Source organism: Methanocalculus pumilus (assembly GCF_055382585.1).
Map to the genome: position 1 here is coordinate 1,591,343 of NZ_AP042393.1, position 56,510 is coordinate 1,647,852.

At 50.6% G+C, this 56,510-nt stretch carries 60 protein-coding genes (2 of these 60 running past the window's edge); 25 read left to right on the forward strand and 35 right to left on the reverse strand.

Annotation, left to right across the window (positions count from 1 at the left end):
- A protein-coding gene (locus ACZ44I_RS08315; RefSeq protein WP_464550890.1) for a MarR family transcriptional regulator crosses the window boundary here: on the forward strand, positions 1-738 show its 3' portion. Its footprint begins 189 nt before the window's first position; 738 of the gene's 927 nt are visible here — the last part of the coding sequence; the start codon falls outside the window, past its left edge; the stop codon is at positions 736-738.
- A gap of 3 nt (positions 739-741) precedes the next feature.
- Here the strand turns inward: ACZ44I_RS08315 and ACZ44I_RS08320 are convergent, their stop codons facing one another.
- Positions 742-2,886, reverse strand: a complete 2,145-nt coding sequence (locus ACZ44I_RS08320; protein WP_464550888.1) for a PAS domain S-box protein — start codon at positions 2,884-2,886, stop codon at positions 742-744.
- A gap of 350 nt (positions 2,887-3,236) precedes the next feature.
- Here ACZ44I_RS08320 and ACZ44I_RS08325 point away from each other — a divergent pair, with 350 nt between their 5' ends.
- Positions 3,237-3,803: a hypothetical protein gene (locus ACZ44I_RS08325; protein ID WP_464550886.1), complete on the forward strand. Its 567-nt coding sequence runs from the start codon at positions 3,237-3,239 to the stop codon at positions 3,801-3,803.
- A gap of 26 nt (positions 3,804-3,829) precedes the next feature.
- Here ACZ44I_RS08325 and ACZ44I_RS08330 read toward each other — a convergent pair whose 3' ends face one another.
- Both ACZ44I_RS08330 and ACZ44I_RS08335 read right to left on the reverse strand, forming a co-directional pair.
- The gene (locus ACZ44I_RS08330) at positions 3,830-4,717 is read right to left on the reverse strand and encodes an EamA family transporter (protein WP_464550884.1); all 888 of its coding nucleotides are present in this window, start codon (positions 4,715-4,717) and stop codon (positions 3,830-3,832) included.
- Positions 4,718-4,785: 68 nt separating this feature from the next.
- Positions 4,786-6,069, reverse strand: coding sequence for a C45 family autoproteolytic acyltransferase/hydolase (locus tag ACZ44I_RS08335; RefSeq protein ID WP_464550882.1), 1,284 nt, complete (start codon positions 6,067-6,069; stop codon positions 4,786-4,788).
- Between the two features lie 184 nt (positions 6,070-6,253).
- Between ACZ44I_RS08335 and ACZ44I_RS08340 the strand changes: the two genes are divergently transcribed.
- Positions 6,254-7,981 (forward strand): sensor histidine kinase, encoded by a 1,728-nt coding sequence (locus tag ACZ44I_RS08340; RefSeq protein WP_464550880.1) that lies wholly within the window; start codon positions 6,254-6,256, stop codon positions 7,979-7,981.
- Here the strand turns inward: ACZ44I_RS08340 and ACZ44I_RS08345 are convergent.
- Positions 7,935-8,750 carry a potassium channel family protein gene (locus tag ACZ44I_RS08345; protein ID WP_464550878.1) on the reverse strand — a complete coding sequence of 272 codons (816 nt, stop codon included), beginning with the start codon at positions 8,748-8,750 and terminating at the stop codon, positions 7,935-7,937. The genes ACZ44I_RS08340 and ACZ44I_RS08345 overlap by 47 nt on opposite strands.
- A 55-nt stretch (positions 8,751-8,805) precedes the next feature.
- Positions 8,806-8,967, reverse strand: coding sequence for a hypothetical protein (locus ACZ44I_RS08350; protein WP_464550876.1), 162 nt, complete (start codon positions 8,965-8,967; stop codon positions 8,806-8,808).
- Positions 8,968-9,038: 71 nt separating this feature from the next.
- Here ACZ44I_RS08350 and ACZ44I_RS08355 point away from each other — a divergent pair, with 71 nt between their 5' ends.
- Together ACZ44I_RS08355 and ACZ44I_RS08360 are read left to right on the forward strand one after the other, a co-directional pair.
- Positions 9,039-11,132 (forward strand): SpoIIE family protein phosphatase, encoded by a 2,094-nt coding sequence (locus ACZ44I_RS08355; RefSeq protein WP_464550874.1) that lies wholly within the window; start codon positions 9,039-9,041, stop codon positions 11,130-11,132.
- Positions 11,133-11,138: 6 nt separating this feature from the next.
- On the forward strand, positions 11,139-11,303 hold the full coding sequence (locus tag ACZ44I_RS08360) for a hypothetical protein (protein ID WP_464550872.1): 165 nt from the start codon (positions 11,139-11,141) through the stop codon (positions 11,301-11,303).
- Here the strand turns inward: ACZ44I_RS08360 and ACZ44I_RS08365 are convergent, their stop codons facing one another.
- From ACZ44I_RS08365 to ACZ44I_RS08380, 4 genes are all read right to left on the reverse strand, one after another.
- Positions 11,304-11,972 carry an amino acid ABC transporter permease gene (locus ACZ44I_RS08365; protein ID WP_464550870.1) on the reverse strand — a complete coding sequence of 223 codons (669 nt, stop codon included), beginning with the start codon at positions 11,970-11,972 and terminating at the stop codon, positions 11,304-11,306.
- A 9-nt stretch (positions 11,973-11,981) separates the two neighbouring features.
- Positions 11,982-12,728 (reverse strand): amino acid ABC transporter ATP-binding protein, encoded by a 747-nt coding sequence (locus ACZ44I_RS08370; RefSeq protein WP_464551633.1) that lies wholly within the window; start codon positions 12,726-12,728, stop codon positions 11,982-11,984.
- A gap of 1 nt (position 12,729) precedes the next feature.
- Positions 12,730-13,407, reverse strand: a complete 678-nt coding sequence (locus tag ACZ44I_RS08375; protein WP_464550868.1) for an amino acid ABC transporter permease — start codon at positions 13,405-13,407, stop codon at positions 12,730-12,732.
- Positions 13,408-13,534: 127 nt separating this feature from the next.
- On the reverse strand, positions 13,535-14,245 hold the full coding sequence (locus tag ACZ44I_RS08380) for a basic amino acid ABC transporter substrate-binding protein (RefSeq protein ID WP_464550866.1): 711 nt from the start codon (positions 14,243-14,245) through the stop codon (positions 13,535-13,537).
- A gap of 118 nt (positions 14,246-14,363) precedes the next feature.
- Here ACZ44I_RS08380 and ACZ44I_RS08385 point away from each other — a divergent pair, with 118 nt between their 5' ends.
- Positions 14,364-15,575 (forward strand): ISAzo13 family transposase, encoded by a 1,212-nt coding sequence (locus tag ACZ44I_RS08385; protein WP_464550864.1) that lies wholly within the window; start codon positions 14,364-14,366, stop codon positions 15,573-15,575.
- 155 nt (positions 15,576-15,730) lie between these two features.
- On the opposite strand, the gene ACZ44I_RS08390 is transcribed toward ACZ44I_RS08385, so the two are convergent.
- From ACZ44I_RS08390 to ACZ44I_RS08400, 3 genes are all read right to left on the reverse strand, one after another.
- Positions 15,731-16,102 carry a response regulator gene (locus ACZ44I_RS08390; protein ID WP_464550862.1) on the reverse strand — a complete coding sequence of 124 codons (372 nt, stop codon included), beginning with the start codon at positions 16,100-16,102 and terminating at the stop codon, positions 15,731-15,733.
- Complete coding sequence (locus tag ACZ44I_RS08395) at positions 16,099-18,591, reverse strand: PAS domain S-box protein (protein WP_464550861.1); 2,493 nt, start codon at positions 18,589-18,591, stop codon at positions 16,099-16,101. The genes ACZ44I_RS08390 and ACZ44I_RS08395 overlap by 4 nt, the downstream gene beginning before the upstream one ends.
- A gap of 76 nt (positions 18,592-18,667) precedes the next feature.
- Positions 18,668-19,639, reverse strand: a complete 972-nt coding sequence (locus ACZ44I_RS08400; RefSeq protein WP_464550859.1) for an EF-Tu/IF-2/RF-3 family GTPase — start codon at positions 19,637-19,639, stop codon at positions 18,668-18,670.
- A 95-nt stretch (positions 19,640-19,734) separates the two neighbouring features.
- Here ACZ44I_RS08400 and ACZ44I_RS08405 point away from each other — a divergent pair, with 95 nt between their 5' ends.
- Entirely contained in the window at positions 19,735-20,412 is a 678-nt protein-coding gene (locus tag ACZ44I_RS08405) for a 2,5-diamino-6-(ribosylamino)-4(3H)-pyrimidinone 5'-phosphate reductase (protein WP_464550857.1), read from the forward strand.
- A 2-nt stretch (positions 20,413-20,414) separates the two neighbouring features.
- On the opposite strand, the gene ACZ44I_RS08410 is transcribed toward ACZ44I_RS08405, so the two are convergent.
- Entirely contained in the window at positions 20,415-20,891 is a 477-nt protein-coding gene (locus ACZ44I_RS08410) for a hypothetical protein (RefSeq protein WP_464550855.1), read from the reverse strand.
- Between the two features lie 138 nt (positions 20,892-21,029).
- Between ACZ44I_RS08410 and ACZ44I_RS08415 the strand changes: the two genes are divergently transcribed.
- Together ACZ44I_RS08415 and ACZ44I_RS08420 are read left to right on the forward strand one after the other, a co-directional pair.
- Complete coding sequence (locus ACZ44I_RS08415) at positions 21,030-21,350, forward strand: hypothetical protein (protein WP_464550853.1); 321 nt, start codon at positions 21,030-21,032, stop codon at positions 21,348-21,350.
- Complete coding sequence (locus ACZ44I_RS08420) at positions 21,317-22,063, forward strand: hypothetical protein (RefSeq protein ID WP_464550851.1); 747 nt, start codon at positions 21,317-21,319, stop codon at positions 22,061-22,063. The genes ACZ44I_RS08415 and ACZ44I_RS08420 overlap by 34 nt, the downstream gene beginning before the upstream one ends.
- Positions 22,064-22,097: 34 nt before the next feature.
- Here the strand turns inward: ACZ44I_RS08420 and ACZ44I_RS08425 are convergent, their stop codons facing one another.
- Entirely contained in the window at positions 22,098-22,880 is a 783-nt protein-coding gene (locus ACZ44I_RS08425) for a response regulator (protein ID WP_464550849.1), read from the reverse strand.
- A 319-nt stretch (positions 22,881-23,199) separates the two neighbouring features.
- Here ACZ44I_RS08425 and ACZ44I_RS08430 point away from each other — a divergent pair, with 319 nt between their 5' ends.
- The 4 genes from ACZ44I_RS08430 to ACZ44I_RS08445 are packed head-to-tail and all read left to right on the forward strand — an operon-like array spanning position 23,200 to position 26,281.
- Positions 23,200-24,699: a DUF2193 family protein gene (locus ACZ44I_RS08430; protein ID WP_464550847.1), complete on the forward strand. Its 1,500-nt coding sequence runs from the start codon at positions 23,200-23,202 to the stop codon at positions 24,697-24,699.
- Between the two features lie 14 nt (positions 24,700-24,713).
- Positions 24,714-24,920, forward strand: a complete 207-nt coding sequence (locus ACZ44I_RS08435; RefSeq protein WP_464550845.1) for a DUF2180 family protein — start codon at positions 24,714-24,716, stop codon at positions 24,918-24,920.
- A 15-nt stretch (positions 24,921-24,935) separates the two neighbouring features.
- Positions 24,936-25,676, forward strand: a complete 741-nt coding sequence (locus tag ACZ44I_RS08440; protein ID WP_464550843.1) for an MIP/aquaporin family protein — start codon at positions 24,936-24,938, stop codon at positions 25,674-25,676.
- A 35-nt stretch (positions 25,677-25,711) separates the two neighbouring features.
- Positions 25,712-26,281: a flavodoxin family protein gene (locus ACZ44I_RS08445; RefSeq protein ID WP_464550841.1), complete on the forward strand. Its 570-nt coding sequence runs from the start codon at positions 25,712-25,714 to the stop codon at positions 26,279-26,281.
- Between the two features lie 7 nt (positions 26,282-26,288).
- Here the strand turns inward: ACZ44I_RS08445 and ACZ44I_RS08450 are convergent, their stop codons facing one another.
- Both ACZ44I_RS08450 and ACZ44I_RS08455 read right to left on the reverse strand, forming a co-directional pair.
- Positions 26,289-26,681 (reverse strand): DUF473 family protein, encoded by a 393-nt coding sequence (locus ACZ44I_RS08450; protein ID WP_464550839.1) that lies wholly within the window; start codon positions 26,679-26,681, stop codon positions 26,289-26,291.
- A gap of 5 nt (positions 26,682-26,686) precedes the next feature.
- On the reverse strand, positions 26,687-27,415 hold the full coding sequence (locus ACZ44I_RS08455) for a proteasome assembly chaperone family protein (RefSeq protein ID WP_464550837.1): 729 nt from the start codon (positions 27,413-27,415) through the stop codon (positions 26,687-26,689).
- Positions 27,416-27,450: 35 nt separating this feature from the next.
- On the opposite strand from ACZ44I_RS08455, the gene ACZ44I_RS08460 reads away from it, so the two are divergent.
- Positions 27,451-27,765 (forward strand): DUF5611 family protein, encoded by a 315-nt coding sequence (locus ACZ44I_RS08460; RefSeq protein WP_464550835.1) that lies wholly within the window; start codon positions 27,451-27,453, stop codon positions 27,763-27,765.
- Between the two features lie 7 nt (positions 27,766-27,772).
- Here ACZ44I_RS08460 and leuS read toward each other — a convergent pair whose 3' ends face one another.
- The 4 genes from leuS to ACZ44I_RS08480 all read right to left on the reverse strand — a co-directional run bounded on the left by leuS (position 27,773) and on the right by ACZ44I_RS08480 (position 34,074).
- On the reverse strand, positions 27,773-30,559 hold the full coding sequence (gene leuS / locus ACZ44I_RS08465) for a leucine--tRNA ligase (protein WP_464550833.1): 2,787 nt from the start codon (positions 30,557-30,559) through the stop codon (positions 27,773-27,775).
- Positions 30,560-30,589: 30 nt separating this feature from the next.
- Positions 30,590-32,527 (reverse strand): ATPase, T2SS/T4P/T4SS family, encoded by a 1,938-nt coding sequence (locus ACZ44I_RS08470; RefSeq protein WP_464550831.1) that lies wholly within the window; start codon positions 32,525-32,527, stop codon positions 30,590-30,592.
- A gap of 402 nt (positions 32,528-32,929) precedes the next feature.
- Entirely contained in the window at positions 32,930-33,283 is a 354-nt protein-coding gene (gene hisI / locus ACZ44I_RS08475; RefSeq protein WP_464551632.1) for a phosphoribosyl-AMP cyclohydrolase, read from the reverse strand.
- An 8-nt stretch (positions 33,284-33,291) separates the two neighbouring features.
- Positions 33,292-34,074: an A24 family peptidase C-terminal domain-containing protein gene (locus ACZ44I_RS08480; protein WP_464550830.1), complete on the reverse strand. Its 783-nt coding sequence runs from the start codon at positions 34,072-34,074 to the stop codon at positions 33,292-33,294.
- Positions 34,075-34,204: 130 nt separating this feature from the next.
- Between ACZ44I_RS08480 and ACZ44I_RS08485 the strand changes: the two genes are divergently transcribed.
- From ACZ44I_RS08485 to ACZ44I_RS08500, 4 genes are read left to right on the forward strand one after another with little or no spacing between them, the layout of a single operon-like run.
- Positions 34,205-34,816 carry a hypothetical protein gene (locus ACZ44I_RS08485; protein WP_464550828.1) on the forward strand — a complete coding sequence of 204 codons (612 nt, stop codon included), beginning with the start codon at positions 34,205-34,207 and terminating at the stop codon, positions 34,814-34,816.
- On the forward strand, positions 34,813-37,155 hold the full coding sequence (locus ACZ44I_RS08490) for a type II/IV secretion system ATPase subunit (protein ID WP_464550826.1): 2,343 nt from the start codon (positions 34,813-34,815) through the stop codon (positions 37,153-37,155). The genes ACZ44I_RS08485 and ACZ44I_RS08490 overlap by 4 nt, the downstream gene beginning before the upstream one ends.
- A complete protein-coding gene (locus ACZ44I_RS08495; protein ID WP_464550824.1) occupies positions 37,142-38,065 on the forward strand; it encodes a type II secretion system F family protein in 924 nt (307 codons plus the stop codon). Before ACZ44I_RS08490 ends, ACZ44I_RS08495 begins: the two co-directional genes overlap by 14 nt.
- Before the next feature lies 1 nt (position 38,066).
- The gene (locus ACZ44I_RS08500) at positions 38,067-39,050 is read left to right on the forward strand and encodes a type II secretion system F family protein (RefSeq protein ID WP_464550822.1); all 984 of its coding nucleotides are present in this window, start codon (positions 38,067-38,069) and stop codon (positions 39,048-39,050) included.
- Positions 39,051-39,098: 48 nt separating this feature from the next.
- Here the strand turns inward: ACZ44I_RS08500 and yciH are convergent, their stop codons facing one another.
- A complete protein-coding gene (gene yciH / locus ACZ44I_RS08505; protein WP_292734391.1) occupies positions 39,099-39,404 on the reverse strand; it encodes a stress response translation initiation inhibitor YciH in 306 nt (101 codons plus the stop codon).
- Between the two features lie 119 nt (positions 39,405-39,523).
- On the opposite strand from yciH, the gene ACZ44I_RS08510 reads away from it, so the two are divergent.
- Positions 39,524-41,002, forward strand: a complete 1,479-nt coding sequence (locus tag ACZ44I_RS08510; protein ID WP_464550820.1) for a cobyric acid synthase — start codon at positions 39,524-39,526, stop codon at positions 41,000-41,002.
- A gap of 12 nt (positions 41,003-41,014) precedes the next feature.
- Positions 41,015-41,359: a type II secretion system protein E gene (locus tag ACZ44I_RS08515; protein WP_464550818.1), complete on the forward strand. Its 345-nt coding sequence runs from the start codon at positions 41,015-41,017 to the stop codon at positions 41,357-41,359.
- Between the two features lie 7 nt (positions 41,360-41,366).
- On the opposite strand, the gene ACZ44I_RS08520 is transcribed toward ACZ44I_RS08515, so the two are convergent.
- Entirely contained in the window at positions 41,367-41,633 is a 267-nt protein-coding gene (locus ACZ44I_RS08520; protein ID WP_464550816.1) for a hypothetical protein, read from the reverse strand.
- Entirely contained in the window at positions 41,626-42,111 is a 486-nt protein-coding gene (locus tag ACZ44I_RS08525; protein WP_464550814.1) for a YkgJ family cysteine cluster protein, read from the reverse strand. Before ACZ44I_RS08525 ends, ACZ44I_RS08520 begins: the two co-directional genes overlap by 8 nt.
- Positions 42,112-42,198: 87 nt before the next feature.
- Here ACZ44I_RS08525 and ACZ44I_RS08530 point away from each other — a divergent pair, with 87 nt between their 5' ends.
- Positions 42,199-43,377 (forward strand): sugar phosphate nucleotidyltransferase, encoded by a 1,179-nt coding sequence (locus ACZ44I_RS08530; RefSeq protein ID WP_464550812.1) that lies wholly within the window; start codon positions 42,199-42,201, stop codon positions 43,375-43,377.
- 160 nt (positions 43,378-43,537) lie between these two features.
- Here the strand turns inward: ACZ44I_RS08530 and ACZ44I_RS08535 are convergent, their stop codons facing one another.
- Both ACZ44I_RS08535 and ACZ44I_RS08540 read right to left on the reverse strand, forming a co-directional pair.
- A complete protein-coding gene (locus tag ACZ44I_RS08535) occupies positions 43,538-44,323 on the reverse strand; it encodes a CBS pair associated ParBc domain-containing protein (RefSeq protein ID WP_464551631.1) in 786 nt (261 codons plus the stop codon).
- 318 nt (positions 44,324-44,641) lie between these two features.
- Positions 44,642-45,130 (reverse strand): Hsp20/alpha crystallin family protein, encoded by a 489-nt coding sequence (locus ACZ44I_RS08540; RefSeq protein WP_464550811.1) that lies wholly within the window; start codon positions 45,128-45,130, stop codon positions 44,642-44,644.
- Positions 45,131-45,360: 230 nt separating this feature from the next.
- Here ACZ44I_RS08540 and ACZ44I_RS08545 point away from each other — a divergent pair, with 230 nt between their 5' ends.
- The 3 genes from ACZ44I_RS08545 to ACZ44I_RS08555 are packed head-to-tail and all read left to right on the forward strand — an operon-like array spanning position 45,361 to position 48,027.
- The gene (locus ACZ44I_RS08545) at positions 45,361-45,699 is read left to right on the forward strand and encodes an STAS domain-containing protein (RefSeq protein ID WP_464550809.1); all 339 of its coding nucleotides are present in this window, start codon (positions 45,361-45,363) and stop codon (positions 45,697-45,699) included.
- A 3-nt stretch (positions 45,700-45,702) separates the two neighbouring features.
- Positions 45,703-47,319 (forward strand): MBL fold metallo-hydrolase, encoded by a 1,617-nt coding sequence (locus ACZ44I_RS08550; RefSeq protein WP_464550807.1) that lies wholly within the window; start codon positions 45,703-45,705, stop codon positions 47,317-47,319.
- A 24-nt stretch (positions 47,320-47,343) separates the two neighbouring features.
- A complete protein-coding gene (locus ACZ44I_RS08555) occupies positions 47,344-48,027 on the forward strand; it encodes a PEGA domain-containing protein (RefSeq protein ID WP_464550805.1) in 684 nt (227 codons plus the stop codon).
- Here the strand turns inward: ACZ44I_RS08555 and ACZ44I_RS08560 are convergent.
- From ACZ44I_RS08560 to ACZ44I_RS08575, 4 genes are all read right to left on the reverse strand, one after another.
- Positions 48,011-49,129: a 3-isopropylmalate dehydrogenase gene (locus ACZ44I_RS08560; RefSeq protein WP_464550803.1), complete on the reverse strand. Its 1,119-nt coding sequence runs from the start codon at positions 49,127-49,129 to the stop codon at positions 48,011-48,013. The two genes, ACZ44I_RS08555 and ACZ44I_RS08560, sit on opposite strands and share 17 nt — an antisense overlap.
- A complete protein-coding gene (locus ACZ44I_RS08565) occupies positions 49,117-49,605 on the reverse strand; it encodes a 3-isopropylmalate dehydratase small subunit (protein WP_464550801.1) in 489 nt (162 codons plus the stop codon). The genes ACZ44I_RS08560 and ACZ44I_RS08565 overlap by 13 nt, the downstream gene beginning before the upstream one ends.
- Positions 49,606-49,608: 3 nt before the next feature.
- The gene (locus ACZ44I_RS08570; protein WP_464550800.1) at positions 49,609-50,865 is read right to left on the reverse strand and encodes a 3-isopropylmalate dehydratase large subunit; all 1,257 of its coding nucleotides are present in this window, start codon (positions 50,863-50,865) and stop codon (positions 49,609-49,611) included.
- A gap of 205 nt (positions 50,866-51,070) precedes the next feature.
- Entirely contained in the window at positions 51,071-52,279 is a 1,209-nt protein-coding gene (locus tag ACZ44I_RS08575; protein WP_464550798.1) for an ATP-binding protein, read from the reverse strand.
- 133 nt (positions 52,280-52,412) lie between these two features.
- On the opposite strand from ACZ44I_RS08575, the gene ACZ44I_RS08580 reads away from it, so the two are divergent.
- Positions 52,413-53,006: a DUF2115 domain-containing protein gene (locus ACZ44I_RS08580; RefSeq protein WP_464550796.1), complete on the forward strand. Its 594-nt coding sequence runs from the start codon at positions 52,413-52,415 to the stop codon at positions 53,004-53,006.
- Here the strand turns inward: ACZ44I_RS08580 and ACZ44I_RS08585 are convergent.
- The 6 genes in view from ACZ44I_RS08585 to ACZ44I_RS08610 are tightly spaced (at most 23 nt apart) and all read right to left on the reverse strand, a layout consistent with a single transcriptional unit that may run on beyond the window.
- The gene (locus tag ACZ44I_RS08585) at positions 53,003-53,569 is read right to left on the reverse strand and encodes a HemK2/MTQ2 family protein methyltransferase (RefSeq protein WP_464550794.1); all 567 of its coding nucleotides are present in this window, start codon (positions 53,567-53,569) and stop codon (positions 53,003-53,005) included. The genes ACZ44I_RS08580 and ACZ44I_RS08585 overlap by 4 nt on opposite strands.
- A gap of 12 nt (positions 53,570-53,581) precedes the next feature.
- Positions 53,582-54,328 (reverse strand): 16S rRNA (adenine(1518)-N(6)/adenine(1519)-N(6))-dimethyltransferase RsmA, encoded by a 747-nt coding sequence (rsmA, locus tag ACZ44I_RS08590; protein ID WP_464550792.1) that lies wholly within the window; start codon positions 54,326-54,328, stop codon positions 53,582-53,584.
- Between the two features lie 23 nt (positions 54,329-54,351).
- Positions 54,352-54,912: a DUF655 domain-containing protein gene (locus tag ACZ44I_RS08595; RefSeq protein WP_464550790.1), complete on the reverse strand. Its 561-nt coding sequence runs from the start codon at positions 54,910-54,912 to the stop codon at positions 54,352-54,354.
- A gap of 11 nt (positions 54,913-54,923) precedes the next feature.
- A complete protein-coding gene (locus tag ACZ44I_RS08600) occupies positions 54,924-55,274 on the reverse strand; it encodes an RNA polymerase Rpb4 family protein (protein ID WP_464550788.1) in 351 nt (116 codons plus the stop codon).
- A gap of 23 nt (positions 55,275-55,297) precedes the next feature.
- The gene (locus ACZ44I_RS08605) at positions 55,298-55,591 is read right to left on the reverse strand and encodes a 50S ribosomal protein L21e (protein ID WP_464550786.1); all 294 of its coding nucleotides are present in this window, start codon (positions 55,589-55,591) and stop codon (positions 55,298-55,300) included.
- 2 nt (positions 55,592-55,593) lie between these two features.
- Positions 55,594-56,510: the 3' portion of a tRNA pseudouridine(54/55) synthase Pus10 gene (locus tag ACZ44I_RS08610; RefSeq protein WP_464550784.1), read on the reverse strand. The gene runs 328 nt beyond the window's last position; only the last 917 of its 1,245 coding nucleotides appear in the window; the start codon falls outside the window, past its right edge; its stop codon occupies positions 55,594-55,596.

Below are 56,510 nucleotides of genomic sequence, written 5' to 3' on the forward strand. Positions count from 1 at the left end.
AAGCCGATCAGGATGACATTGTCCGGACTGTGGGAGATCTTTGCCTTTATCATGACAACAGAAGAGGGCGGAGAGCGCTCATACCATGCCAGCTATACTAGTAACATGGAACAGGGTACAGCCACACTACGGCAGATAATCTCAAGGAATCTCGATCTTCATGCTGCTCTCCCTGCATATCTCTCTTTTTTTGATGCCTGTTCCGATGAACTCTTCAAACCCGATCCGGATGAGGAGGAGGAATACCAGAATACCCGCTGGGTAATCTCCCTCACCATGATCGTCAGGGCATTGATCTCGGCATTGCCGGGAGAACGGGAAGAATCAAAAAAACATGGTCATCGGGGCATCAGAGGGGGATTTCGGGGTGAAGAGAGTCTGGCTTCTCCTCTGAGGGGCAGAAAGGATGAACTGGAGGGAAGATTCTTCAGGGAGCACGATTACTGGGAGCAGCTGGTCAATAAGGATAAACAGACAGACACCTTTGGTGCGGACCTCTTCTTCGCCCTGGAAAACGTTGTTTCAGAAATCAGGGAGATATCAGACGCATCAGGGAGACGATATGGTATTGCGGATGTTTTTTCTGAGAAGATTGTGCCATTATTCAAACCTTTTGAAAAGGAGATTGCAGCGGAAATTACCGCCCATGAGAAGAAGGGGACACGCCTCTCGCAGATTAAGCACAGAATGGCATGTATTGGACCGGGTTCATTTGAATGCAATCCCAAAAAAAGGTGAGGATCAGGTTAGCTCTTCATCCTCATCCTGACGATACCCATAGCGATCCTTTTCATATCGTTTACGCATGAATTTCCTGATCGATTCGGATTCAAGAACCCCACAGTCAAGCCGGGTGATGATCTCATCGATCTTCTTCACCTCGTTAATGATCTTCTCCATCCTCTCCCCGCCTTCAAGATCGGCAAGCCCCATGATCACCGCCATAGGGTTTCGGATCTGATCGTTTAAGATAGAAGCCTGGTAGATATTCTCTTCAATCTGGGCAAACGCCTCCTCCCATGCCTCTTCAGCCCGCTTCTTCTCGGTAATATCACGTGAGCTGCCGAGGATACCAACCGGGTTGCCATCCGGATCCCTCATGAGCTTTGCAGAGTTTTCAAACCAGAGGACCTTTCCATCCTTTGTATATTCCTCGGTGACAAAGATGACAGTTCTCTCCGGATCGGCCTCGCCTGTTGCTTCATATGCCATCTCCCGCTCAAAAAGTTCCATCACCTGTTGCAGGGACCCCGGAGTCAGGGACTCCTCAACAGATTGGGAAAGGGCTTCTTCGACAGTCAGGCCTTTCAACTTTTGAACTGAGGGGCTCGTATACTTCAGGTTAAATTCCATATCAGCAATCCAGATATTGTCCGCAGTATTCTCCGCAATGAAACGATACCGTTCCTCGCTCTCCCTGAGTGCCGCCTCGGCCTTCTTTGCCTCGGTGATATCCCTGCCTACTGCCTGGTATTCATTAATAACTCCGTTATCATCAAAGAGCGCCCGGACACTCCAGTGTTGCCATCGTGCCGTGCCATCCGGGAGAATCTCCTGGTTATCCACAGTTACCACTGGTTTCTCTTTTGAGAGGGATGTTGCAAAGTCATCAAAAAAACAGATATTACCGGCTTTGACAGTGGAGGAAAATAATGTTTCCCGTATCTCATCACAGTCGAGATTAAAGTAATCACAGAATGCCATATTCGCAAATGTCAAAGTTGAATCCGGTAGAAACCTGCATATAAGCTCGGTCTGATCCTCCACAACCGTCCGGTACCGGTCCTCTGACTCCTGCAAACTGATCATCATCTTTTGAAGTCTCTGAACCATCTCCTGAAGGGAGAGGGAGAAGCTCCTGAGTTCAGGCAGGGTGGATGTACGGATGGGATGATCCAGATTACCCATCCTTATCGCCTCGGTATCTTCCATTAAGTCCTGGATTGGCCGGGTAAAGTACATAGTGGTTGAGAAGGCAAGAGTTCCTCCGATGATCAGTGCGAGTGCACCGATAAAGAGATGGGAATGGAGGATCGTCTGGAGCCTGCTCTCTATAGGGGCGGTGGTATACACCAGTTCCGCAACAAGATTCATCTCCTCCGGATTCGTCTCATGAGTGAAATCTACAAGCACGTATCTGGTTATGGTTCCACTCGACGGATCGATGTGCTCATATGTATTACCAAAACGGTGTACATCAGAAATAATACGCCGTTCCTCTTCACCCGGGGCATATTCTGAATTTCCAATCTCCTGTCCAAGGACATTAAAGAGCCTGACCGAGGTGAGGAACGGGTTTATCTCCCGGATCGTCTCCACAGCCCCGGTATACTTCAGATCCTGCCGCATCGACCGGATCTCGTCATCATAATAACTTATTTCAAGAATATACTGGTTATCAGGGGTAGGATGGTAGACGAACTTACGCGTCTCGGTGCCACCATAACCAGCAGTGATCCGTTCCGAAGCAAATTCATCTCCTTCCCGGATGCCGGTGAGTTTCTCAAAGAACGAGGGATATATCGAGAAATCAAGCCCATGATCAGGAGCGAAGGTGGTATACTCGATCACCCCTGCTTCATTAATGATATACAGCTCATAGCCAGGACCAAGCCTTGTCTTTAAAGCATCCAGATCGATCGCCGATGGATCGCCTCCACTCTCCTCATATTCAGAAAGGAAAATATCCATCGGTTCAAGAAGTCGGTAATCAAGTGAGTGGTCGAAGAGGATCAGGCCCTTGTCAACCAGAGCGAGCGACTGGATGAGAGCGTATTCAGAATTCTCCTGAAGGGTATCAGTATGCTCTTCATACATACTGCGTGATCCGGAGTAGTTCACATAGAGGATCACACCCGTCACAATAATGATGATCAGGAAGATCACCCCAATCTGCAGCCATCGGTATGAGATACCTGATAAATCTGGTTTCTCTGACAGAATGATCCAAAACCTCCTGATTTACATGTAAAGACAGAAGTAATAGATAATATTTGTTGCCCTATTTTAAATAACAGAATTTTCCCAGCCCTCAATTGAAGATACAGGAAAAAACCGGCATATACAGGAAATCAGCTTACTTAAGGCTTGTTGAGGGGAGCGATGGAAACCAGTATATCGTGGTGAGCGGGCTTTACGTCCCCGGTACATGAGCAGGATTTGTAACCCGGCAATTACCAGGAATTGCCCGGACCACCAGGCACTTTTTTTCGATGAAAAAGAGAGGAGGATCAGAGATGACATCATCAGAATTACGACAAAAAGCACGCAGAGTGATGAGGGGTGCGGTTATCCTTATGATCATCTGCCTCTTACTGGCATCCACAGGCTCGGCAGCTGACAGTGGCACTCAGATGGACACATACACACGGGGAGAGATGATCCATATCTCCGGTACAACGAATCTCGATGCCGGGAATGAACTGATCATCACGATTGTTTCACTCTCATTCCAGCCAACTGCCAAAGAGAGGCCATCAGGGTTCTCCGGAACCTCCGGTATGGCGACGGTCATGGAAGTGGAGGGAAGAAATATCTGGTCATTTACCTTCGATTCAACCGGCTTTATTCCTGATGAATACCTGGTTACCATTGAGTCGATCGAAACCGGCCAGCAGACGCAGACACGGTTTCTGCTCCTTGAAGAGGCAGAGATAGTCGAGGCTCCACACACTCCAATCCCATCTTCCATAACCCCGTTACCTGTCCATGAAGATACAACAGAAACGCCGGGTGCGACAGGTTTTGGGATTATTGCTGCCATAACAGGTCTTGCTGTGGCGATTATCTGCACAAAAAGGTAATTTTCGCCACAACACGTTTCCCCAGATCACCCAAAAACCGCGATCATCCCGGCACCGGCGACCATGATGAGCGCTCCAAGGATTCTTCCCCAGCTGAATTCTTCGTGAAAGATCAGGAGCCCGAATATTACCGAGAAGACAATTGCAAGCCTTTTGACGCTGATCACATACGGAACAATTGCCATAATGTAGGCGAGGTTGATCATGACAATCTCCCATACAAGCACAAACCCAACCGCCGGATAGGCGAGGAGGAGACACAAAGGCGTTGCAGGTACAATATCCTTCTTCCCTCTCCTGTCAAGGGCGGCAAGAATAAGAAACGCGAGAGCAAGCAGGAGAAAGACGAGCACCGATCCGAAGAAGGGATCGGAGTTCTCGACAACCTGCTTATCAAAGTTCACCGAGATTGAGAAGAGGAAGGCAACACCGAGCATCGATTGCACCCCCCGACCCGAAAAGAGCCTTCGGAACGGTATTGCAAGCGCAGCAGGCCCTCGTACAACAGGATCAAGATGAAGGATATAGGCGCCGGATGTAACAAGCACCATACCGAGGGCACCGGCAGGGGTTGGTACTTCCCCGAGGATCAAAAACGACGTTACGAGGAGGAAGACCGGGGTGAACGCCAGCATCGGGATACAGAGACAGAGATCGCTTCGGCTAAGTGCCCGGTAGAGCAGGATGGTTGCGATGATGTTGATTATAACCGTTCCAAGGACTGCCGGAAGCAGACCCGGCCCCGTTACCGGAACGCCCACAAAAAGGACTATTGCAGAGAGGAGAAGCGATGCCGAGAGGAATGAAATACCTGCCAGTGGATAGATCTGCTTCTCTGTGAGCAGGTGTTTCACCATGCCGGCATAGACTGCCTGGGAGACTGCACCCCCGAGTGCGAAGAGGAACCAGAGCATTCGAAGACCCGGATATACTCCACTTCTCCCCTGAGAGGATGAATGTACCTGTTATCGCAGGGTGAAAATTATCCAAGGAGGGATGCCAGAGGTATCTCTTCCCACCCGGCATACTCACAGGCATGCAACCAGATGGTCAGGGTATCTGGAACCGCAACAACCTGGTACACCGTTCCAGCATGATATGCACCGCCTTCTTCTCTAGGAACCATCAGGTATTCCTGCATCAGTTCCAAATTGAAATGGCCCATATACGCCGGTGACTGTGCAAGGCGGAGCATATTGCTGTATCTCGGATCATCTTCATCAGTCCGTGGCGGCCGAATCCAGGCACTCCACTCCGGCGGATAGGGAGGAATGAAGTGGTTCACTGCGATCACAAGGCCCTCGTCATCGTGATCACGCACCCTGGCATCGAAAGTTCCCCGCTCAAGCGAGACTGCTTTTGTTGGATCTGCAATCTGGAGTATGTAGGAGAGATCTGCCGGGATAGCCTTCAGCATCAGAACCGCTTCTTCGACATCGCGGCACTCTCTCAGTACATCGACAAGCACAGAGGCTGTGTTCTGGCGATCCGCAGGTTCAGCCGGATCAGAATGAGCTCCATTATTCAGTTCTATGAAGAGCCCAAACTCATTCATCCCGGTCTCGAGATAAACGTTTCCCAGCGGATGGATATTGGCATAAGAATAGCCGTCATCAGGATGCAGCACAACAACAGAGAGGAACTCCATATACTCCTTCATCGAGGCACGATCGATATCCCAGTTCCGGCCAAAGATTACGCTGCCATCCTCTGTATACTGATCCCAGACGCCGATCCCGCTACACCCTGCCGGGGCATCGTCAGGCAGACCCGGCAGCCGATCGGAAAGGATTGCATCGGTTAAGAGGATCACACCGGCATTGAGAACCATCACCTCATCCATGGTGAGGCCGGATGTCTCGCTCATTCCCTTGAGCAGTTCCTGCAATTCCGGTGAGAGACTGTCAAATAACTCCTGTGCAGTCGCCAGTTGATGATCACCCGAAACACCCCGGCTGGTGAGATCCGCCACAATCCTGTCATGGAAGAGGCGGAGATCCTCCCCGGCAAGGCCGCCATACTGACGCCCCATATGAGTCCATGATCCCCTGAGAACCAAAACCAGGAAGGTGCCGGATGGCGTCCGATAAGCATGGCCGCCTTCATATTCATTGATAAAGAGAAGCCCGCTTCTTTCCTGATCAACGGCTGATACCACACCAATCTGGTCAGGCTCACCCTGAGATCCGACACTCTCGCTGCACCCTGCCGAGCAGAGCAGGAAAAGAGCGATGAGTAAAAGGCATCCGATTCCCCGACATTTCAAAGAATAATTATTCATGACGAGAGTGTAAAACCTGTCGTCTTGCAGTCGAAACAGGCTGGCGATGAAAACGCAGTCATTTTCCGGGGAATTCCCTCCATAAGGTTTGGGATTTTAAGCAATCAGAAAGGAAGCAATCAACGAACAACCTTTTTATTCATAAAGAACACTCTGAGAGATTAGCGTTATGATATTTCAGTTCTCAATCCTCACCCCGATTCTCCTGATCGTCGCCCTCGTATTTGCCATTTCTGCGTATCATCTCCGGGAGAGATGGAGCGACCAGCTGAGAGGACCCGTTACGCTCTTTATGGTACTTGCAGCCATCTGGGCTTTTGGGGATGCCTGTCTCTATATGGCAGCGGATCCGGGTTCCCAGCTCGCCATCACCACCCTGTCATCCATCGGGTTCTCGGGGATTCCGGTAACCTTCTTCCTCATCGCCTGTGCCTTTACCGGTATCCGGTGGTTTGCAACCGCACAGAGAGCCGCCATTCTCTTCATCATCCCCATAATAAATATCATTCTCATCGGGACAAACAGTATCCACGGCCTCTTCTACTCCGGCGTTACCGAACAGCTGGTACTTGGAACGATCGTCTGGGAGGTCATATACGGCCCAATCTACCCGCTGCATACCCTGTACTCGTACTTCCTGATCGCTTGCTCGATCTGCATCCTGATCTACCGGTATACCGCAAGCACGCCCCGTGTCCGCGAGCAGTTATTTCTTCTCTTTATCGGAATCATCATACCCATCCTTTTCAATCTCATGTACCTCTTCCGCCTTGACCCGTTCCCCGGCGTTGATCTGACACCGTTTGCACTCCTGATCACGCTCTCTCTCATCGTTATCAGCGGCAATACGAATCTCGGCCTCTTCACGATCGTACCTCTGGCAAGAAAAACGGTCATCGAAACGATGAACGACGGTGTAATCGTCCTTGACCAGAACAACCGGGTGGTTGATATGAACCGTGCTGCAACAATCGTCGCCGGCAATACGTTCGCGGAGATTGAAGGAACAGACGGGATGACCATTCTCAGGCGATGGGGGATCCATGACATGAAAGGATCGCACCTTATCCATCGTGATGATGGAGACGAGATATTCGAGGTACGAACAGAGCCATTTGCCAGCAGAAATGGGACAGCCATCGGCACCACCATCTTCATCCGGGATATAACGGATCTCTACAGAACACGGCAGAGCCTCGAATTGGCAAATAAAAAACTCAATCTCCTCTCCTCGATCACGAGGCACGATATCTTAAATCAGATCACCTCAATCCTCGGCTATGGCTCCATCATTCAGGAAGAGCTTCCCGATGATCCGGAGATCCAGAGATACATGGAGAAACTCACCGAAGCTGTGAGGACGATAGAGAGGCAGATCACCTTCACAGCCGATTATGAGAATCTCGGAGCCCGGGAACCCGTATGGCAGCATGTGGAGACAACTGCCCGGTGGGCCGAACAGGAGATCGATCCCCGGGAGATCACAATTGAGGTAAAGACCGGGGATCTTGAGATCTATGCTGACCCGCTCCTCCAGAAAGTCTTCTCAAACCTCTTCCATAATACCGTCATTCATGGAGAGAGAGCAACCAGAATTGAGATCTCATTCCACGAGGCTGGAGAAACCGGGGTGCTGACTGTTGAAGATGATGGGATCGGTATTCCGGATGATATGAAAGAACGTATCTTCTCGCATATCCGGGGAAGCAAGATGGGGCTTGGACTCTACCTGATCCGCGAGATACTCTCAATTACCGGGATGACGATCAGCGAAACCGGCACCTGGAAAGGGGGGGCACGGTTTGAGATTATTATCCCAAAAAATGCGTACCGGTATAACCCGGATCCGATCAGTCAATCTCAGCAGATGCCTCGGGATCAAAAGGATTTGTCCTGACTGAGAGCGAGAAGAGATACGGGTAATGGCTTTGCAAGTATTCCATGTGCTCAAGCCACCCTGTGACGAGCAGGCGATATACCCGTTCGCAATCGCGTGACAGGTGTGCGGCATCAGATTGGGAGAGATGCACCAGATCACGACGGGATGAGAGTTCCTCCTGAAGATGTGACATCGCCGTAATCATATCCGAGAAGGGCTCATCATCAAAGAGCATCGGATGCTGGAGGAGCTGGATCATAAAGCCACGCTTCTCTGACAGGAACACGGAGAGGGCAACCCGATCGATCTTCATCAGATCGACCCCAAAAGATCTTCCCAAAAGGCGCCGCCGTGCTGCAAGAAACTGTTTTTTATCCCATTCATTCTGCACAAGGAGATCGTCATCCTGCTGAAAAGATGAAACACCCGGTTTGAAGAGATGAATCATCGGAACACCAACCTCAGAGAAGAAAACACCGATGATCATGCGAACTTTCCTCTGTCTTGAACGGAGATCATTCCTTGAGATCATCAGCTCGATTGTATAGGCAACAACCGTCAGGAATGTCCCCACCCCGGCAAGGATTAGCACCATCACCAGGAACCGGCCGCTATCTGTTGTCGGAACGATATCACCATACCCGACAGTTGCCACCGTTACGATGATGAAGTAGACTGCATCAAAGAACGAAAGGCCTTCAAAATGGGTAAGGCCGACCGATCCAAGGATGAAGACTGCCACTAGCACCAGAAGATAGATCTGGAAATTCTTATAACCGGCATTCATGCTATAGAAAAGATTGGCGCAATCAGATAAAAGGCTCCCTGGTGCAGGAGAGCGTTCAGGCTTTTGCAACTGCCGCTGCCACCACCCGGCTCACTCCGCGATCAATGACTGATGGGAGGATGTACTCCTTTGTCGGATGCGGAATATATGCTGCAATGGCATGGGCAGTTGCAATCTTCATCTCGTCGGTGATCCGTTTCGCACGCAGATCCAGCAAACCACGAAAAATATCCTGTTCAGTGCCCTGTTACGAAAGCACTTATATTCCATCCAGATGACTCTTATAAGATGAACCTGCCGATCCCGCCGATGGCTGTCAGGACAAAGATTCTCCTCGCATTCCTCACCATTTCAGTTATATCTCTCCTTATCGCCGGGGGAATTGCATCCTCGGCAATCACCACCCTCGGCGGAACAGCGATCGAACAGAGCGAGAAACTTGGCAGCCAGGCGGTTGACGAGAGTACTGCGGCACTCATCGAGGATGCCGAAGAGTATCTGCTCAGAATGGCAGTCGATCAGGCAGAGTATACATCCCTCTACTTTGAGGATGCGGAAAAGGCGATCCGGGTCATTGCTATCTATGCAGATGAAATTCAGCCGGATACCATCTCTATTGACACTACCAGAACAAAAGAGGTGATCGCACCCGGCGCCCGCCCTGATATTGAGGAACGGAGGGAGCTTGCGGCCCTTGAGATGATCATGATCCCGGTCCAGACCGCACATACGGACATCACCTGGATCTATATCGGAACCGGATCCGGGATCTTCAGATTGTACCCGTACGCAGATGATCTGCCGCCGGAATTTGATCCCAGGAACCGGGAATGGTACCAAAACGCACTCAATCAGGATGGGATTGTCTGGTCACGCCCCTATGTCGATGCAGGGAGAACAGGCCTCACCGTCACCTGCTCATACCGGATACCTGATCAGACAAAAGAATGGGTTATCGGTGCAGATGTCACCATCGAGACGATCAACCAGATGATCCTCGACACATCATTTGGGGGAGATGGATATGGCATGCTGATTGGGTCCGATGGTCATGTCATCACCCGCCCCGGACTCACCGCCGAGGATCAGCTCTGGGACGAGTCTTTTACCACCGAAAACCTTCTTGAAGCGCCAAACCGTGAGATCAAATATGTCGCTCAGAAGATGGTACAGGGGGAGACGGGAATCAGCAGGATCTCTCTTGACAAAAACGATGTCTTCATCGCATATGCCCCAGTGAAAACGACGGGCTGGAGTATTGCCATTGTGATGCCGGTCGAGACGGTTATCGAACCCGCGATGTTAACCGGCGAGAAGCTCAGCCGGCAGACCGCAGAAACTGCCGATCAGATCGACCAGCAGATCACCCGTTCAATGCATCTCTTTATCATCACCATGGTCGTCCTCATCGCCGCCGCCGTTCTTGGATCCGCACTCTTTTCGCAGGCGATCACCCGCCCGCTGAAGCGGCTTGGCGAAGGAGCAGATGCGATCGGAAGAGGGGATCTGGCATACCGTGTCGAGACCGGAACACAGGATGAGTTTGGGGAACTTGCAGGCAACTTCAACAAGATGGCAGAGGATCTCAGCGCAATGATGACCGATCTCGAGAAGACGACTGCCGAGCGGGAGCGGCTCTCACGTGAGCTGGAGATTGCCCGCAGTATCCAGGAGAGCTTCCTCCCTGACAGGGCACCGATCATCAGGGGTTTCGACCTTGCGGCAAAGAGTATCCCCGCCCTCTTTGTCGGGGGTGACTTCTATGACTTCATCCCGATCGGGGAGGGGCGTTTTGGCCTTGTTATTGCAGATGTCTCAGGAAAAGGTGTTTCAGCCGCCCTCTTCATGGCATTATCACGAACCCTTGTCCGGGCAAGCACGGCAGACGAGCCATCACCAGCCGTGGCAATCACCCAGGCAAACAGGCTGATCTGCGAAGATTCAAAGACGAGCATGTTCGTCACCCTCTTCTATGCGATTCTGGATGCCAACAAGAAGACGCTCACGTATGTAAACGCAGGACACAATCCACCAGTCTTCCTGCATGGTGACGATCATTCAATCACGCTCCTGAAAGCAGAAGGGATTGCCCTTGGCGTCATTGAGGATATCGAACTTGAAACCGTAGAGATACCTCTGCATGAAAATGATCTCCTCGTCCTCTATACGGATGGCGTTACCGAAGCCGAGAACAAAGATGACGAACTCTATGGAGAAGAGCGGCTTGAAAAAGTTCTCGAAGGAATCCAGGGCGAGACGGCTGCCGGGATCATCGCCTCAATCATCGAGGACATCAGTGCATTTGCTGGCGACAATCCACAGTCTGATGATATCACCCTGCTCGTCATGAAGACACTCGGGAAGAAGAAGGAGAAGGAGTAGAACACCATGGAAGACTGGCTCTGCCCACACTGTGAAAATATCTTTGTTGTTCTTGATACCTGTGCAACATGCGGCCCCGCCTGCAGGGATACCGCAGTCTGCCCCCGTTGCGGAGCAGTCCTGAGGCGGCCAGCCAGGATGGTCTTTTTTGCAGGAATGGAAGACGAATAATTATACTCCGCCAAACCCGGGGATTGCAATCTTCTTCTCGATCACGGCAATGATCCGCCCTGCAACGGTGACAAGGGCGAGGTAGAAGATGCCAATGATGATAAAGACCTCAAAGAAGGCGAAGTATTTCGCTGCAAAGATCTTCCCGGCACCGGTAATCTCGATGACGGTTATCATGTATGCAAGTGATGAGTACTTTATAAGGTAGATGAACTCGTTCGAGAGACCGGGGAGTGATTTTCTCAGTGCCTGTGGCAGAATGATACTCCTGATCGCCTCCATCCGTGACATCCCAAGCGAGAGGGCGGCCGTCATCTGCCCGGATGATACCGACTGGATTCCTCCACGAATATATTCGGAATTATATGCACCATTACAGAGTATAAAGCCGATCACCGCTGAGGTAAATGCGGTGAAGGTGATGCCAAGAGACGGGAGACCGAAGTAGATGATGAAGAGGAGGAGGAGGAGCGGGCAGCCTTTGAAGAAGAGGACATACCCGTGGCAGAGCCTCGAGACAAGCCGGTTTCCATATGTCCTTCCAAGTGCAATTCCGATTCCATTCAGAAAACCAAATGGTGCAGATACCAGGATAAGGGCAAATGTCACCAGCGCCCCCTGGTAGAGGATGGGCAGCAGGAGATCAAAATCAAACTGGAGTTCTATCATACGTGTCAATCAATCATCATGGAATGTTCCAAGGAACATCCGTGTCCTGGCAAAAACCGGGCTCTTCTGGATCTCAGATGGTGATCCCTTCTCGACGATCGTCCCATGCTCCATAAAGAGGATCTCATTTGCCACCGAGAAGGCAAAGCCCATCTCGTGAGTGACGACAAGCATCGTCATCCCGGTCCGTGCAAGCCTTTTCATCACCTCAAGCACCTCCCGTGTCAGCTCGGGATCGAGGGAAGAGGTCGGTTCGTCAAAGAGGATCACCTCCGGATCCATCGCGAGCGCCCGTGCAATCGAGAGACGCTGCGCCTGACCGCCTGAGAGTTCTGCCGGATATGCGTTTGCCTTATCGAGGAGACCTACCTGCTGGAGCTCCTCGAGCGCCTTCTTCCGGGCATCGGCCTTGCTCATCCCCTTCACCCTGATGAGGGCGATCTCGACATTGGCAACCGCTGTCAAGTGATCGAAGAGGTTGAAGTTCTGGAAGACCATCCCGATCTTCTGGCGGAACTGGTTGATCCGGGGACCAGCATGGGTCACTTCCTCATCATTCAGCCATATAGAACCGCTATCGGGGATCGTCAGCTGATTGATGCACCGGAGCAGGGTGCTCTTTCCTGTACCTGAGGGGCCTATGAAGACCTTCGTCTCGCCCCGGCGGACATCAAAGGAGACACCTTTGAGCACCTCGATATCGCCATAACATTTGTGGATATCCTCCACCCTGAGAATGATCTCTCCATCGGTCATCTTATGCATCACCGTGCCCATATCCTGGAATTTTATATCGGTTCTCAATCCTGCCGAAGATCCACTGCCCACCATAATTTAAGAGGATAAAGAGGATCGCAACGATAACATAGACCGTCATCGGATCCCCAATCCGTGACACAATCTGATTGCCCCGGGTCAGGAGTTCGGCCACTCCAATTGCGTAACAGACTGAGGAGTCGGTAAGGAGGATGGGGTATTCGTTCGTCCATCCGGGGAGTGCCCGCCTCAGTGCCTGCGGGAGTATAACTGTCCTGATCGCACAGAATCGCGACATCCCAAGTGAACGTGCCGCCAGCATCTGCCCTTCGCTGATCGAGAGGATCGCACCGCGGAAGATCTCGGACTGGTATGCGGCAGTCCGAAATCCAAGGACCACTGCGGCAATCCAGAATGCAGCGACATCGGGTGCCAAGATCGGGAATATGCCGAAGTAGAAGAGAAAGAGGAGGACGAGGATCGGGAGGCCGCGGAAGATCCAGATATATGTCCGGACACAATACTCAAGCGGTCGCGGTCCATAGACCTGGATGAGCGCCATTGGGATTCCCATCAGAAGACCAAGCCCAAGGGCAAGGATCACAAGCCCAAGAGTTGTGAAGACACCGGAGAGGAGATAGGGGAGGGAATCAACAATGGCCGGGGAAAGAATACTCAAACAGGATCACCGCTGAAAGATACCCTGAAACAACAGGGCTTATAGAAGTACTCAAAGTGTTGTCTCCGTGATGAGAAAAAGGTAGGGGAATAAGAGTCTTCAGAGAGGATAACAACCCCGATCCGAATCACTCAAGACCATACTTCTGCTTCAGTTCATCCCATTTCGGTGAAGCCTGAAGCCGGGTGATACCTTCGTTGATGGTGGCAAGCAGCTCGGTATCCTCTTTCCGGATAGCAACACCATACTCTTCTTCCGTCTCAACGAGACCGACCTTCCGGAGATCCTTCTCCTGGATAAATTCATTGACGACCGGGACATCGAACATCACTGCATCAATACGTTCATTCTCAAGATCCTGCACTGCGAGCGGGAAGCTGGCATACTGCTTGAAATCTTTTTCAGCAAGGATACCTGTATCGACCAGGTTTTCCTTGATCCATGAAGCTGCGGTCGAACCACGCTGTGCGCCCATAACAACCTTTCCTGCAAGTACATCATCGATGGTCATTGTGGAATCCGAACGTGCGGCAACTGCCTGGTTCACAACCCAGTAGGGCTTGGAGAAGCTGACACGCTCCTGCCGTTCCGGGGTGATCGTCATGCCTGAATAGACCATGTCGATCTTCCTGGTGACAAGGCTGGTAATGATACCATCCCATGCCATAGGCTGGATCTTCACATCAAAGCCCATCTCTTCTCCGATCCACTGAATGGATTCAACATCAAAGCCAGCAGCAGAGCCATCAGCTTCGATGTAGCTGAAAGGAGGATAATCACCATCGATCCCAACAATGTAGAGTGGCCGGTCAGACTGAGCGGGAGTTTCCCCACCCATACAACCAGCTGCAAACAAGGATAATACAACTGCCGCAACGAGAGCGGCACACACCTTAGAATCTGTGTAAAAATAACATGAGCAATAATGTATATATTATGATGGCTAATATATATGCATGCAACCAGAGGATCCCCTGAAAACCAGATATGAACTATTACATAACCACCTTGATGAGAAGGCCAGAAGAATGTGGCTCGGTGCTGAGGCAATAGCTCACGGCAAGGGTGGAATATCATACGTTTCTCGTATTACCGGAGTGACAAGGAATACAATATCCCGTGGTTGTCTTGACCTTCGTCAGAACACTGAAAACGTAACAGATTCGCAATCAAAACGAATCCGAAAAAAAGGGGGCGGAAGAAAACCACTCATTATCTCAAATGAAATGCTCCTAAAGGATATGGAAACACTGATCGAACCAACCACACGGGGAGATCCCGAGAATCCTCTTCGCTGGACAACAAAAAGCCTCCGGAATCTAACTGGTGAACTCAAGTTAATGGGCCATAACGTGAGTTTCAAAACCGTTGGAACACTATTACATGAAATGGGGTACAGCCTTCAGGCAAATAGAAAGGTCCATGAAGGTTCATCCCATGTCGATAGAAATGCTCAATTTGAGCATATCAACAGAGTATGTCAGGAGTATATCTCTGCCGGTCAACCAGTCATCTCTATCGATGCAAAAAAGAAAGAATTGATAGGCAATGCAAAAAATAATGGGAAAGAATGGCACACTATTGGACATCCCGAACAGGTAAATGTCTATGATTTCCCTTCATCATATGAGAAGGCAACACCCTATGGGATCTATGATATAGCAAATAATGTCGGTTGGGTAAATGTCGGTATAAGCTGTGATACTGCGTCATTTGCCGTAGAAAGTATTCGACGGTGGTGGAGATCTCTGGGTATGTCAATGTATCCAAATGCCAATTCCCTTTTAATCACAGCAAATTGTGGGGGAAGTAATGGGTATCGCGTAAGATTATGGAAGAAAGAGTTACAGACTCTGGCAAATGAAGAGAACTTAACAATCCAGGTGTGTCATCTTCCCCCGGGTACAAGCAAATGGAATAAAATAGAGCACCGTTTATTTTCATTTATATCAATAAATTGGCGTGGAAGACCATTGACCAGTTATGAGGTAATCGTGAATACAATTAGTTCAACCAAGACAAAAGAGGGATTGAAGGTGCAAGCTGTTCTTGATGAAAATATTTACATGCGAGGAATCAAAGTTTCTGATGAGGAGATCTCGAATATCAACCTGAAACGGGATGAGTTTCATGGGGATTGGAACTACTCCATTTCACCCAATTTATGATTGAGTTAATTATTCACAGCTCCTTAGCGTTCATGAAATAGAGATTACGTTGAAGATCATATATAGCCGTTATGAATTGACACCGGGGAGGGGCGTTCTCCAGAACGAAAATAATGCTTATTCCAAAATGAGGGTGATGGAGTCTGGTTGTTTGTTTATGACCTGGAGCTGAAGAACTCGCCCAGAGTCGCTTCAAGCTCCTTAAAGGAGACGGGTTTCTGGAGAATGAGGGTGATCTCATTTTTATACGGCTCGATCTCCTCATCCCGGATATATTTTGCAGTAAAGAGCATCACAGGAAGACCGATAATCCCCTCTTTTTTAATCTCATCCAGAAACTGCCATCCGTCAATAGGAGTCATCATCAGATCCAGAAGAACCAGATCAGGCATCTCCTCCTTGATTGCCGCAATCGCGTCCCATCCATTATTATGGGTGACTGCAACATACCCAAGCTTCTTCAGGAGAAGTCCCATCACTGTGAGGTTTGGGATATCATCATCAACTACCATCACTGTCTTCTTCATATTACTAACCTCATGGGTATTCGTATGGTAAAAATACTCCCCTTCCCGGGAACACTTGAGACACTGATCTCACCGCCATGAACCTGAACATACCGTTGTGCAATAGAGAGACCGAGCCCCAGCCGGTTATATTCCCGTGTTAACTTCTGGAGATCCGCGATATGGAAGGGTTCAAAAATATTTGAGAGAGATTCGGGATCAATGCCCACGCCGTTATCGATCACCCGGATGATGTGGGCATCAGAATCAGCCTCATACTGCACCCAAACTTCACGGGGCGGTTCATTATACCGCACCGCATTGCTGATGATGCTGGTGAAGACATGATAGAGGAGATCCGGGTCTCCCAGGATGGTGACAGATGGCGGCACCTCATTCTTCACAAGGGCATCTGCCCGACAATTATACTCAACGATGATATCCTCAATGAGATCCCGGATTGGTATCTCCCGGGAATTCGGTACAATCTTATTTGAGTCAACAAGTGAGAGGGCAATCATCCTATCGATGATCCTCCGCTCCTGATCGATATGCTTCTGGCAGAGCGTCAGCATCTCCACTACATCCGGCGAGAGGTTATGATCATCCGGGTCTGCGAGGATAAGACTGAGATAACCAACAACAGGTTGAAGAGGTGTTCTCAGTTCATGAGAAGCGACCATCACAAAGTCAGATCTTCGTTCGATCTCACCCCTGAGGTTCTCTTCAAGTCGTTTCTGGGTCGAGATATCAATCAGGATCCCAAGTTCAACCGGCTCGCCATCTGATCGAAATGCCCGCATGTCAACGGTACCAGGAGAGAGCTCGCCATTTTTTCGGGTGAAGACGATCTCTGCCGGAGTGTTTTGTTGCGGCAGCCCGCAAGCCTCAGGGAAGATTTTCGAGACCGGCTCACCCAGAAGCTCATCCTCGGAATACCCTGTTATATGACAGAATGAAGGATTGACGAACTGTATCACCCCATTTCCACAGGTGAAGATCCCAACAGGCACATGGCGTATCAGCTGGAGATAGTTCGCCTCCTGTTCGAGCATCATGTCAAGAATCCTCTGTTCCTCGGTTATATCGATGATCGATACAACCCTGTGGTGTGTATCAGGAATGAGTGCAGTCAGAAGCATGCATTTTCGTTCATCACCCTGTGCATCGATGATGGTAACCTCATACTCCTCATGAGACTCGTACCCGGCATCGGGACTGATGCAGGCCTGGATGATCTGATGATCTTTTTCGGGGAAGAGAAGCTGAAGAAGGGGCCTGCCCTGGAGCTCCTCTTTCTCATATCCTGTAAGGGTGCAGAACTCGTCATTGACGGATTGAATGCAGCAGTTTTCATCAATGATAATGATCCCGGCACCGGCATTTTCGAAGATTGTCCGATGTGCAGACTCGGATTTCTTCCATAATGCCTCATTCTTCTTCTTCTCTGTGATATCGTGGATCATCACAATCGCAGATCCACTCCCCTGGCCCTGCTTAATCGGGTTGATATGAATGGTAAACCACTTCTCCATACCGGATTCTTCATACAGGATATCCCGCTTGATCGACTGTTTTTTGGAGAATACCATATCATGAATATACGTCTCCGAGAGAATCTTCAAACAGGGGAAGAAGTCCAGAACGGGATTGCCGACAATATCGGAAACTTCCCGAATCTTCTGAGCATACCGAAGAGCAGTTCGGTTATTCAGGAGAATATGATGATCCGGGCTGATAACAAGAATAGGATCATCTATCGAGTCAAGTGTCTCTTTATATTCGATCCGGGTTTTCTGGTATGCATTCTCTGCTTTCTTTAATGGCGTGATATCAACAAGAGAGATCAATACTGCATCATCATCAAGAACCAATCCCGAAAGCCTGAAGACATTGGGGGTACCATCCCTTCCAATGAGTACTTCTTCATAGTCAGAGAGAGATCCGGCTCTCTCTATTTCATCAAGGATATAATCTGCCCTCTCAGGGTTCTGCCAGAGCTGTTGCAGTCCTTTTCCAAATAATGATGATTCACCGGATACCAGCAGGTTGAGAGAGAGAGGATTGGCATCTATGATCGTCCGTTTTTTTCTATCCACAATCATGGTGCAGGATTCCGAATATTCAAGCATCCGTGAGTATCTCCCGATCTTCACACGGACATGATCCGAAACAACCGCAACAAAGACGCCAAATGCAATAAAGAGGATAAAATTAACCGTTGATGCATAGATGAGCACAGCATCATTCCCTGCAAGTGAGAAGACCAGTGCAAAATACCCAAAGGCAATCGCAACCGCAATAATCGTCTCACGCCGGGGGAAGAGGAAGGGGGTAAAGACTATCGGAAGCAGAAAAAGGGCAGGATAGACATCATGGATACCATGCTGCAAACCATGATAGGTGATAAGATATGCAGTTATCGTCAGGGCGGAGAAGACCCATAACCTGATAAATAACGATGAATGCGCACCCTTTCCAAAGGAAGAAAGGGTTTTCGTATCTCCCATAGAGTTATATATTGATCTTCCGAAGCATTTAAACCTTCTTCTCAATTAGCCCCCATAAAAGCCACGAAACGCGCATTCAGGCAAGTTTGAGGGAACCAACAATCCGAAGCTTCCCACCTTCAAGATAGTGGAGCACAACGGTATCACCGGGGAGGTAAACGAGTGGTTTCTCCAGGCTGATCGTCAGAGTAGGATGGCGGAAATCTCCTGCATCCTGAACTGCAGTCACCTTTCCGGAGATGAACTGCATCCAGTGGCCAGAATAAAGAACCATCCCTTCATGAATCGGGGAGGGCCAGTATTTTACAAGTGAAGCCCCGGCATGTATCTCATCAGTGACCAGAACTGCCGGATTTGTTGTGAGTACAAAGCCGCGATCCAGATCATCAGCCTCGATATTCTTCAGGGCAAGGCCAACCCGATCGTCCTTCACCGCATACGCCGAGTCGTCATCATGCTTCTGGATTGACCGGAGTATCGCCTGTTTCTCACCGGGAAGAACCTTCAGCTGATCGTGTTTTCTGAGGCAGCCATCAACGACACCCCCAAGCACAACCGTTCCGATACCTTTGACATTAAAATGATGATCAATTGCCATTGTGCCATACAGCTTCGATCCTGCCGGAGGTTCACCAGACTCAATGAGTGCGGCATCTTGTAAGAGAAGCTCCTTTAACTCAATCCAGTTCGGTTCACAGAACCTGTACCCTTCAAGAACAGTTCCTCTGAAGAGTGGTTCAACCTGATCCTGCCCGAGGTAGTTTCTGAGTATGATATACCCTTCAGAAACGCCTGCGGAGTCGAGCATCAGGATACATTCCCCAAGTTGCGGGGTGATCTCATCGACAACAAGGATGGCCGCCTGCGCCATCGAGACCGAGAAGAAGAGTGATGAAAGCCGTTCGGGATACCTGGATGGCTCAACGAGCGTGACTGTATCCAGCTCACGTTTCAGGTTATAAAAAGTGATATCCGATGAGGTGCCCTTCTTTCCAAGTTCACGCAGAAGATCAGGTGGTGCGATCGCTGCAACTGTCAGGTTTCCCATGGGATCTTGGTTTGCCGGATAGAGTGAAAAATACACCCCCTCAACGATCGAACCCAGAGCCTATATCAGCCATCATCAATAAACCCATACTTCAGATGCGGCCATATATCATCATCAACGCTGCCATGAGTGCCGATGGAAAACTCTCGACGCGGGAGCGGCGCCAGGTACGGATATCAGGATCCGACGATTTTTCCCGTGTCGACCAGATGCGTGCTGCCTGTGATGCCATCCTTGTCGGTATCGGAACTTTGCATGCGGATGACCCGTCACTGACAGTCAAATCGCCGGTTCTCCGTGAAGAGAGGAGAAAAAGGAATGCTGATGAGAACCCGGTGAGGATCGTCCTTGACTCTGGTGCTCAGACACCGACAACAGCTGATATTCTGAGGAAGGGTGAAGGGAAACGGATCATCGCTGTTGCAAAGAAAGCCGATCCAGAACGGTTGGAGGCACTTGCAGAGTATGCTGAAGTCATCATATGCGGAGAGGACACTGTCAACCTCCACTCTCTTATGCAGGAGTTGAAGAAGAGGGGGGTCGCTACCCTGATGGTTGAAGGTGGAGGTACCGTGATCTGGTCATTTTTAAGCCAGGGTCTCTTTGATGAGCTGAATGTCTATCTCGGATCGTTGATCATCGGAGGAAAGACTGCCCCGACACTTGCAGATGGAGAAGGATTTATTGATGAAAAGGTCTTTCCACGGCTCACACTGGATGCCGCAGAGCCTATGGACGATGGAGTCCTTATCAGGTGGAAAAGAAGAGAGTGAGGTTATTTTGCATATGCATCTTCTCTCTGATAGACCTCGTCGCTGATCACAACCACCTCACCGGTATTGTAGATTGCCGTGATCTTCACGCGATCAGGAGTGCCCCTGGTTCCCTCAAATGTAACAGACTTCCCCAGGGAAAGGGGCCGTTCGATATATTTCTCCTCAACCCTTCCATCTCCAGAGTACAGGATCGCCTGAATTTGTATAATAAAGGTCATTCCCCTTCCTCCATCAAACTGAACAGTTATCACATTACTCAATGGATCCTTTCTCGCTGTGGCCGAGACTTCTTTTCCTGCAGGCATCGTTCCAACCGGACCCGGGGTGAGAGACCAGTCGGTTGGTGTTTCTGCAGGAGTCTGTGTTGCTTCAGGAGTTGCAACCGGCACAACCGCCTCAGGTGTCTCTGTGCACCCTGCAACAGAGAGTGCAGCAGCCAGAAGGAGTGCCATCAGAAGGTAATGAATATACTTCATATGCCAGAATAGGAGAAACTCCTATATGATGCTTTCGGAGATCTGAAAAGAGAGGCAACTATTCATAACCATGCAGGCGCATTTACAACAGGGAGCATAGTAAGCCCGATAGGAAATCCCCAGAACCTGCTCATCCCAATGCTCCTTGAGGCGGGTGCAGCAGATACTGAGTTTCTTGCACTTGCAGCGGGAAGCACGATTGCCGGAAACCTGACGATACTGGGTGCTACAAGCAACATCATCATCATTCAGAATGCAGAACAACGGGGTGTAACCATCACCTTCATCGAATTCCTGAGATTCGGCATTCTGATGGCGATACCCCAGACCCCGATCTTTCTTGTCTGGTTCCTTATTATCACCAGAATTAACAATATCTTTTTTCCCTGCTGCGAACATCCATTATTCTGCAAGGTGAAGGTACAATGCGACTCAAATGGGAGACAAAACTCGGCATAGCACTCATCTGTTCGACAGTGCTCATCTACGGGCTGAAGATTTTGATCATCGGAGATGAGGGGGGGAGCAACACCCTCACCTATATCTTCAATGCGCTCGGCTTTCTGCCGTTGAATGTCCTCTTCGTGACACTCATCATCAACCAGCTGCTGGCAGTCCGTTCAAAACGGGAGAGGCTTCAGAAGATGAATATGGTCATTGGTATCTTCTTCTCCGAGGTCGGAGCAAACCTTTTAAAGCACTTCTCCGATGCAGACCCCAACCTCGATAAAATCCGGGGAGATCTTCTCATAAGAGATTCCTGGACAGATTCAGAGTTCGATCAGATCAGGGAAGAACTCCAGGGAACGGAACAGACGATCATGATTCAGCGGATAGATCTTCAGGATCTCCGGAACTTTCTCATTCAGCATCGTGACTTTCTGCTCCGCCTGCTGGAAAACCCTGTCCTGCTGGAGCATGCCACCTTCACGGAGGCACTCCGTGCCGTCTTCCATCTCTCAGAAGAACTTGAGAGCAGAGATAATATTGCCAGCCTCCCCGAGCAGGATATTGCACACCTCACCATCGATATCAGGCGTGCCTATGATATGCTCACCCCTGAGTGGGTTGAGTATATGCGATACCTGAAGAGCCATTACCCGTATCTCTTCTCTCTGGCGATGCGGAAGAACCCATTCGATGAGAATGCAACCCCTGTGATCGCCAGCTGATCAGGGGGAATACTCCTCCTGAATCCATGAGGCATTAAAATCGATTCAGGGTACGGCTCTTCCCGATATTCTCATCAAGCTTGAGAATATAGCCGATGATCTCATTCCGGTTATTCTTCCTCACCATCACCTTCAGGTGGACTGCCTTTCTCTTTCCTTTCCGTGTCGTGATGATGATATCATGGCCGGTTCCAATCACCACACTCTCCCGGACTGCCTCCCAGAGAGAGGGGTATTTTTTCTGAGATTTTGAAGCCATCTCAAAGTTGTTGATGACCTTGTCGATATTATGATAGAACCCCTGCTTATGAGTAATTGCAGTGATATGTTCTGCATAGGGGTTCATGAAAAGGACACGTCCACCGGTATCAAGGAACATCACCCCGGCATCAATATGGAGCAGTTCCTTGAATTGTCTGGCATCTGTTCCTGAAGGGCGTGTAGAGAGATAATTATTGATGGCAATCTCAATGACGCTGAAGAGATCGCGTTCGTTGAAAGGTTTTGTTATATAGCCAAATGGCTGGGCCTGCTTGGCCTGGTTTATTACCTCACTCCCATAATGGGCAGTGCAGAAGACGACAGGTATTGAGAAGAACTGGTAGATGATCGTTGCAGCAGCAATCCCGTTTGCTCTCCCATCAAGACCGATATCCATCAGGACGAGATCGGGGGTGCCCTGGATCGCCTGCATTATAGCCTCATCTGCTGAAGTGGCAATACCCGATACGCCATACCCAAGTTTCCTGAGCATGACAGCGAGCATCTCGACGATCATCGGATCGTCTTCAACGATTAGAATCTGTTTTGTTGCCATTCCCGATCAGACCACCATATTACTCTTGATTTGCACCTGGTTACAGTATTGAATCCACGAAGAAACCGGCAGAAGATCGATGCAACCATCATAGAAATAGAATAGTATATGAATTGGTCTGTAATATGTGTTTTCAAAAATGACCAGAGAAAGAAAACAGGAATACTCACCTTTCCGTGAGACCATTCAAATTCAACATGAAAGATTTTATAAACATTTTTTTATTTATTACCCTATTTCATTTAACAATACCATTAATATACTGTGAGATCATAATCCCGCATATCGGGCATCTTCCCGATGAAAAGAGGTGTTTGCAATGTCAGAACTGTATAAAAAAATAATTGCAGAAGCGATGGCTGCCCAGCGGGCAGATGTTGATACGATTAAAAAGAAGCGTGGGACGGCGTTCTCACTCACAGATGCAGAACCCTATGTTGCCGCTGTCAAGAAGATGAAGGCTACAACCGGCCAGAGTGCTGCGGTGATCGACCTGCACAAGACATCAGTTACTGCACACTTTAACGCACTAAAAGATCTGACAAAAACCATACGGCCGGAAGACGATCCTTTTGTCGAACATTACCAGACTCCGGTCGTCCTTGAGATCCTCAGTGATGAAGACCCGAAGTTCAAAAAGAGCCTTGATGCTTTCGTCACCCAGATTGGAAAATCCGAGGCGTTGATCGGACGTGAGTCTGCCCGAAGATATGCAGGATTCTATGGGCCAACCTGTGTCGTGGATTTTGCCATGATCCCGGGGAGCACAAGCAACATCGTCAACCAGATACTGAAGAAGACAAAAATTCCAAAAGATCACCAACAGACAATACTTGCCTCAAAATCATGGGGCATGAACACATCCTATGGTATCGGAGAAGTCTTTACAACACGTGTTGAAGCAGGTGACTCTCTTGCGGATGCATCAAAGAAGGAGGTCCAGCAGGTCCAGAAGATCTATAAGACCCCGGTTGCTGCCCAGGCCGAACTGATGGACGAGGCAGGACACACCTCATTTGATGTCAGGAAGTACATGAGCGAGTATCGCCGCCTCATCACACCGGCTGTGAAGAAAGCAGTAGATGATGGCGTGCATTATGGAAATATCGTCACCATCCCGGCTTATTGTGTCGGCGATATCGCCCATCACATCGCCCAGTCCACCTTCAATATGTGCAAGGACGATGTGATCATGGCAACCATCGATGCGGTGACAGAAGTAATGGAAAAAACCCTGGCTGCTGCTGTGCCGAATATGAAAAGCGAATATGATATCCTCTCTGTTGCAACCGGTGCATCTGCATGTGCAACCGAATACATTCTTGAGCTTGACGGTTTTAATGCCCCGATGATTGTGGATCTCCTCACCAAGAGGTTCCATAACCTCGTCCAGCTGAACCCGACGCGAGGTGCAGCGGCTGAGCTACATAACTGTGACTTTATGGATATGATCTACCGTGGCTGGAAGATCCTTGACCGGGCACGGAGGGCAAAAGCAGGATCCGCAGGGAAGCTCAAGCCGAAGGTCGCCGGATGCGAGATCGATCTCTCTCCAGTCGATGAGAACGAGATTTTGATGAACCCGCAGTGGTATGCATACCCTGCCTGTGCGATCACAGTCAGGGCATCTGCCCTTATGCGGCTCTCTGATTATCCGTGCCTCTTAACGAGCGAGCCGGTAACTGCAACGATGATGACAAACATCATCGCACTTCACAAGGAGACGCCTGCTGCCCCGGTCAGGGCATGCAAAGACTGTGCAGCCGCATGCCTTGTTGACTTCAGGCACCAGTACTGTGAGTACAAGAACGCAGTATAAGGCGGGTGTCTGGTATGAAATGTTATATCTGCGCAGAACAGGGGAAAGATAGCGATGCAGTCGCAATCTGCATCGTCTGCGGCATGGGAGTCTGCATGGAGCATGCAATGAGGGAGGAGACAGAGAACTGGGAGGGGGGCTACCCCTTCCCGGCAAAAAAGCTTAAGAAGAATATTCCACGAATCCTCTGCCCTCCCTGCTATGAGGCTTTCCATACATAACTGGGGGTTTTACTTGTGACATCACTTACCAAACGATGTGTGGCGGAGCTTATTGGAACCTTCCTCCTCGTCTTTTTCGGAGCAGGGGCAGCGACTGTCACCCTGATGCTCTCTGCCGGAGAAGAACCGCTCACCGAATTCAATATCGGGATCGGTTACTTCGGTGGTCTTGCAGACTGGCTTGCCATCGGCCTTGCCTTTGGTATTGCCATTGCCGGTGCGATTTATGCACTCGGCAGGATCTCGGGAGCCCATATCAATCCGGCAGTAACAATCGCCCTCTGGGCAACAAAGAGGTTCCCGACATCTGATGTTGCTCCCTACATCATCGCCCAGCTGATCGGAGCGGCACTCGCAAGCATCCTCTTCTTCGGGTGCACCGGTCCGGATGCAGTTCTCATCGGGGGCCTTGGGGCAACCACACCATTCCATGGGATCTCCTACACCGAAGCAATCCTTGCCGAGGCGATCGGGACATTCATCCTGATGCTCGTCATCATGGGGGTGGCAGTCGATAAGCGGGCCCCGGAAGGGTTTGCCGGGCTGATCATCGGCCTCACTGTCGCCGGTGTCATCACAACAACCGGCAATATCGCCGGTTCATCATTGAACCCGGCACGTACCTTCGGCCCATACCTCGGAAACACCCTCCTTGGAGGGCAGAACTTCTGGGAATTCTTCCCAATCTATATTATCGGGCCAATCGCAGGGGCACTCATCGCAGTTTTCCTCTATGACTGGCTCAACTCTGAATAATCTTTTTTATCTGCCGGGTCAACCTGAAGAGCATCATGGCACGAGTTGTACTCATCAACGCAAGCCCCCGGGAAGGGGGAAACACCGAACTCGCACTTGAAGAATGCAAAAAAGCACTGGGTGCAGAAGGGGTTGAGACAGAGGATATCAGCCTCAGGGGAAAACAGATCGCATCCTGTATCGCCTGTTATTCCTGCAAGAAGACCGGAAGATGCGCAATTGATGACGGCGTCAACGAGATGATCGAAACCATCAGATCAGCAGACGGCTTAATCGTGGGAACCCCGGTCTACTTCGGAACCGCCCGCGGTGAGCTGATGTCGGCACTCCAGAGGATCGGGATGGTATCCCGTGGAAACGACCAGTTCCTCTCACGGATGGTCGGAGGGCCGATTGCTGTTGCACGGAGAGGCGGCCATACCGCAACCATCCAGGAACTCCTGATGTTCTACCTGATCAATGATATGATCGTCTGTGGATCCACCTACTGGAACATGGCCTTTGGAAAAGAGAAGGGCGAGGTGCAGGATGATACAGAAGGGATGGACACCATCCGCAGATTCGGGGAGAATGTCGGATTCTGTATTAATCAGCTGAAAAAATAAGAGGAGATCAGACCGCGTGGAAACAGGTGCACTTCACCACATCCACCCGGGCTGCCTTACAATACTCAAGATCCCCTACTTCTTTGACGATTGATGTCCCGCAGTACCTCAGCTGGACACGTGCCGAGGTCCGCTCACGCTCCTCGAAGAAATTGGCATGTGAATATTCGATCAGCCGTTTCATCGAGATAGAGACCATCTGCACCTCAAGGATGATGCCGGAATCCCCGGGTGAAAGATCTTCAGGTGCAACGGATGTCAGGAAGATTGGATCCCCCGGCTGCACTTCTGAAAGGGTGATAATATTATGGGCGCTCTGAAGTTCGATGGTGCGTGGTCTGCCAAGTTTGAGATCTGCTATCACCTGTGGAGATATGCCGGTTAATGCTGCTACCATCATAGTGATCACCCGTACATCGGAAGGTTTTCCTTCTTCTGTTGCGGCACCTCCGATCCCTGTACTTCCTCAGCGAGCCGCTGCATCGTCATCTCGATCTCCTCTGCCTGTTCCAGGAGTGGTGTAGTATCCAGGTTTAAGGAGTAGAGGTCATTCAATACATTGATCGTAGAGACAGCCGCCCGCGGATCAGGATTATTCACTGTCTCTCCGAGAAGGCCGATGCAGGGGATCTTCCGCAGTTTGCATTCGGTCAGAAGGCTAGATGCGATACCTGAGATACTACCCATCGGGAGGATGATCGTATGATCCGAAATCTTCGAGACAGCTTCCTCATCGCTTGCCACACCAAATACCCTCTTTTCGGTCTCATTGGTCACGATACCTGCAATAGTGACGATCTCCTTCACATCATAGTCTTCCAGCCAGTCGAGAATACCATTTGCCACTTCATAACAGATTGCAGGGTGAATGGGAATATCCGCAACAAGTGCAGCAAATCCTTCTTTCTCATAAATCCTGACCGCTGCATGAACAACCCCCTTCTGCATCATCGACATCGGTGGGAAGAACCGGCTGGTTATATCACCGATATGGGTAAATTCCATCTGATCCACCAGGTACTGCAGGGCGATACTTCCGACAAGCCCGGAACCTGGGAACCCCATCAACACAACCGCTCCCTTCTCCTTGAGATCGCTTGAGATGATCTTCAGGTCACTCGTTTCATTGGACATTAAAATTACATAGACGCCCCACCTACATTAATACTATGCAGGAATATCCAGTCAAAAGAGGGCAGACAAAAGATCTTGAAGAACGGATGGCAAAGGGACTCATGGAGATCTTCGGTGTTGAACCAGAAGAAAAAGACGGGCATTATATCATCTCTTATAAGGCGATCAAGCGGCTGGAGGTCTGGCCGGGTGAGAAGAACAAGACGGCGTTTGTCGATACCGAGTCAGATATCACAGCAGGTGATGAGGATATCCTCGATTCGAATAAGAAATTCCGGCATTACCTCGATCTCCTCACCGGATTTTCGACAAAAGAACGGGTGAAGCGGGCAAAACCAAAAGAAGAGTAGTTTTTTTTTACTCTATCACTATTGCGGGCTTAAAGGGGAGTGCCATTCCTGCCTTTGGATGGCCGCTTCCGTCGGCATGGAGGATTTCCACCTTCACCGAGAACTCTTTTTCGATGAAAGACACCGCTTGTGAAAAGATTGCATGCTCATCAGGTGCATGTGTTGAGATCTGATCGACGAGGGCCGGGGGGAGGCTGTGAATCAGCTTAATCACCTGTGGAACAGCATTTGCCGCCTCTTTTCCACGCTTTCTCATTGATTCGTCCTTCATCAGCTCTTTTGTTACCGATCTCCGATCTTCTGCTGCTGCAACCCGCCTGAAGACCTCGTTCTTCCATTCAGGAGTGATCAGAAGAGTAATTTTTTCTGCTGTAACCGGAAGAATTTTCATAATTGACTCGATATCTTCGACCGTTCGTACAATTAACTCTTCTGCAAGCTCTATTTCAGGGTTGATCCGGCTCTGATCGGGAACCGGCCACTCTGCAAAGGAGACAAGCCCCTCATGCCCCATCTCACGCCAGAGCGATTCACACGTGAAGGGGATCACCGGTGCAAGCAGTCGGACCCAGGCATCTGCGACATCACGGAGCACGGTGCCACCGGTTGATCCGGCAGGCAGACGGCGGCGGTACCATTTCAGATCCGACTCGATCCCAAAGTATGCCTCCTGAAGCGCCTGCCGGGTCTGGAAGAGTTCGAGTGCCTCGGTCATTTTTTGGATTCGGCGCTGGAGACGGGAGGAGAGCCATGCATCGACATCATGAGTGCCATTTGCATCCCCTGACTCTGCAACATAGGCGATGAACCGGTCAATCTGTTTTCGTATGGATGATACGAGCTCATTTCTCCAGTCAAAATCCTGCCAGGGCTCGGCTGAACCGACCAGAAACATTCGAACCGTGTCAGCGCCAAACTCCTCTGCGGCATCTTCCAGGAGGAAGACATTTCCTTTGGATGATGACATCTTTGCTCCATCCAGAAGCCCCATCCCAAAGACGACCATTCCCTGTGGCTGGAGATCATCGGGGAAGATGGCACGATGATGGAAGAGCTGGAAGGTGAGATGGTTTGAGATGAGATCTTTTGCCGAGAAACGGTAGTTGTAGGGGTACCAGTAGAGGAACTCGGATCTCAGTTCATCAAGGATCGTTCTGTCAACACCTTTGGGCTCTCCTCTCCCAAGGAAGATGTAATCGAAGACCTCCGGGGTGAGTGATTCGGCAGGAATCCCACTGATCCGGTGGGCGATCGTATAGTATGCCATGTAGACGGTTGAATCCGAGAGTGGTTCAAAGAGCCATTTCGGATCCCAGGGAACCCGTGTGCCAAGCCCGACACGGCGGGTGCATGCCCAGTCCTTCAGCCAGTCAACAGTACGGTCAAACTCGGCCCGCACCTCGGGTGGAACAAGTGTGATCTTTTCGATCTGGTCATGCACCTGCTGTTTCCACACCGGATCGCTATAGGCAAGGAACCACTGATCATCAAGGATCCTGACAAAGGCACGGCTTCCGCACCGGCAGACAACCGGTTGCTGATCGAAATCATAAAACCAGATCGAGCCATAATCCGCCTCCATGATAGCGCCAACATCCTCACGTGCAACACGAACAGGTTTTCCTTCATGCTCCCCGCATCGTGCAAGGAGTTTTCCACGTGAGAACTCGGCAGAATAGACCTCCTGGGTCACCTCGTCCATCTTCGGATCGAACTGATCGACGATCCCGTGCCGGATCACCGCCTCTTTCGCCGGGATCGCACCATATCCATCAACCTGTATCAGTGATACCGGTACGATATCCGTGTACTCTCCCTTCTTCTGGAGATCGGAGAGGGCGATATAGTCAAAGGGTGCATGTGCCGGAACACTCATCACGATGCCGGATCCCATATCCGGATCCACAAATCCCGCCGGAAGGATACGGACACGTCCACAGAGGGGGTGGGAAACAAATGAGCCGATGAGATCAGCGCCATTCACCTCGCCGACGATTGAAACCTGATGTTTCTGGAGTGCAAGCTTATCTGCTGCCTCACGCGAGAGGAGCCAGACCGTGCCATCGACATCTGCCTTTACATAATCGATATCCGGGTTGATCCAGAGATTGGTTACCCCGTAGATCGTCTCAGGCCTGAGTGTTGCACAGGGGATCAGAAAGCCATCCGATTTAAAATTGACGAAGATGAATTTGACAATCTCCGCCTTATCGCCTTCGAGGAGATCGTGATCGCCGACCGGGTTATCGCACTGCGGACAATATTTAACGGGATGTTCCCCCCTGACAACCCTGCCCTGTCTATTGAGGTGATGGTACTGCCATTCGATGAATTTTGAGTACTGGGGAAGGATTGTGGTAAACCTCCGGCGCCAGTCGATCGAGAGGCCGAGTCTCCGCATCACCCGCTCGTACTCATTTGAAAAATGATCGACGATCGCAAGGGGATCGGAGAACCTGTCGAGGACATCCTGAGGCACTTTATAGAGATCCCGATACAATGAAAGAGTCTTTTCATCACCCCGTGCAATCCGATTTGAGATCCCGATAACAGGCGATCCCGTTACATGAAATGCCATTGGATAGAGAACCTGCCGCCCTCTCATCCTCCAGAATCTGGCAATAACATCCGGCACAATATAGGTTCTGCCATGACCGACATGCATCGCTCCGCTCGGATACGGATACGCGACATTGATATAACATTTCTCTTTTGATGATGGATCGGAATGGAATGCATTCTTCCATTCTTCTTCAACATCCGCTTCAGAAAGCTTCAGTTCAGAATCACCCACAATAAATCACCCCTCATACATACAACTCTGTTACTCCACCGGACGAACCGTGATCTTCTCACCCTCGGCATCCCGCCTGAGTATCTCCTGGGCAATTGAGTTGTTTCTGGCAAGAATAATCTCCCCGCTCTCCTCAACAGTACCGGTAAAGAGGTATTCCTTACCGGAGAAGACATCAACGATCTTGCTTGCATGCTCGGGGCAGGCGAGGAACAGGAATTTCTTATCTGTTCTGATCGCCACCCCCCCTGTGGCCGGAGACGGGACGGTTGGCTCTTCGATGGTTTCTGCCGGGTGGGTTGAATCCAGCTCGGTTCGCGAGCGGATGTCAATGCCAACACCGACCTTATTCACAATAGAAGCGATATTCTTACCACCTTTTCCAATAGCAGCCGGAATATCACGATCTTCAATATAGACAGAAGCTTTACTGTCAGAGATCATCCTGACATCCACAGAACCCTCGGTGAACCTGCCGATCTCTCTCTGGATCTCCTTTTCAATCGCCTGCCACGGACTTGAGGAAGGAGTGTCAGGCTCGGATTCCACATGTGCAGGATTATCAGTTTTTCCCGCATTCCGAAATTGTGGTATCTGGAGAGATAAATCCTGGCTGTGCAATGGGTACACTATTGTCTCGCCGCCATACCGGAATATCTCGACCACCACAAGGCCGGTCTCACTATCTGCCACCCTGATAACCGGGGACGGAATGACATCCATTCCCTGTCCGGAGAGTGCTGAAGGGCGATCGATTGAGAGCGTGAGCGAATAGAACCGTTCAATCTCACCCTCAGAGACGAAGATGATCGAGGGGATCACCTGGGGGAGAATACAGACATCAATCCGTGAGAGGAGACGCTGGAGTGCATCCTGTACTTTGTGTGCATGAAGAACCCCGACCATGCCGATCCCGGAGAGATGGAGATCCGCATAGATTTGGAAATCTTCAGGCTTCCGTATCTCATCAAAGATAACAAAATCTGGCCTGACAAGACTGAGAAGCTCTGCAGTTTGGGCCATATTCCCGTCAAGCGTGGTGTACTGGGTGATGTGATCCGGCACCTGAAGATCGCGGGGAGTCTCCATCGTCTTCACAACATAGTTGCAATCTGCAAGGAAGATGGCGATGCTCTGGGCAAGTGTCGATTTACCTGATCCGGGCGGGCCGACGATGAGTGTTCCTGAACGCTCGCTGATGATCGACTGTTTGATCTCATCAGACTTGCTGTAATCCTCAAGTGAGACATCCGCAATCGGACGGATAACGGTAATCTCCATTCCGTCTGAGAACGGTCGGCGGGTGATTGCGATCCGAAGCGATCCGATCTGGACGACCGTCACTCCCTTCTTCTCGATCTCAATAAAACCATCCGGATGGCGCTTGGCGCGTTCAAGGATCTCCTGTGCAAGCTTCCGGAGCTCATACTCGGTCATCGGGGAGTCACGAATCTGCTCGATCCTCATCTCCTTCAGGCGGCCTTTCTTGGCATATGGAGCCACCCGTTCCTTGAGATAGATTGCCACGGTATTCTCATCAAAGAAATGATCGATACCAAGCGGCGTGAAGTTCTCCTGTTGTGCCTTCATGAAGATGACCGGGATTCCCTTTGCCCGTGCAACCTCGGCCTGGACGATATCGGAGGTCATAAAGGATGCATCATATTCGATTGCGGCATTCCGGATCATCGAATCGATCTCACCGCCGCTTGCCAGCTTCACCTGTTCAAGACGGGGCCGCTCACCAACAAATTTGAGCTCGATTAATCCTTCATCCCGCATGCGGCAGAGTTCCTGGATCTCTGTCAGTCCGGAGAACCCAATCTCCCGCCCATGGTTTGCCTGTGCCTCAAGTTCCGCAAAAACAGCTTCAGGAATGATTATTGTTGCGCCTTTGCATTCGCCGTTCTGTATCATTGAGGTAATGCGTCCATCAATGACAACGCTCGTATCAGGTACCAGTTTCATAAAAATTCTACCATTTTAAACTCTTGATTATGGTTATCGGAGTGAGAATATGCTGATCATTCCCATGAACGGCAATAATCAGCCATTTTTGTATTATATCGCCCCAATATGTGCCATTATTCATATACGTTCCGATATGGAAGATCCCGGATCACCGCTCTTATCGTATACGTCTGACCCGGGATCCACGTCAGACTCTGCTATTCTATTTTCTCTACATCATAACGTAAGAGATACTAGGATATAAATATCGTGCGCCTTCTGTCATAACTGAAAAGAAGCGGATACTAACCGCACAAGGGAGAGAAACCCGACATTACTTTTCTTCAATCACATCCATGCAGGTGATCACCCAGGAAAACTGACCGGCCTGAAAAACAAGGGGATTGCCGGATGCAGGTATTATTTGTATATCGTCTCCGGGTCAACCATACGATCGAAGAGAACGTCTCCATCAAGCGTCCTGAAGAAGCATGATCGATACCCGAGGTGGCAGGCAGCACCGGATTGTGAGACCAGGTAGAGAAGAGTGTCTGAATCACAATCTGTCCTGATCCCGAGGACATGCTGGAGATGGCCGCTCTTCTCGCCCTTCTTCCATATCTTCTTCCTGCTTCTGCTATAATAGTGGGCATAGCCGGTCTGTTGTGTGAGGGAGACAGCTTCTTCATCTGCCCAGGCAACCATCAGCACCTCACGTGTATCTGCATCCTGTACAACAACCGGAATGAGCCCGTTCTGATAGTGTAGTTCGATCATACCAATCAGACCCCCATAAGCGCTATCATCAGGGTAAAGAGTATATCACCGATGAGGCATGAAACGATCAGCCCGGCGGTTATCGGAATGAAGAACGGAACACCATAGGATATCCAGACAGAACCTGCTTTTGTATACAATTCAAGCTCTTTCTGGAACTCACCAGGCTGATCCCGTAGGTCACGCGTATACACACGGTCATCCCGTGCCATCCTGCTGATCGCCTCTGCAAATGGGATGAAACGGCGCTTTAAACCATCTGTTGTCTCTTCAAAATCCTCAATTACAAAGCCAAAGACCGAACGGATATTCTCAGATTGAACCGGGAAACCGATGAACATATACAGGAACGGAGCCCTGTTCCCTTTCACCATATTGTAGATGAAGAGAAAAACCGGAATAAAGAGGTTCAGGATAAGGGCATTTGCGAGGACACTGAAGGCAAAGATTGGAACTGGCGGATACCCAAGGAGCGGTTCAAATGGAAAGAGAGGTATCAGGAGGGCGATAAAAATAAGTCCCCAGGCATCTGCACCACCGAAGAGACCAAAATATGCAATCGCATACATTACTCCTGAGAAGACGAGCGTTGTCAGGGCAATGATCAAAAACCAGTGGATATCTCCAAGGAAGAGGAGATAATAGACGTACCCTGTGAACGGGAGTGAAAGAAGGAGCATAGGATACCATGTCCGAAACGGCACCCGGCGATCGCGGATATCCAGAAGGGATCCATAAAGAAATGTCAATGCCACCAGAAGAAAGGGGATGGCCAGGTACAATATCATAAATGAACTATTCTGGTTGATAGATTATATATGGCATGGCATAGATTCTCTGGTACTCTGGGTATGATCATGTGCGATTACATGAGAGATGGTCAAAAAAAGAAGAACGGAAAGTGCAGGAGAAAGACAGATGCCCGATACAGATGAGTTAGGAAAAAGAGCGGGGAAACTTGCAGATTGCATTTTGAATGCTGTAAAGTGGCATTTTTCAGGTACGATCTCCTGCATGGAAGTTGACGGGGTACGGGCACAGATCATCTTCGTCTCAGGAGAACCCGCAGGTGCAGAATATAGTGACGGCGCAGGAACGATCTATGGAGATATTGCGGTACTCAGGCTTCCGATAAAACCAATCTACACAACATCCCCTCTACCGGTAGCAGAAGCAGAAGATCTTGCCAGCCGTGCGCGTATCTATCACCCTGAACGGTTATTTGCACATTCATCAGTGAAGAGCAGAAAAGAAGGCAGATCACCGTCAGAAACCTCGGGAGTCGGCAGGCTTACGATCAGGGTGGAGTTTGGCAAGAAGACACCTGCGCCTCTCAGGATCGAGCTCTGGAGCGAAGGGCGCATATGCAGAACAGATACGCTCGATCAGAATGGAAAGGCATCGTTTCGTCTCCTGGAGGGGGAGTACGAATGCCGGTTGCGAGAGGGCATCAGGTTGATTGGCCAAAAGACCTTCAGATATCCGGGTGGCGATATGGAGATTACAATACCAGTTGATGGAGCTGCATGATGAAGAGGCGGATACGGGACCGGTTCTTCTCATTCATCAAACGGAAAAAGAAAACGGAAGTAGAGGCAGGGGCGGCAGAGAGAGAAAGCGATCAGGCTGTGCCCGGATGGTTATTGCCCGGAACTCTGGAGAGCGGAGAGGAAGAGACATGCACAAGACCGCGATGGGGCGGCATTCCGGACGAGGGCTCAGATCCCCTCAGAGAGATGGGGAAACAATGGGATCAGAGGACGAGAAGAGATCAGTATGGCGCAACTGAGCCATCTCATGCAACGGAACCTGAGGATGATACACGGCACAGGACCATACAGGAAGAGACAGATGGGGAAGAACAGATCAGAGAAGAGGAGATGGGCAGAGAAAGAAACACTATCTTCTCTTTCCTGAAGAAGAAGCCGAAACCGGAAGAGATGGGTGAACAGCAGGATACCGGGGATGATCTTGTGGACCTTGTTGAAGAACTGATCGCGGCAACTCATGAGGACGACATGAGCCCCCCTATAACTGAAGAGGGAACCTCCCCGATCCCCGAAGAGAAGACACCACCTCCATGGTCATTACCTGATGAGCATCCGGGAGAGAAGGGTGGCGCAGACTATAAGGAAGCCAGAGATATTCGTCATAAGCCACCTCATCCGATCCCGCTCCAGGAGGTGGTCATAGAGAAGAACCAGCTCCCCATCCAGGACGAGGGCGTGATGGAGAAGCCATCAGAGAAAGATGAGTCTGTTTTGGATGGGAAAGGATCAAAAAAACCCTCCATTCTCCAGAGACTTTCGCCTAAAAGACGTCTGCGCGAGGAGTATCATCCCGATACCCACGGCCCATTGCTCGATCTTCGATATACACCCCCACCCGGTGTCGAGGAGGTTGAGCTCTACCCGGTACACCCCCCGTATGCATATATCAGAATCCTCTACGATGTCCTCTCCCATGAATACACCTACCAGGTCATAGAACCCCTGCTGACAGAAGGCGAAGAAGCGTTATACAACGAGATTAAGAACCGGCTCTTTGAGACACTGGATATCAGCACCCGTGGCCTCTCCAGGGAGGAGACACGGAAACTGCTCCGGGAGGCCAGCCGCCGGATCATCGAAGACTTTGATCTCAGCCTCACTCCTGTCGAAGAGGAGAAGATCCATTACCGTATGGACTGCGAGTTCATCGGGGACGGACTGATCGATCCGATTATGCATGACCCGTTCATTGAGGATATCTCCTGTGACGGGCTGAAGTCGCCGATCTTCGTCTACCATACCAGATATGAGTCAATTAAGACGTCGCTCTGCTATACCAGTTCTGTTGAACTTGATTCATTTGTGACAAAACTTGCGCAGAGGGCAGGAAAATATATCTCGATTGCGGAACCGATTCTGGATGCAACAATGTCGGATGGATCCCGTATCCAGATGACCCTCGGCACAGAGGTGACTGCGCATGGATCAACCTTTACGATCAGAAAGTTCCGTGATGAGCCGATCACCCCGACAGACCTCATCGAATGGAAGACCTTCTCCCCACTCTCGATAGCATTTCTCTGGCTTGCCGTTGAGAGCGGTAAGTCATGTATCTTTGCTGGAGGAACAGCGTCCGGGAAGACAACCTCGCTGAATGCAATCTCCCTCTTCATGCCTCCGCTTGCAAAGATCATCACACTCGAAGATACCCGTGAGCTGAAGCTCCCTCACGCGAACTGGATCCCAAGTGTTACCCGCGACTCCTTTGATACCGGGGGGCGTGGCGAGATCGATCTCTACGAACTTCTGAGAGCCGCCCTCAGACAGCGTCCCGAATATCTTCTTGTCGGTGAGGTGCGTGGGAGAGAGGCACTGACACTCTTCCAGGCAATGAGTACCGGCCATATCACGTACTCCACAATCCATGCGGATTCCGTATCAAGTGTTGTACACAGGCTTGAGAATCCGCCAATGAATGTGCCAAGAAATATGCTCTCAGCACTTGATCTCGTCTCAATCCAGGTGCAGGCACGTGTTGGGGGGCAGAGGATCCGAAGAAACAAGCAGATTGTCGAGATCCTCGATATCGATCCACGGACAAACGAACTGATCACCAATGAAGTCTTCAGGTGGAAACCCTCAACAGATGAGATCTTCTATTCAGGGAAATCCTATATCCTTGAGGATATCATGGAGGAGCGCGGATGGGATGACGAGAGAATCCAGGAGGAGCTGAAACGGAGGCAAGAGGTTCTTGAATGGATGAGAATACGGAAAATAAGACATTATAAGGATGTTTCTGCCATTTTAATGGAGTACTTCAGAAACCCCGATGATGTGATCGCCCGCGTGAGAGGGGATCTCTATGAACAGGTATGAACTATTCTGCTTCAACCTCCTCGGAGAGAGGATGCAGAAGAAGAAAGAGAGTTACATCGAACTGCATGCAAGTCTCATCTCCGCCCGCCACAAAGTGCCATTTGAGGCCTATCTTGCTTCGGCAACCTTAACCTCGGCAATTGCCGGAGTTCTTGCCGCTGCAGTTGCCGGAGTCCTCAGCTATATATTTAGGATTCCGAACATGATCACCTACAGCGGATCGCTCCCCGTTGTTGTCTACGAATATGCGGATCTGCTCCTGATCGCCGGGACCATTGCAATCACGCTCCTTACCCTGATGGTTGTATCAGGATCGACATATCTACTCTTCCTGATATACCCCCCGATAATGGCAGGTGAGAGGAAGAGGAAGATAGATGCAAGCCTTCCGCACGCGATCAATTATATCACCGCAATGTCCACTGCCGGGATCACACCCGCCGAGATCTTCCGCCTTCTTGGAGAATCACCTGTCTATGGCGAGAGTGCCGCTGAAGCCCGATATATTGCCCGTGAAATCGATGTATTCGGGCGCGATCTGATCGATGCATTACGGGTCGTCTCGACAATTACACCAAGTGACCGGTTGAAAGAGTTCCTGCAGGGTGCAATGGGTGCAATATCAAGCGGAAGCAACCTGACAGAGTACTTCAAACTGAAGGCAAACCAGTATGCTATTGAGAACCGGCAGCAACAGAAGGCGTTCCTTGACACATTGGGGCTGATATCCGAATCCTATGTAACAGCCCTCGTTGCAGGAACACTCTTTCTCGTCATTCTTCAATCGGTGATGTCGATGCTCTCCGGCGGGGGAGACCCGATCTTCCTCTATGTGATCATCTACCTGATCATGCCGTTTGGAAGTGCCATGTTCCTTGTTATGATCGATTCCATGACTCCGGAGGTCTGAAATGAGGTGGAGAAGAAAGGCACAAAAAGCAGACATTGATGCCGACAGGATCATCCACGATAAAATCGAGAGGCGTAATAAAAAAGATAGAGGGTTTTCGGGTTTTATACAGCACCCGGTTCAATCATTGATCAAAAACCCCATCCATTCACTCTATCTGACAATTCCCCTCTCTCTCGTCATTGCCTTCATCTGGTTCTTTATTGTCTATCAGCAGTTCGGCCTGAATGTTGTTCTTGGAACGACCATCATTGATGACATCCTGATCGTCACAACGCTCCTGATCATCACCCCACTTGCCCTTCTCGATTTCTTTGATGATCGTCGGCAGAGAAGCCTTGAGTCAGCACTCCCGAACTTCTTCCGCGACCTTGCAGGGATGAATGAATCAGGGATGACACTTCCCGGTGCCGTTGCCCTTGTCGCCCGCGCAGAATATGGCGCCCTGACACCGCATATCCGTCGCCTGGATCAGGAGATGTCATGGAATGTTCCGTTTGTTCCGGCGATGCTAAGATTTGGTGAGAGAATACAGACACCACTTGCAACCAGAAGTGTGGATCTGATCGCAAAAGCGAGCAGGGCTGGAGGGGATATCTCAAATGTCCTCCGTGCAGCTGCAATCGACACCTACGAGTTTGTCACCCTGAAGACTGAGCGATTAAATAATATGTTTATTTATATTGTGATAATTATTATATCATTCTTCGTCTATATGTTCGTCATCGGCATTCTGACCAGCACATTCCTCGGCACAATGGCAGAAGCAGGGATGGCCGCAGAGGCATCCGGTGCCGGTGCAGGATTTATGTCATCGATTGATATCGACTTTTATAAGAGGCTCTTCTCGCACGCGGTCATCCTGCAGGGCTTCTTCTCAGGGCTTGTCGCAGGCCAGATGGGTGAGGGGAGGGTACTGGCAGGACTGAAATTTTCAGCCATGATGGTTTTGATCGGCTGGCTGGTCTTCCGGCTCGTCATCTAATGTGAATAGAAAAAAACAGGGAATAGAGAAGAAAAGGAAGGAGGAACGTTAATTTATATTGTCAATTTTATACCCCTTCTGAGAGAGCAGATCTTTCACGCGGTCACGGTGATTCCCCTGCAACTCGATGGTATTTCCTTTTACGGTTCCTCCACAAGCAAGTTTGCTCTTCAGGAACTTTGAGAGATCTTCAAGATCGATCTCATAGGGATCGAGTCCGTCTACAACGGTCACTTCTTTCCCATACCGTCTCCGGTTGATCTTGACAAGAATTCTCTGTTGTTCCTTGGCGACCTCTTCGCAGATACACAGTTCTTTCGGAAGGCCACATTTTGGGCAGATGCCACTGTTCATTAACCAGTACTGGACGTTCATCTCTATTTATTGTATGCGCTCAGAAGAGGGAGAGTGTACAGGATCGAAGAAGATCATAATGTCTCTTTTTATCATCATGGAGAGAGAACAAATGAACCATGTCACTTCTGGTGCTTGGAACCGCCTCTCATGTCGGAAAAAGTGTCACCGTTGCCGGGATATGCCGTGCGCTCTTCAATCGTGGATATACAGTCGCACCTTTTAAAGCGCAGAATATGAGCCTCAACTCCTATGTCACAGCAGATGGCAGTGAAATAGGTATTGCCCAGGCGATGCAGGCGATCGCTGCATACCGCGAGCCGGTCGCTGAAATGAACCCGATCCTCTTAAAGCCAAAAGCTGACAGCATTTCACAGGTGATCGTCCTTGGAAAACCCTATCGTGACCTCCCGATACGTGACTATTACAAGGAGACGGATGCGCTTCTTGAGGTGGCAGTCGCTGCGTACAAGGATCTCATGGCAGAGACCGGATGTGTCATCTGCGAAGGGGCGGGCGGTGCGGCAGAGCTAAACCTCTATGATCGTGATATTGCCAATATACGGCTTGCGGAAAGGCTGGGGATACCAATCATCCTTGTCGCAGATATCGAGCGGGGAGGAGTCTTTGCCCAGTTGTATGGGACGATCAGCCTGCTTCCCCAACACATTCGTGCCCTCGTTGCCGGTGTGATCATTAACAAATTCAGGGGTGATCCTGAGATCTTTGCTTCAGGAATCGATCTTATCAAAGAGACCTGTTCGGTACCCGTTCTCGGTGTTGTTCCTTATACCGATCTCAACCTCCCAAGTGAGGATTCGCTCTCACTCTCCGATAAACGCGCATCATCATCTCCGATCCGGATAGGAATCATCCACCTGCCACGGATATCAAACTTCACCGATTTCGAAGCACTTGAACGATCCACGTCTGTCACCTATGTCCGGCCCGGTGATCCGCTCGATACCTATGACTGTATCATCATACCTGGGACAAAAAATACTGTTGAGGATCTGCTGCATCTCAGGAGAACCGGGACAGTCGGAGCGATAGAAAAAGCACGGGAATGTGGTGTGCCGGTGATTGGTATCTGCGGGGGATACCAGATGCTCGGGAGGAGAATCTATGATAAGGGCATTGAATCCGGTGATGAGGCAGTATATGATGGACTGAATATGCTGCCTGTTGAGACATCGTTCTCGGCATACCAGAAGACGACGATCCGGGTGACACGCCAGGCCCGGCCGGTTGGGCCGATCCTGGGTGCAATGGGGGAGGTGAGCGGATATGAGATCCATATGGGCGAGACGATCAGCACCGGGGGAAGAGAAGCATTCAACGGAGATGGATCGGTATCAGATGACGGGTTGGTCTTTGGAACCTATCTTCACGGCCTCTTCCAGAATGCCTCTGCTGTTTCTGCCCTGCTTCAGTACCTCTATGGGAAGAAGGGGCTGATTTATAGCGAAGAGGAGAGAACTGATCCCTATGACCATCTTGCCCGACATCTGGAGGAGCATCTCGATATGAATACGATTGTTGAACTGGCGGCCCCGGTTATTCCGGGGGAGAAGAGAAGCAATGAAGAGGCAGATTAAGGAGGTTGTCCTATGAGTATGCGGATCTCATTTACCCTTGATAACGATCTGGCACACCAGATCGAACAGTTTGCCACTGAAAAGAGGATCGAGAGGAATGAGGCAATTTTGAGGCTTATTGAGGCAGGTGTTGAGAAATATACCGAAGACAACTCATTTGTTCCGGTGCCGCGGGAGAGGAGCTTTGAGGAGGTGAAGGTGATCAAACGCACACTGGAGAGCCTGACAGATGCTGTTGTGGATCTCAAAAAGGAGATCCGGGTTGTACACCATATCCTCGATCTGAAATGGCAGAAAGATCAGCTGCCTCTTCCACAGGAAACCCGGAGATGGTGGGAGTTCTGGAAGGGGCTCTGATCTGAAATCAGCTGATGATCGACATGATACTCCGGTAGCCTTCACCTGCCATATCATCACACCAGACCCGTATAACCGCTTTCAGATCAACCTCATCTGTTGCACCGCTCCGTGAGCAGTATGCCCGTGCAGGCGAGGGCATCCGTATACCATTCACCTCGAAATATCGTGAGTGGGCACAGAAACGGCACCGATCAAGAGTAACCGACTTCTCCGGGAGGCAGGGAACGATCTCCCCCTTCACCTCCAGTATCCGCATCCCTTCTTCATTCATAGAAGATCACCTCATATCCTGATCTGGTCAAAGCCTTTCGGATCTCCTCCTTCCAATCCGAATCAGCTGCACCACCGTACCGCTCCTTCAGGCGTATCCATTCCTCCTGAAGGCCGGGGTCTTCGGTTTTCAGATCGCGCCTCCCCTTCATCTCGCCGCAGAGGACATCCTGACGCATCACTTTTCCAGTACAGCAGAGATAATCCCGGCAGAACCCCGGCCGTGACCGGTAGATCGTGCAGATGACCCTCTCTTCAGATTCTCTCCTGAGGAACGGGCAGGCATGAGGATGCTCATTCTGGTATGACGTATCAGAGAAGAGATCAGATCTGCCCGGATCAAGAACCGCCATGAAGGATTCTTTTGTAAGGGAGAGGGAGCACCCGTATGCGCCACCGATCTTCTGGTTAATCGTAATATAACGCCCAAAACCATTGCAACATCTGCCGCAGAGGGTGCAGGTGAACTCAGAACCCATACATTCTCTCTCATGCTGAAGAGTGATAAGGGTATCCGGGGAGCAGATCAATGTCATTTAATTGATACAGAGTTATATCTCCTTACCATGAAAGTCTGCATCATGTGCGGGGGTGAAGGGACACGCCTCCGTCCGCTGACGTTTGAGCGGCCAAAGCCCTGTATACCAATAGGAGGAATACCCTCCATCCAGCATCTTGTCGTGCACCTCGCCAATCTCGGATTCACCGATATCATAATCACGCTTGGATATCTTGGGGATCGGATTAAAGAGGTGCTGGGCGATGGTTCACTCTTCTCCGCCGAGATCACCTATGTCGAGGAGAAGACGAAGCTTGGAACGGCGGGATCAGTAAAAAATGCGCAGGAGTATCTGGATGGCATGCCATTTCTGGTCGTCGGAGGGGATCATGTCACCGATATCAATCTCCTCGAATTTTACCGGGAACATAAGAAGATGGATGCGATCGCATCAATCGGGCTGATTGGGATCGATGATCCCTGCGAGTATGGGATCGCTGAGATCGATGCAACCTTCACCATCCAGCGGTTCAAGGAGAAGCCGGGGCCCGGAGAAGTCTTCTCAAACCTCGCTAGTACCGGGATGTATGTCTGCAATCCCGAGATTTTTGAGTATATACCTGAGAAAACCAAATATGATTTTGCCCGTAATCTCTTCCCCGACCTGATGAACAGAGGATATCAATTGAAAGGATGGCTTGCCAGGGGAAACTGGACCGATGTCGGATCCCCCTCAATGCTCAGGCAGGCCGAGAGATGGAAGCTGAATGATGTCGGTATCACCACAATACAGGGCAACCTGAGTGTTGAGGATGCCCAGATAACAGGCCCCGTCAGGTTTGGAGATTCGATCACACTCGGACCGCGATCCCGCGTTATCGGGCCGGTCTCTATCGGAAAAGGGGTAACAATCGGGGAGGATGTGATCATCGGCCCCTACACATCCATAGGGGATCATTGCAGCATCAATAGCCGGGCAAAGATCTTCTCCTCATCGCTCTACTCAGGGGTCTCAATCGGATCAGGCTCCACCGTCAGCGGGAGCATCATCGATAATGATGTAAGTATTGGCGGAAACTGCTCGATCGAGCATGATACGGTGATCGGGCCACGGGCGAGCCTCGGAGATGACGTCGTCATTCATTCACGCACCCGGCTCTGGCCGGAGGTTGTCATACCTGATGGTGAGGTGGTGAAAGAGTACGTCCTGAATGATGCATTTGATACGACATGGGACGGATCATAAATCCGGTTTGATCCTTCCGGGCAAACAATACCAAATCCCCTTACCCTTTCCCCAACTTTTTGTAGCTTCCATTTTTCGGAATACAGAGAGGTGTTCTGCATAGAGAAAAGCATGCGAAGAAGTATTGGGAGTTTGGAAAAGAGAATGATGTGAATAGATTTTAGTCGTGTGGAACCAGACGGTGCGTGATCGCAACCAGGGGATGGCGTGCATAATCCATCACCTGGACATCATCAAGTGAATACAGTTTCATGCTCTCTGCAGTCCGTTCAAGTCCAAGTTCGATATCTTCATCGATTACGATAATATAGGCATCAAGCATTCTGATGCCGAGCTGTTTTGCTGCAATGGCCCGGTGGTGGCCATCGACCATGATCCATTTACCGCGTCTTTTCACGACGATGACAGGTTCTGCAAGTCCTTTTTTGATCTCATACATCCGTCCTTCGAGCTCGTCCTGAAAGATCTTTCCCTGTGTCGGCCGGAGCCGGTCAACCGGGACATTGCCGCGCTCAAGTGTCGGTTCGATCCCATAGAGTTTCTTCAACGTCGACATGAAGTTGTAGACTTTTCCGGGGGATACATGCTCGATCTGGGATCTGATCACATCGGCATTTGAGATGATCCCGACCAGTTCATTCTGTTCATTAACGACCGGCAGTTTCTGGATACCTGAGCGGAAGATGACACGGGCGGCATCGGTTATCGGCATATCTGGATCGGCAACGATCAGGTGGCGGGACATGATCTGTTCGATCCGAACAGACGGATGCACCCCAATGATATCGCGTGCCGAGATGTAGCCGACAACCTTGTTTCCACGAAGAACCGGAAATCCATCGTGCTGGGTTGATCGGATATGATCGATGACATCCTTTATCATGCCGTCTGCCTTCACGGTGACGACATCGTAAGTCATGTAGTCACGGACCTTTTTCTTGTCTATTGGCTCATTCTTCTGCACAAAACACCCACAAATCATCTTTTCATTGGATATTCTTCTAATCAGGCCGTTATCTGAATAATGAATGAAACAGATTCCAGATATATGTCTGATCAGAGAACTATATGAGATCACGCATTCCCCTCAATTGAGGGGGGGATATTCTCCCCCCTCTCTCTATTCAGGGGTTTTTTTGGTACTGAAGCGGTTCTTTTGTATGCTGCTCTCTTTTTGAGTTGCTCTTGAATGAGGGGGTATTCCTGTCGGCTCTTCAATCCACCCATGATGCAGACACTCTTTGGCTTGTAGTCTTCAGGATGCTTATTCTATCTGGATTGACCGAACCGAAGGCATCTCAGTCTTCTTCAGGTGCACCTCAAGGACGCCGTTTTTGAAGGAGGCCTGTGCACCATCCTCAGTGACATCGACCGGGAGGCGGACTATACGGCGCATTGATCCATACATTCTCTCCCTCATATAGTAGTTCTCACGCTCATCCTGTTTCTCGCTGCTCTGCCGGGTTGCGATCTCAAGCGTCCGTGGATCAATGAGCTGGACACTGACACCTTCCTTCTCAAAACCCGGAAGATCCGCAACAATCACCACTTCATCTTCATGGTCGCTGACATCGACCCGGAATTCACCCCGGATGGCAGGCATGAAGCGATCGGTCATCCCCCCGCCTGCTTCGGGCAGAAGGTTGCGGCTTCCCGAGAAGATATCCTGGAAACGTGCCTCCATCTCAGCCATAATCTCATCGATCTCATGTCCGATTGACCCAAAGGGGTATCTTCGTCTATTCCATACCATAGTTTCATCCCTCCTGTGCCACATCGAATGTGGCTAACCTTTAGTTAGTGCATAATAATATATATACTTTTTTACAACATTCAGCTAAGGTACACACTAATAACACACCTGCAATAACCATCCCATGGCCTATGAAGAAGGAATATGGTTTTTCTATATCTTTTCTTCCGCCAAATCCAATGAAACGGTTTTTATCTTTTAGCACATAGGTACAAAGAAGGGAAATACACATGATGGAGATTACAATAGCAGAGACAGGAGGTGTCAGGTTCGCTGATGTTTCCGGAAGAATTGACTCGACAACCGCACCTGAGGCAGAGACCATACTCAGATCATTTGCCGCGGAACAGGAGGGGGACGTCATTGTGAACTGTGCCGACCTTGACTATATCAGCAGCGGGGGGCTTCGCATACTGCTTATCATCGAGAAGGAGCTGAAGGGATCAGGGCGCCATGTGATCCTCTGCGGCCTCAGAACAGATGTCGAGAAGATATTCCGGCTGACCGGGTTCACCTCAATATTTGCCATCGAGAAGACCGTAACCGATGCAGTTGCGCATCACCGGTGAAGAATGGATTTGAGAGGATGGAGCCGGTTATCAGGTGACGGGGATCTCTCCTTCTACCCGATGATCAGGAAGATCGATATCCTCTCATCAAACTCTTACCTCATCAGATCAGAAGATGATCTGATCCTGATCGACCCCGGTGCAATCCCGGGGCAGGCAGATACAATCCTCTCCATCATATCCGATCTCCCCAAAAATCGGCAGTTAACCGGCATCCTGCTGACCCACACCCATATGGATCACTGCCATTCACTCGTCAGCCACCCCAAACTCTCATTGTTTGCAGAACGTGCCTATTCGCATGTATCAGGTGTTGAAGCCCTGAAAACAGAAGATTACGGAGTCACCCAGGCAACACTCCTTGGGAAGAGATTATCGCCGACACTCCTTGGCAACCCCCTCTTCTCCGGGAATCAGGAGACCGGAAGGTACGGCCTTTCTGAAGAGACGATACCATTCTCGGGGGGACTTGAGATCACCGCCTATCATACACCCGGCCACAGCCCGGATTGTATCTGTTACAGGATCGGGGAGAGCCTCTTCATCGGGGATACACTCTTTGCGGGATCTCCCGGTGTTGCAGGAATAGTCGGGTATTCTCGTGAAGACCTACTTCATTCCCTCAACGGGCTGAGAGAGATGATTTGCGGAGAGAATATAACAGTCTGTTACTCGGGCCATGGAAACCCAATCCCATCAGCAGATGCAATAAGGAGCATAGATCTTGTTCTCAGGCAGGTCGAGAAACTAAGCGGGATCGAGACCTTCACACCCGAGAGGATGAAGGAGACCGCGCTCTTTGCTGAGGATCTGATGGCGGAGATCGATGAAACCCTCACGATCATCTCAGGCAGGATCGCATTTGTATCGCATATGCTTGAGGAGCTTGAGGAAGGAGCATCTGCCGGAGAGATCTCATCAGTTCTTGATTGTGCAGCGATTGATGATCTGCTTGCCAGATACAACAGTTTTGCCGAAGAATACCGGCAGGGTGCCCACCAACCCATTCTGCTTGCACTGAATGCCGCTAATATCGCAGGAAAAATTGAACGGCTCATCGATCGGGGGGGCCTTGGTGCTGTGATCGAACCCTGGCTCATCGATCACCTTGACGAGCTGATCAACGATTATATGACTCTTTTCCGTGGATTTAGGCCTGTTGCAACCCTGAAAGACTGTAATCCCTGTGTTCTCTGCCGGACTGTTGTCGATTCGCTTGATCCACGTCATGCAGATCAGCTGCTTGAGTCTGCATCCGGGGATGATTTTGCTGCCGCTCTTGCACTCCGTATGGGGAGAGTACAGGTTGTGAACGAGGGAGCCGTCACTGTCTCTGCCACTGATGAAAACCTCAGCGCCATCATGGATCCAATCAGGTTTGAACGCGCCGCTCTCACCCTGATCACCCGGTATGCTGCCTGTGGCGCTGATTTGATGGCAATCACCTTCAAGAAAATTGATGAGGAGACCGTACAGATCACCCTTTCAACCGGCGATACTCTTCCGGACACCAGGCAGCTGAGGTACCTCAGTAAAGCCTTCGCTCTCTCCGGGGGAACGGTTCTCCGGACAGATGAAGGAATGGCAGTCAGGTACCCGGCGGGACGAACTATTATCTAGATCACAGGACGAGTATAGCATGCTATGCAGATCCGGACATCTATCCTGATTCTTGGAGGGCTTCTCTGCCTTGCCCTCTGTATTTCGCCTGTTTTGGCAGAGCCGACCGGAACGATTCAGATCACTTCAGAGCCCGATGGTGCAGAGGTGTATATCACCAATGTCTTTCGCGGCTATACCCCACTCACCGTCACTGACCTGCGTGCGGGCATGACGAGATTCCAGCTGAAAAAAGCCGGCAGTTATCAGAACTGGAACGGTGTTGCCTACATCATGCCCCGGGAGACGGTCAGGGTGCATGCAGTTCTCGCACGCACAGGAACACAGTTCCGGGATTATGGGGGCATTGTCATCAGTTCAAATCCGGGCACCAGTGTCTTCCAGAACCAGAACTTCGTCGGCACAACAGATGCTGAGGGATCCTACATCATCTCACGGGCAGATCTCGGTCTTCACCTGATCAATCTTCAAAAAGAGGGGCACCAATCCTATTCGGAGCTCGTTGCAGTTGATTCAGGAAAGACGAGCAGCGTTTCAGCAACCCTTGTCCCGGTTGGAACAGCACCCGATCTGGTTCCAGCCCCGCCAACACAGGTTCCGGCTGCACCACTCCCGACAGCACCGGAGCAGAGTGCCGGATCACCGGGTATTGTGATCTCCGGCATCCTGCTCGGTCTCGCCTTCGTTCTGTTTACTCGCCGGACCTGATTTTGGCTGCGATCCAGTCGCCGACACTGCTCGTCGACTGGGAGCCTCCCATATCTTTTGTGACATGCCCTGCCACAATAGAGGACTCGATCCCTTTTAAGACAGCGTTAGCTGCCTCTCTCTCGCCAAGCGAATCCAGGAGGAGGGATCCCGCCCAGATGGTTGCCAGGGGGTTTGCGACATTCATGCCCTTGTACTTGGGTGCAGATCCGTGGATCGGCTCAAACATAGAGATGCCATCAGGATTGATGTTGCCACCGGGTGCAAGTCCAAGGCCGCCCTGGATCATCGCACCGAGATCGGTGATGATATCCCCAAACATATTCGGGGTGACAACCACATCAAACCATTCGGGATTCTTGACAAACCACATCGTCACCGCATCAACAAAGGTGAACTCGGTCTCAACATCCGGGTACCCCTTTGAGACATCGGTATAGACCTCACGCCAGAGCCCGTAGATATCCGAGAGGACATTTGCCTTATCAACAGATGAGCACTTTTTCCCCCGATCCGCTGCCCGCTCAAATGCATACCGGATCACCCGCTCTGCACCCTCACGGCTGATTAAGCCGATCTGGTAAGCAATCTCCTCGGCATCGCTCTCGACATCGATCCCAAATTTTATGGAATAGAGGTTTCTGATCACTTCAAGGCTCGTCTTCTCTGAACCCCTGAACCGGGATCCGATCCCGACATAGAAGTCCTCGGTATTCTCCCGGACAACCAGGAAGTTGATATCATCAGGCGTCTTGTTGGCAAGCGGTGTCTGGACACCATGAAGAAGCTGGATCGGGCGCAGGTTGATATACTGGTCAAAATGGAAACGGAGCGCAAGGAGGATTCCTTTTTCGATGATCCCCGGCTTCACCCGGTCATCGCCGATCGCACCGAAATAGATCGAGTCACAGGCTTCAAGCCCTGCAATATCCTCTTCGGTGAGGAGTTCGCCCGTCCTCAGGTACCGATCAGATCCGATATCAAAATCGACCCAGTCGATATCAAAGTTATATTTCTCACCTGCTGCATCAAGGACGGTCCTCCCTGCTTCAATGATCTCAGGACCAATCCCATCTCCTCCGATTGCTGCTATTCTGTGCATGTCTTTATCTCCGGGTGTGCCCGTGCATATTCTACAAGTCCGCCTGCCCTGATGATCTCAAGGAGGAATGCGGGAACCGGATCGATCGGATACCGCTTCCCATCTGATTCAATATAGCCTTCCGCAGTGTCGACAGAGATGACTGCTCCGTCCTGAATCTCTTTTGCTGCTTCTGACGTTACCGGCAGAAGGCCGGTATTGATCGCATTTCTGTAAAAGATCCTGGCAAATGATTCTGCAATAATCACCCGGACACCGGCTCCGCGGATCGCAAGTGGGGCATGTTCACGGGATGAGCCGCATCCGAAGTTCCTGCCTGCAACGATGATATCGCCAGCCGCTGCCTTCTTCGAGAACTCGTCTCGGGTTCCCTCAAATGCATGGGTTGCAAGCTCTTTCTCATCATAGATCGTTAAGAACCGGCCCGGTATGATCGCGTCGGTATCAATATCATTTCCAAACTTCCAGACCCGCATCAACTACACCTCCCTCGGATCGGTGATCTCACCATATAATGCACTTGCAGCAGCAGTTGCCGGTGAACAGAGGTATACCTCTGCTTCAGTACTCCCCTGCCTTCCACGGAAGTTCCGGTTCGAGGTGGAGAGCGAGACTTCACCCGGAGCAAGGAGCCCGAATGCCCCGCCCATACAGGGACCGCAACAGGGTGCTTCAACAAGCGCTCCAGCCTCAACGAACCGCTCGATGAGACCTGCCCTGAGGGTCTTGAGGTACTCGTCACGGGATGCCGGGATGATGATCACCCGGAGCTTCTCAGAGAAGCTCTCATTACCGAGCACCTCGGCTGCCTCCTGCATATCCTCAAACCGCCCATTTGTGCAGGAGCCTATGAAGACCTGGTCAACTTTACGCCCGGCAACCTCTTCAACAGGCGCGACATTATCGACATTATGGGGGATTGCCACCTGCGGGGAGAGGTTTGAGAGATTATATCCCCGTTTCTCAAGGTAACCGGCATCGGAATCAGGAGCGATATCAACGGGATCAAATGAGCCCCGGCCCTTCAGGTACTCCATCGTGACCGCATCCGGCGGGACAATCCCGGCTTTTCCGCCCATCTCGATCGCCATGTTGGCACAGGTCATCCGCCCTGCCATATTCATGGATGAAAACGCTGATCCCCCAAACTCAAGTACCCGGTAGGTGGCGCCATCCGCCCCGATATCGCCGGCCATTCTGAGGATCAGATCCTTTGGTCCCACCCGCCTGCCAAACGTCCCATCAGCATCCACCCGGATCGTCTCCGGCACCCGGAAGTAGAGGGCACCATATTTCAGGGCAAAGCCCATGTCAGTTGATCCGATTCCGGTGGCAAATGCCCCGACCGCCCCATACATGCAGGTATGCGAATCGCTGCCGACGACAATATCGCCGGGGGCAACCCGCCCCTTCTCGAGAGCAACCTGGTGGCAGACACCCTCACGGAGATCATAGTTTTTGATCCCCTGCTCTTCAGCAAACGCACGCATCATCACGTGGTTCTTTGCCGCCGGAATGGAGTCGGCAGGAATCTGGTGATCAAAGAGAAGAATAATCTTCTCCGGATCGAAGACACGCTCCCCCCCCATCTCCCGAAACTGGGTGATGGCAAGAGGTCCGGTGATATCATGGATCATCGCAGCGTCAATGCCTGCCATGACCACGTCACCCGCTCTAATCGTCCTGCCGCACTTCGATGAGAATATCTTCTCAGCAACAGTCATTCCGTTGGCCATAGCTATACATATGGATCTTTTTAATATAGGATAGTTTGTATGGACTGGTGGGGAGGCAGGTTTCCCCTGAAAAACAGAGATATAGATAAAGGTCAGAGAAGAGGAGAATCTTCTTCAGGAGCGTTTTTTGAAGATACATTCGAATGGATACGAACACCTGCCTGAGGGATGCGCGGAGATCAAAATATCCTCCTCATTATCGCATCTATTCAAGGAATCTGAAGAGAGGATGCAGATCAGAATAGCCGATCAGCTGCCCCGGGGATCGTTGCTGCGTCTGATCCCCTCCATAGACCACAAATGACTGCTCCGGGGTATTTCCCGAGAGAGTATTCCAGTAGGTAATCTCCTTGAAATAATCGGCGCTTGCTGTTCTTCCGGATTTGATCTCGACCGGGATGGGCGTCTGCCCGGCATACTCGATAATACAGTCGATCTCATGCCCAGCCTTATCACGCCAGTAGTAGAGGGTAGACTCCCTGCCCCGGTTCAGCCTGAATTTTAATAATTCCGTAATGATCAGAGTCTCAAAGAGACCGCCTTTCAACGGATGGTACGTGATATCATCGGCAGATTGTATCCCTGCCAGATGGGCTGCAAGTCCCGGATCAGTGAAATAGAGTTTGGGATTCTTTACAAGCCGTTTATTGAAGTTCTTATGGTGAGGGGGTACCAGGATGATGAGGAGCGATGTCTCAAGAAGGGAAAGCCATTCTTTTGCCGTGTTATGGGTGATACCGCAGTCATCGGCGAGTGAAGAATAGTTGATCACCTGCCCGGAACGATATGCACACATCTTCATGAATGTCTGGAATGTCGAGAGGTTCTGCACCTGCTTCAGGAGGCGGAGATCGCGTTCGATATATGTCTGGATATATGACGAATAAAAATCTCCAGGACGAATTGTGCTGCTGTAGGGGCGGGGAAATAATCCATCATAGAGGAGATTCTCATATCGATTTGGTATAATGCCGGCATTGGCAAGCTCCCGCATCGAGAGCGGGAGTAGTTTGATGATCCCAACTCTCCCTGCAAGGGACTGCGATATCCTCTCCATCATAAGGAAGTTCTGGGAGCCGCTCAGGATGAATTGCCCCGGCTTTGTATTCCTGTCAAGGACACCCTGAAGATAGGAGAAGAGCTCTGGAACCCGCTGCACCTCATCAAGAATGGCTCCGGACTCTTCATAATTAGAAAGAAAGCCTCTTGGATCCTCCTCTGCAAATGAACGGGTATCAGGATCTTCCAGTAATACATAGGGCAGATCAGGAAATACCGTCTTTACCAGCGTCGTCTTACCAGACTGGCGAGGACCTATCACCGATACAGCTGGAAACCCACGGGCAAGTTCACGAACTTTCTCTTCTGCATCCCGCCTGATCATCGGACTGATGGCTCCTGTTGATGTGGACATATTGTAAATCATATTTACAATTTGTCCACATATAACTTCTTCCGATCAGAGATACATACCACATCAATACCCATTAATAATTTAAGAAAGAACAGTTGGTTGAATCCAGAGGCAATCAGGTGAAAGAAGCGATATGACACGATCACGGCTGGAACTAAAGCCCTCCGAGGCAGAAGAGGAGATCAGGAGGATTGCCTCCGCACTCGCTGAATCAGAGACGAGATCCCGCCTTGCCCGCCTGATCACAACAGAGATCCACCGCTATACCCCCCATGACCTGATGAGAATTGCAGCCGCACTCAGGCGTGAGATCCAGAGCCTGCCACCCCCGTACCGGAAGGCATATGCAGCCTCCGCTCACGAGCAGATATTCGGGACATACCACAGAATCCTCCTGATGGAACGGGAGGGCAGAATCGATATGCTTCCCGGAGAGATCCCCGATCCTGCGCTCTTTGCAACCTTCTGCCGGATGATGGAGGAGGCATGCCTCGCACCAGACCGATCCGGCGATGCCCAAATGGCCCCGATGGGGAGGCTCTTTTATTATCTCCTCTCCTGCTTCCTCATCTTCGTCCTCTTCGAACCCGGTCACCCGATCGGCACCCCGTTCCCGGGAGGGATGAAGGTGGAGCAAAAGGGCGGCGTCGTCTGCTGCCCGGTGAGGGAGAAGGAGGATGATGTGCCCTATGCCCTCTGCCGGTTCTGCCCGGCAGAACAATCCTAAACCCGGCAGAGATCCTTCATTCCGAGGAGGACGATAAGCTTCTCTCCTTCGTGAGACTCTTCCGAGACAACAAACGTGATCATACCGGTATCAGCAAAGAGTTTTGAGACCTCGGAGATCCCGGTGAGAGAAGAGATCAAAAGGAGGATTTTGCCATTTTTTGAGAGAAATGAGGGAGCATCCGCAAGAAAACGCTTAATCGTCTCCCTGCCATCCTCTCCGCCATCAAGGGCATACTCAAACCAGTCATCGATCCGATCTTCAGGTGATGTCGGCAGGTACGGGGGATTGAAGAGGATCAGGTCAAAGGTTCCGCAGATGCCCGCAAAGAGATCGCACCGGATCACCGGCACTCCACGGCTATAGGCATATGAGGCGGCAAATGGGTTGATATCGGTTGCAACCACCTGTGCCCCGGAATTCTGGAGGTGAGCGGCGATCTCACCGCTCCCGGTTCCGATCTCAAGCACCCGATCTTCAGGACGGATGATCCCAAGGCCTGCATTCAGGAGGAGAGACGTATCCTCGGCAGGGGAGTAGACATCGGGCGGTGGAAGGGACATCACTCCTCCCGGTTAGCTGGTGGAGAGGGCATTCGCAAGTTCGGCAAACCGCTCAAGAGAGAGATTCTCGGGTCTCTGGGAGAGCGTCTCGTCATCAAGGGATGCGATCAGGGATGCTATCCGCTCTCTCCCAAAGACACCGGCAGCACTCTTTAAGCAGTTCCTGACCTTCTTTCTCCTCTGCGAGAAGAGGGCACGGACAAGATCGGCATACACCTTCCGATCAGTAATTTCAACTATCGGATCAACCGGCGTAATCTTCACCACCATCGACCAGACATCAGGAGGGGGGGAGAATGCCTCCGGAGGCAGTTCCAGAAGCGGCTTCACCTTCGCGTAGGTCTGCACCATCACCGATAGACGGCTTGTATCGGGATTTCCTGCCGGAGTCATCATCTTCCGTGCAAACTCCCACTGGTACATCAGTACTGCCACCTCAAAACCGATCTCGAGCAGCCGGAAGGTGATCGGGGATGATGCAGAATAGGGGAGATTGGAGATGACAATATCAAACTCTGGCAGGGCACACCGGGTGGCATCGCCGTGGATGAGGATCAGATCTCCCCGTTCGATCTGATCCGGGAAACGATCCCTGAGATGATCGACTAGTGTTGCATCAAGCTCTACTGCAAGAACGGTTGCACCCCGTTCAAGGAGGGCTTCTGTAAGCACTCCTTTTCCGGGGCCAATCTCAAGGACACGCCTTCCTGCAATCGGAACTGCATCTGCGATTCGCAGAATGGCAGAACCATCACTCAAAAAATGTTGATCGTGCCGTGCCCTCATCGTGATGTGAAGAGATGGTATTTGACATCAGGATCCATCAGTTCTTCCAGGATCCGATCGGCAATCATCCGCTCAGGATGGGGAACTGCCTTGATGCGTGTCCGGATATCGTCAAAGCTGGTAAAGGGATTTCGATTTCGTGCATCCAGTATCTCGGTGAGGATCTTCTTCCCGACTCCGGGAAGGAGATGGAGCATATGCAGCTTCAGGCTGATTGGGACCGATTTGTTAAAGAACTCAACAAACCGCTCCTCGTTCTGGCTGACAATCTTCGCTATCGCATAAGGCAGTTCCAGCTTTGCAGTCGCTGTCAGTTCATCATACTTCAGCCGTCGTTTCACACGCTCGACCTTCGGCCGTTCATCATCTCCGATATAGAGCAGTTCGTGAATCTGGATATCCGGGATCTTTGGAATGATCTCAAGAAGTTTGAACTGATCCACACCCACTGCCAGAACAATAGGCTCACGCTTCAGGATTGGGCGCGGATCATCCACATACCCATGTTGAAGTACATCAATCGCTAGCGCTTGACTCTCTTTCTTCTCCGCTCTCATACTCGCATCACCTAAACCCGAGCTGAGACCAGATCGAGGATCGCATCCAGTTCTTCAGGAGTCAGGTTGAACCGTTCTTTTGCATAGATTGCACGGAGTTCATCCCTGTTCCGGGGCATCAGATTCACGATCCTGTATGCGATCTCTGGTTTCATCTTCTCAAGCCCGAGCAGCTCACTAAGAAGTTCTCTTGATGCTTCAGGAGAGAGCTTAGAGAGGTGGTTGACATGTTCGATGCTCTTCCTCAGCTCGTAAGACAGCTCCTTCCCGGCTTCGAGGCGGGCTGCCTCGATCCGGAGGAGATCCTCACGGATCTCTGGAAGGGTGACCCTTTCTTCGCTAATAAATGCCTTAACTTTCATGTCAATCACCAGATATAGTCTATTTAATATTTCTGAGCTTTTAGATGTTGTGGTTTTGCGATGACAACCTTCACCGCATTTCCGTCTGGAACCTCAAGAACCCAGGCACGTCCCCGTGACCCGATGACCGTTGCCGTCTTTCCATGGAATCTCCGGTGAGGCATACCTTTCTGAATGCTTGGCTCCACAACAATGTGAACCTTCTGCCCTATCTCGAAGTCCTGAATAACCGAGGTGACCGGTGGGAGACCACGTGCTCTGAGTGCTTTCTTAAACTTATATCGAGTCTTTTTCCGTGGACCGTTATGTAGTGCCATGATTACTCCTCTCCATGCTCCGGCATACCCTCCACTGATATGACATCAAGTGTCACGACCCGTGCAGGGTTGCCGAGGATCTCTGAGAAACTGGGCGTTGTTCTCCCATTATCCCCTGATATGAGTTCTTTGATGTAGAGTCCCGCCTCACCGACCACCTGGATCAGATATTGGCCGTCCTCAACCCCAAGACACCCGATATCGACGACCGTACGTTTCCTGATGAGATCTGCTCTCCGATGGGATACACGCTGAGGGGTGCGTTGATGAATCACCGCCCCATTCAGGGCTTCCAGAGCTTTTTCGACCAGATCCAGGGAAGTATGGCCTTCAATATCGACCAGAATCCTGTATGTTTTATGAGCCTTGTGCGATTTAAGGGTTTCCACCTCACGCCTGCTACTCCAGCGGGAAAGGGCCACTTCGACCCTGCCGGATGCCGATGCATTAATGGCAGACTCAAGTGCGGGAAGATCCACCTTCCGCTGCCGGGGAGCAAGCACCTCCATGATGAATGGGCGGCCGGTACCGATCATGAGTGCATCGATATCCTCACGCCCTGCACCATGGAGGACGAAACCTTCCGCCCCGAAAAGCCCGGCTGTCGGCAGACCTATCAGTTCTTCAACCGAATCAGGGTACTGTTTGCCAGTGCCGCCACAGGCATCACATCCGGCACCATGGCATGCGCGGCAATCCCAGTGTGTCTGGGGGATACCCCGCTCAAGCTTTTTGTACCTTCCATAGAAGAAGACCGGGGCGATCTGCACCTCCACTGCTTCTTCAGCAATGTTTAAGATCACCGTCACCTCCGGGTTCTTTGGATCGCCGCGCCTTCCGGTGAGAGTACCTACCGCCTTCCCAACCTCACGGTTCATCTCGGATTTCAGGGGTTCGGGATCGGTGAGGGAGAAGTCGC

Excerpts from the sequence above, each read along its gene's own strand:
- ACZ44I_RS08360 (WP_464550872.1), top strand. The coding sequence starts at position 11,139 with ATGGAAGACTGGCTCTGCCCACACTGTGAAAATATCTTTGTTGTTCTT.
- ACZ44I_RS08565 (WP_464550801.1), bottom strand. The coding sequence starts at position 49,605 with ATGCGGGTCTGGAAGTTTGGAAATGATATTGATACCGACGCGATCATA.
- ACZ44I_RS08570 (WP_464550800.1), bottom strand. The coding sequence starts at position 50,865 with ATGGCCAACGGAATGACTGTTGCTGAGAAGATATTCTCATCGAAGTGC.
- ACZ44I_RS08550 (WP_464550807.1), top strand. The coding sequence starts at position 45,703 with ATGGATTTGAGAGGATGGAGCCGGTTATCAGGTGACGGGGATCTCTCC.
- ACZ44I_RS08410 (WP_464550855.1), bottom strand. The coding sequence starts at position 20,891 with ATGAAGTATATTCATTACCTTCTGATGGCACTCCTTCTGGCTGCTGCA.
- ACZ44I_RS08595 (WP_464550790.1), bottom strand. The coding sequence starts at position 54,912 with ATGAGAGCGGAGAAGAAAGAGAGTCAAGCGCTAGCGATTGATGTACTT.
- ACZ44I_RS08560 (WP_464550803.1), bottom strand. The coding sequence starts at position 49,129 with ATGCACAGAATAGCAGCAATCGGAGGAGATGGGATTGGTCCTGAGATC.
- ACZ44I_RS08430 (WP_464550847.1), top strand. The coding sequence starts at position 23,200 with ATGTCAGAACTGTATAAAAAAATAATTGCAGAAGCGATGGCTGCCCAG.
- ACZ44I_RS08480 (WP_464550830.1), bottom strand. The coding sequence starts at position 34,074 with ATGATATTGTACCTGGCCATCCCCTTTCTTCTGGTGGCATTGACATTT.
- ACZ44I_RS08415 (WP_464550853.1), top strand. The coding sequence starts at position 21,030 with ATGCTCCTTGAGGCGGGTGCAGCAGATACTGAGTTTCTTGCACTTGCA.
- ACZ44I_RS08435 (WP_464550845.1), top strand. The coding sequence starts at position 24,714 with ATGAAATGTTATATCTGCGCAGAACAGGGGAAAGATAGCGATGCAGTC.
- ACZ44I_RS08605 (WP_464550786.1), bottom strand. The coding sequence starts at position 55,591 with ATGGCACTACATAACGGTCCACGGAAAAAGACTCGATATAAGTTTAAG.
- ACZ44I_RS08450 (WP_464550839.1), bottom strand. The coding sequence starts at position 26,681 with ATGATGGTAGCAGCATTAACCGGCATATCTCCACAGGTGATAGCAGAT.
- ACZ44I_RS08530 (WP_464550812.1), top strand. The coding sequence starts at position 42,199 with ATGAAAGTCTGCATCATGTGCGGGGGTGAAGGGACACGCCTCCGTCCG.
- ACZ44I_RS08575 (WP_464550798.1), bottom strand. The coding sequence starts at position 52,279 with ATGTCCACATCAACAGGAGCCATCAGTCCGATGATCAGGCGGGATGCA.
- ACZ44I_RS08455 (WP_464550837.1), bottom strand. The coding sequence starts at position 27,415 with ATGTCCAATGAAACGAGTGACCTGAAGATCATCTCAAGCGATCTCAAG.
- ACZ44I_RS08545 (WP_464550809.1), top strand. The coding sequence starts at position 45,361 with ATGATGGAGATTACAATAGCAGAGACAGGAGGTGTCAGGTTCGCTGAT.
- ACZ44I_RS08600 (WP_464550788.1), bottom strand. The coding sequence starts at position 55,274 with ATGAAAGTTAAGGCATTTATTAGCGAAGAAAGGGTCACCCTTCCAGAG.
- ACZ44I_RS08395 (WP_464550861.1), bottom strand. The coding sequence starts at position 18,591 with ATGGGAGATACGAAAACCCTTTCTTCCTTTGGAAAGGGTGCGCATTCA.
- ACZ44I_RS08580 (WP_464550796.1), top strand. The coding sequence starts at position 52,413 with ATGACACGATCACGGCTGGAACTAAAGCCCTCCGAGGCAGAAGAGGAG.
- ACZ44I_RS08365 (WP_464550870.1), bottom strand. The coding sequence starts at position 11,972 with ATGATAGAACTCCAGTTTGATTTTGATCTCCTGCTGCCCATCCTCTAC.
- ACZ44I_RS08340 (WP_464550880.1), top strand. The coding sequence starts at position 6,254 with ATGATATTTCAGTTCTCAATCCTCACCCCGATTCTCCTGATCGTCGCC.
- ACZ44I_RS08330 (WP_464550884.1), bottom strand. The coding sequence starts at position 4,717 with ATGCTCTGGTTCCTCTTCGCACTCGGGGGTGCAGTCTCCCAGGCAGTC.
- ACZ44I_RS08345 (WP_464550878.1), bottom strand. The coding sequence starts at position 8,750 with ATGAATGCCGGTTATAAGAATTTCCAGATCTATCTTCTGGTGCTAGTG.
- ACZ44I_RS08400 (WP_464550859.1), bottom strand. The coding sequence starts at position 19,639 with ATGGGAAACCTGACAGTTGCAGCGATCGCACCACCTGATCTTCTGCGT.
- yciH (WP_292734391.1), bottom strand. The coding sequence starts at position 39,404 with ATGAACAGTGGCATCTGCCCAAAATGTGGCCTTCCGAAAGAACTGTGT.
- ACZ44I_RS08355 (WP_464550874.1), top strand. The coding sequence starts at position 9,039 with ATGAACCTGCCGATCCCGCCGATGGCTGTCAGGACAAAGATTCTCCTC.
- ACZ44I_RS08325 (WP_464550886.1), top strand. The coding sequence starts at position 3,237 with ATGACATCATCAGAATTACGACAAAAAGCACGCAGAGTGATGAGGGGT.
- ACZ44I_RS08510 (WP_464550820.1), top strand. The coding sequence starts at position 39,524 with ATGTCACTTCTGGTGCTTGGAACCGCCTCTCATGTCGGAAAAAGTGTC.
- ACZ44I_RS08385 (WP_464550864.1), top strand. The coding sequence starts at position 14,364 with ATGCAACCAGAGGATCCCCTGAAAACCAGATATGAACTATTACATAAC.
- ACZ44I_RS08485 (WP_464550828.1), top strand. The coding sequence starts at position 34,205 with ATGCCCGATACAGATGAGTTAGGAAAAAGAGCGGGGAAACTTGCAGAT.
- ACZ44I_RS08500 (WP_464550822.1), top strand. The coding sequence starts at position 38,067 with ATGAGGTGGAGAAGAAAGGCACAAAAAGCAGACATTGATGCCGACAGG.
- ACZ44I_RS08520 (WP_464550816.1), bottom strand. The coding sequence starts at position 41,633 with ATGAATGAAGAAGGGATGCGGATACTGGAGGTGAAGGGGGAGATCGTT.
- ACZ44I_RS08445 (WP_464550841.1), top strand. The coding sequence starts at position 25,712 with ATGGCACGAGTTGTACTCATCAACGCAAGCCCCCGGGAAGGGGGAAAC.
- ACZ44I_RS08495 (WP_464550824.1), top strand. The coding sequence starts at position 37,142 with ATGAACAGGTATGAACTATTCTGCTTCAACCTCCTCGGAGAGAGGATG.
- ACZ44I_RS08555 (WP_464550805.1), top strand. The coding sequence starts at position 47,344 with ATGCAGATCCGGACATCTATCCTGATTCTTGGAGGGCTTCTCTGCCTT.
- ACZ44I_RS08425 (WP_464550849.1), bottom strand. The coding sequence starts at position 22,880 with ATGGCAACAAAACAGATTCTAATCGTTGAAGACGATCCGATGATCGTC.
- ACZ44I_RS08490 (WP_464550826.1), top strand. The coding sequence starts at position 34,813 with ATGATGAAGAGGCGGATACGGGACCGGTTCTTCTCATTCATCAAACGG.
- ACZ44I_RS08585 (WP_464550794.1), bottom strand. The coding sequence starts at position 53,569 with ATGTCCCTTCCACCGCCCGATGTCTACTCCCCTGCCGAGGATACGTCT.
- ACZ44I_RS08370 (WP_464551633.1), bottom strand. The coding sequence starts at position 12,728 with ATGACCGATGGAGAGATCATTCTCAGGGTGGAGGATATCCACAAATGT.
- ACZ44I_RS08540 (WP_464550811.1), bottom strand. The coding sequence starts at position 45,130 with ATGGTATGGAATAGACGAAGATACCCCTTTGGGTCAATCGGACATGAG.
- ACZ44I_RS08515 (WP_464550818.1), top strand. The coding sequence starts at position 41,015 with ATGAGTATGCGGATCTCATTTACCCTTGATAACGATCTGGCACACCAG.
- ACZ44I_RS08390 (WP_464550862.1), bottom strand. The coding sequence starts at position 16,102 with ATGAAGAAGACAGTGATGGTAGTTGATGATGATATCCCAAACCTCACA.
- ACZ44I_RS08525 (WP_464550814.1), bottom strand. The coding sequence starts at position 42,111 with ATGGGTTCTGAGTTCACCTGCACCCTCTGCGGCAGATGTTGCAATGGT.
- ACZ44I_RS08460 (WP_464550835.1), top strand. The coding sequence starts at position 27,451 with ATGCAGGAATATCCAGTCAAAAGAGGGCAGACAAAAGATCTTGAAGAA.
- ACZ44I_RS08405 (WP_464550857.1), top strand. The coding sequence starts at position 19,735 with ATGCGGCCATATATCATCATCAACGCTGCCATGAGTGCCGATGGAAAA.
- ACZ44I_RS08380 (WP_464550866.1), bottom strand. The coding sequence starts at position 14,245 with ATGGGTGGGGAAACTCCCGCTCAGTCTGACCGGCCACTCTACATTGTT.
- ACZ44I_RS08470 (WP_464550831.1), bottom strand. The coding sequence starts at position 32,527 with ATGAAACTGGTACCTGATACGAGCGTTGTCATTGATGGACGCATTACC.
- ACZ44I_RS08420 (WP_464550851.1), top strand. The coding sequence starts at position 21,317 with ATGCGACTCAAATGGGAGACAAAACTCGGCATAGCACTCATCTGTTCG.